The organism is Martinezella lusitana (assembly GCF_016901135.1).
In the GTDB taxonomy this organism is placed as follows: domain Bacteria; phylum Pseudomonadota; class Alphaproteobacteria; order Rhizobiales; family Rhizobiaceae; genus Rhizobium; species Rhizobium lusitanum_D.
In genome coordinates, this window is the sequence record NZ_JAFEVL010000045.1 from 1 (window position 1) to 57523 (window position 57523).

The 57523-nt window shown below is 60.0% G+C and carries 54 protein-coding genes and 2 pseudogenes (1 of these 56 cut by a window edge); 30 read left to right on the top strand and 26 right to left on the bottom strand.

Annotated elements, in window-relative coordinates:
- Positions 1-128 precede the first annotated feature (128 nt).
- From JTP94_RS15890 to JTP94_RS15925, 8 genes and pseudogenes are all read right to left on the bottom strand, one after another.
- Positions 129-311, bottom strand: a pseudogene (locus tag JTP94_RS15890) (IS110 family transposase); the annotation flags it as partial.
- Between the two features lie 346 nt (positions 312-657).
- On the bottom strand, positions 658-1041 hold the full coding sequence (locus JTP94_RS15895) for a type II toxin-antitoxin system VapC family toxin (RefSeq protein WP_204851459.1): 384 nt from the start codon (positions 1039-1041) through the stop codon (positions 658-660).
- On the bottom strand, positions 1038-1238 hold the full coding sequence (locus tag JTP94_RS15900; RefSeq protein ID WP_204851460.1) for a type II toxin-antitoxin system VapB family antitoxin: 201 nt from the start codon (positions 1236-1238) through the stop codon (positions 1038-1040). The genes JTP94_RS15895 and JTP94_RS15900 overlap by 4 nt, the downstream gene beginning before the upstream one ends.
- A gap of 229 nt (positions 1239-1467) precedes the next feature.
- On the bottom strand, positions 1468-3039 hold the full coding sequence (locus JTP94_RS15905; protein ID WP_204851461.1) for an ABC transporter ATP-binding protein: 1572 nt from the start codon (positions 3037-3039) through the stop codon (positions 1468-1470).
- Entirely contained in the window at positions 3040-3855 is an 816-nt protein-coding gene (locus JTP94_RS15910) for an ABC transporter permease (protein WP_204852295.1), read from the bottom strand. It abuts the gene before it with no gap.
- Positions 3849-4793 carry an ABC transporter permease gene (locus JTP94_RS15915; protein WP_204851462.1) on the bottom strand — a complete coding sequence of 315 codons (945 nt, stop codon included), beginning with the start codon at positions 4791-4793 and terminating at the stop codon, positions 3849-3851. Before JTP94_RS15915 ends, JTP94_RS15910 begins: the two co-directional genes overlap by 7 nt.
- Positions 4794-4820: 27 nt before the next feature.
- The gene (locus JTP94_RS15920; protein ID WP_204851463.1) at positions 4821-6380 is read right to left on the bottom strand and encodes an ABC transporter substrate-binding protein; all 1560 of its coding nucleotides are present in this window, start codon (positions 6378-6380) and stop codon (positions 4821-4823) included.
- Between the two features lie 28 nt (positions 6381-6408).
- Positions 6409-7293 (bottom strand): alpha/beta hydrolase, encoded by an 885-nt coding sequence (locus tag JTP94_RS15925; protein ID WP_204851464.1) that lies wholly within the window; start codon positions 7291-7293, stop codon positions 6409-6411.
- Positions 7294-7425: 132 nt separating this feature from the next.
- On the opposite strand from JTP94_RS15925, the gene JTP94_RS15930 reads away from it, so the two are divergent.
- Together JTP94_RS15930 and JTP94_RS35930 are read left to right on the top strand one after the other, a co-directional pair.
- On the top strand, positions 7426-8061 hold the full coding sequence (locus JTP94_RS15930) for a GntR family transcriptional regulator (protein ID WP_204851465.1): 636 nt from the start codon (positions 7426-7428) through the stop codon (positions 8059-8061).
- A gap of 12 nt (positions 8062-8073) precedes the next feature.
- The gene (locus JTP94_RS35930; protein WP_204851466.1) at positions 8074-8319 is read left to right on the top strand and encodes a type IV toxin-antitoxin system AbiEi family antitoxin domain-containing protein; all 246 of its coding nucleotides are present in this window, start codon (positions 8074-8076) and stop codon (positions 8317-8319) included.
- A 433-nt stretch (positions 8320-8752) separates the two neighbouring features.
- Here the strand turns inward: JTP94_RS35930 and JTP94_RS15940 are convergent, their stop codons facing one another.
- The 3 genes from JTP94_RS15940 to JTP94_RS15950 form a co-directional block, all read right to left on the bottom strand.
- Positions 8753-10546, bottom strand: coding sequence for a glycoside hydrolase family 15 protein (locus JTP94_RS15940; protein WP_204851467.1), 1794 nt, complete (start codon positions 10544-10546; stop codon positions 8753-8755).
- 174 nt (positions 10547-10720) lie between these two features.
- A complete protein-coding gene (locus tag JTP94_RS36055; protein ID WP_349010727.1) occupies positions 10721-10852 on the bottom strand; it encodes a GFA family protein in 132 nt (43 codons plus the stop codon).
- A gap of 57 nt (positions 10853-10909) precedes the next feature.
- On the bottom strand, positions 10910-11170 hold the full coding sequence (locus JTP94_RS15950) for a hypothetical protein (protein ID WP_204851468.1): 261 nt from the start codon (positions 11168-11170) through the stop codon (positions 10910-10912).
- 672 nt (positions 11171-11842) lie between these two features.
- Here JTP94_RS15950 and JTP94_RS15955 point away from each other — a divergent pair.
- From JTP94_RS15955 to JTP94_RS15980, 6 genes and pseudogenes are all read left to right on the top strand, one after another.
- Positions 11843-12004: pseudogene (locus tag JTP94_RS15955) on the top strand (IS6 family transposase); the annotation flags it as partial.
- A gap of 154 nt (positions 12005-12158) precedes the next feature.
- Entirely contained in the window at positions 12159-13088 is a 930-nt protein-coding gene (locus JTP94_RS15960) for a cation diffusion facilitator family transporter (RefSeq protein WP_204851469.1), read from the top strand.
- 46 nt (positions 13089-13134) lie between these two features.
- Positions 13135-13776 carry a DUF3455 domain-containing protein gene (locus JTP94_RS15965; protein WP_246755015.1) on the top strand — a complete coding sequence of 214 codons (642 nt, stop codon included), beginning with the start codon at positions 13135-13137 and terminating at the stop codon, positions 13774-13776.
- 218 nt (positions 13777-13994) lie between these two features.
- Positions 13995-15197, top strand: a complete 1203-nt coding sequence (locus JTP94_RS15970) for an MFS transporter (RefSeq protein WP_204851470.1) — start codon at positions 13995-13997, stop codon at positions 15195-15197.
- Between the two features lie 113 nt (positions 15198-15310).
- Positions 15311-15988, top strand: a complete 678-nt coding sequence (locus JTP94_RS15975; protein WP_204851471.1) for a FadR/GntR family transcriptional regulator — start codon at positions 15311-15313, stop codon at positions 15986-15988.
- Positions 15985-17259 carry an MFS transporter gene (locus tag JTP94_RS15980; RefSeq protein WP_204851472.1) on the top strand — a complete coding sequence of 425 codons (1275 nt, stop codon included), beginning with the start codon at positions 15985-15987 and terminating at the stop codon, positions 17257-17259. The genes JTP94_RS15975 and JTP94_RS15980 overlap by 4 nt, the downstream gene beginning before the upstream one ends.
- Positions 17260-17327: 68 nt before the next feature.
- Here JTP94_RS15980 and JTP94_RS15985 read toward each other — a convergent pair whose 3' ends face one another.
- The gene (locus tag JTP94_RS15985; RefSeq protein WP_204851473.1) at positions 17328-18032 is read right to left on the bottom strand and encodes an SDR family oxidoreductase; all 705 of its coding nucleotides are present in this window, start codon (positions 18030-18032) and stop codon (positions 17328-17330) included.
- 145 nt (positions 18033-18177) lie between these two features.
- Positions 18178-18396: a hypothetical protein gene (locus tag JTP94_RS15990; protein ID WP_204851474.1), complete on the bottom strand. Its 219-nt coding sequence runs from the start codon at positions 18394-18396 to the stop codon at positions 18178-18180.
- Positions 18397-18537: 141 nt separating this feature from the next.
- Here JTP94_RS15990 and groES point away from each other — a divergent pair, with 141 nt between their 5' ends.
- The 3 genes from groES (at position 18538) to JTP94_RS16005 (ending at position 22127) form a co-directional block, all read left to right on the top strand.
- The gene (gene groES, locus JTP94_RS15995; RefSeq protein ID WP_204851475.1) at positions 18538-18846 is read left to right on the top strand and encodes a co-chaperone GroES; all 309 of its coding nucleotides are present in this window, start codon (positions 18538-18540) and stop codon (positions 18844-18846) included.
- Between the two features lie 48 nt (positions 18847-18894).
- Complete coding sequence (gene groL, locus JTP94_RS16000) at positions 18895-20529, top strand: chaperonin GroEL (protein WP_204851476.1); 1635 nt, start codon at positions 18895-18897, stop codon at positions 20527-20529.
- A gap of 557 nt (positions 20530-21086) precedes the next feature.
- A complete protein-coding gene (locus JTP94_RS16005; protein ID WP_204851477.1) occupies positions 21087-22127 on the top strand; it encodes a fatty acid desaturase in 1041 nt (346 codons plus the stop codon).
- A 248-nt stretch (positions 22128-22375) separates the two neighbouring features.
- On the opposite strand, the gene JTP94_RS16010 is transcribed toward JTP94_RS16005, so the two are convergent.
- The gene (locus JTP94_RS16010) at positions 22376-22924 is read right to left on the bottom strand and encodes a cupin domain-containing protein (protein WP_204851478.1); all 549 of its coding nucleotides are present in this window, start codon (positions 22922-22924) and stop codon (positions 22376-22378) included.
- A 141-nt stretch (positions 22925-23065) separates the two neighbouring features.
- On the opposite strand from JTP94_RS16010, the gene JTP94_RS16015 reads away from it, so the two are divergent.
- Entirely contained in the window at positions 23066-24400 is a 1335-nt protein-coding gene (locus tag JTP94_RS16015; RefSeq protein WP_204851479.1) for an aspartate aminotransferase family protein, read from the top strand.
- 45 nt (positions 24401-24445) lie between these two features.
- On the opposite strand, the gene JTP94_RS16020 is transcribed toward JTP94_RS16015, so the two are convergent.
- Entirely contained in the window at positions 24446-25039 is a 594-nt protein-coding gene (locus JTP94_RS16020) for a TetR/AcrR family transcriptional regulator (RefSeq protein WP_246755017.1), read from the bottom strand.
- A 229-nt stretch (positions 25040-25268) separates the two neighbouring features.
- Here JTP94_RS16020 and JTP94_RS16025 point away from each other — a divergent pair, with 229 nt between their 5' ends.
- Genes JTP94_RS16025 through JTP94_RS16035 form a run of 3 tightly spaced genes read left to right on the top strand, consistent with a single transcriptional unit; the run spans position 25269 to position 29013 of the window.
- The gene (locus tag JTP94_RS16025; protein WP_204851481.1) at positions 25269-25745 is read left to right on the top strand and encodes a (2Fe-2S)-binding protein; all 477 of its coding nucleotides are present in this window, start codon (positions 25269-25271) and stop codon (positions 25743-25745) included.
- A complete protein-coding gene (locus JTP94_RS16030) occupies positions 25745-26728 on the top strand; it encodes a xanthine dehydrogenase family protein subunit M (protein ID WP_204851482.1) in 984 nt (327 codons plus the stop codon). Before JTP94_RS16025 ends, JTP94_RS16030 begins: the two co-directional genes overlap by 1 nt.
- Positions 26725-29013, top strand: coding sequence for a xanthine dehydrogenase family protein molybdopterin-binding subunit (locus tag JTP94_RS16035; RefSeq protein ID WP_204851483.1), 2289 nt, complete (start codon positions 26725-26727; stop codon positions 29011-29013). Before JTP94_RS16030 ends, JTP94_RS16035 begins: the two co-directional genes overlap by 4 nt.
- Positions 29014-29311: 298 nt before the next feature.
- On the opposite strand, the gene JTP94_RS16040 is transcribed toward JTP94_RS16035, so the two are convergent.
- The gene (locus JTP94_RS16040; RefSeq protein ID WP_204851484.1) at positions 29312-30472 is read right to left on the bottom strand and encodes a patatin-like phospholipase family protein; all 1161 of its coding nucleotides are present in this window, start codon (positions 30470-30472) and stop codon (positions 29312-29314) included.
- Between the two features lie 35 nt (positions 30473-30507).
- Positions 30508-31254 carry an acetoacetate decarboxylase gene (locus JTP94_RS16045; RefSeq protein ID WP_034506120.1) on the bottom strand — a complete coding sequence of 249 codons (747 nt, stop codon included), beginning with the start codon at positions 31252-31254 and terminating at the stop codon, positions 30508-30510.
- A 207-nt stretch (positions 31255-31461) separates the two neighbouring features.
- On the opposite strand from JTP94_RS16045, the gene JTP94_RS16050 reads away from it, so the two are divergent.
- From JTP94_RS16050 to JTP94_RS16095, 10 genes are all read left to right on the top strand, one after another.
- The gene (locus tag JTP94_RS16050; RefSeq protein ID WP_204851485.1) at positions 31462-32250 is read left to right on the top strand and encodes a 3-hydroxybutyrate dehydrogenase; all 789 of its coding nucleotides are present in this window, start codon (positions 31462-31464) and stop codon (positions 32248-32250) included.
- An 88-nt stretch (positions 32251-32338) separates the two neighbouring features.
- Positions 32339-33253 carry a polyphosphate kinase 2 gene (gene ppk2 / locus JTP94_RS16055; protein WP_204851486.1) on the top strand — a complete coding sequence of 305 codons (915 nt, stop codon included), beginning with the start codon at positions 32339-32341 and terminating at the stop codon, positions 33251-33253.
- A gap of 205 nt (positions 33254-33458) precedes the next feature.
- Entirely contained in the window at positions 33459-36125 is a 2667-nt protein-coding gene (locus tag JTP94_RS16060) for a LuxR C-terminal-related transcriptional regulator (RefSeq protein ID WP_204851487.1), read from the top strand.
- Between the two features lie 115 nt (positions 36126-36240).
- Positions 36241-37920 carry a hydantoinase B/oxoprolinase family protein gene (locus JTP94_RS16065; protein WP_204851488.1) on the top strand — a complete coding sequence of 560 codons (1680 nt, stop codon included), beginning with the start codon at positions 36241-36243 and terminating at the stop codon, positions 37918-37920.
- Positions 37917-39980 carry a hydantoinase/oxoprolinase family protein gene (locus tag JTP94_RS16070; protein WP_204851489.1) on the top strand — a complete coding sequence of 688 codons (2064 nt, stop codon included), beginning with the start codon at positions 37917-37919 and terminating at the stop codon, positions 39978-39980. Before JTP94_RS16065 ends, JTP94_RS16070 begins: the two co-directional genes overlap by 4 nt.
- Before the next feature lies 1 nt (position 39981).
- A complete protein-coding gene (locus JTP94_RS16075; protein WP_204851490.1) occupies positions 39982-41076 on the top strand; it encodes an ABC transporter ATP-binding protein in 1095 nt (364 codons plus the stop codon).
- A gap of 48 nt (positions 41077-41124) precedes the next feature.
- Positions 41125-42297, top strand: a complete 1173-nt coding sequence (locus JTP94_RS16080) for a PotD/PotF family extracellular solute-binding protein (protein ID WP_204851491.1) — start codon at positions 41125-41127, stop codon at positions 42295-42297.
- 103 nt (positions 42298-42400) lie between these two features.
- On the top strand, positions 42401-43255 hold the full coding sequence (locus tag JTP94_RS16085) for an ABC transporter permease (protein WP_204851492.1): 855 nt from the start codon (positions 42401-42403) through the stop codon (positions 43253-43255).
- Positions 43252-44052 (top strand): ABC transporter permease, encoded by an 801-nt coding sequence (locus tag JTP94_RS16090; protein ID WP_204851493.1) that lies wholly within the window; start codon positions 43252-43254, stop codon positions 44050-44052. The genes JTP94_RS16085 and JTP94_RS16090 overlap by 4 nt, the downstream gene beginning before the upstream one ends.
- A gap of 68 nt (positions 44053-44120) precedes the next feature.
- Complete coding sequence (locus tag JTP94_RS16095; protein WP_037192961.1) at positions 44121-44330, top strand: hypothetical protein; 210 nt, start codon at positions 44121-44123, stop codon at positions 44328-44330.
- 47 nt (positions 44331-44377) lie between these two features.
- On the opposite strand, the gene JTP94_RS16100 is transcribed toward JTP94_RS16095, so the two are convergent.
- Genes JTP94_RS16100 through JTP94_RS16135 form a run of 8 tightly spaced genes read right to left on the bottom strand, consistent with a single transcriptional unit; the run spans position 44378 to position 51921 of the window.
- On the bottom strand, positions 44378-44725 hold the full coding sequence (locus JTP94_RS16100) for a cupin domain-containing protein (protein ID WP_204851494.1): 348 nt from the start codon (positions 44723-44725) through the stop codon (positions 44378-44380).
- Positions 44718-45386 (bottom strand): cysteine hydrolase family protein, encoded by a 669-nt coding sequence (locus tag JTP94_RS16105; protein WP_204851495.1) that lies wholly within the window; start codon positions 45384-45386, stop codon positions 44718-44720. Before JTP94_RS16105 ends, JTP94_RS16100 begins: the two co-directional genes overlap by 8 nt.
- A complete protein-coding gene (locus tag JTP94_RS16110; protein ID WP_204851496.1) occupies positions 45386-46936 on the bottom strand; it encodes an ABC transporter ATP-binding protein in 1551 nt (516 codons plus the stop codon). The genes JTP94_RS16105 and JTP94_RS16110 overlap by 1 nt, the downstream gene beginning before the upstream one ends.
- Before the next feature lies 1 nt (position 46937).
- Positions 46938-47993, bottom strand: coding sequence for a ring-opening amidohydrolase (locus JTP94_RS16115; protein ID WP_204851497.1), 1056 nt, complete (start codon positions 47991-47993; stop codon positions 46938-46940).
- Positions 47993-48706, bottom strand: a complete 714-nt coding sequence (locus JTP94_RS16120) for a cysteine hydrolase family protein (protein WP_204851498.1) — start codon at positions 48704-48706, stop codon at positions 47993-47995. Before JTP94_RS16120 ends, JTP94_RS16115 begins: the two co-directional genes overlap by 1 nt.
- An 11-nt stretch (positions 48707-48717) precedes the next feature.
- Positions 48718-49644 carry an ABC transporter permease gene (locus JTP94_RS16125; RefSeq protein ID WP_034507099.1) on the bottom strand — a complete coding sequence of 309 codons (927 nt, stop codon included), beginning with the start codon at positions 49642-49644 and terminating at the stop codon, positions 48718-48720.
- Entirely contained in the window at positions 49644-50774 is a 1131-nt protein-coding gene (locus JTP94_RS16130) for an ABC transporter permease (RefSeq protein WP_204851499.1), read from the bottom strand. Before JTP94_RS16130 ends, JTP94_RS16125 begins: the two co-directional genes overlap by 1 nt.
- 19 nt (positions 50775-50793) lie before the next feature.
- Positions 50794-51921, bottom strand: a complete 1128-nt coding sequence (locus JTP94_RS16135) for a BMP family ABC transporter substrate-binding protein (protein WP_204851500.1) — start codon at positions 51919-51921, stop codon at positions 50794-50796.
- 339 nt (positions 51922-52260) lie between these two features.
- On the opposite strand from JTP94_RS16135, the gene JTP94_RS16140 reads away from it, so the two are divergent.
- The gene (locus JTP94_RS16140) at positions 52261-52932 is read left to right on the top strand and encodes a GntR family transcriptional regulator (RefSeq protein ID WP_204851501.1); all 672 of its coding nucleotides are present in this window, start codon (positions 52261-52263) and stop codon (positions 52930-52932) included.
- A gap of 463 nt (positions 52933-53395) precedes the next feature.
- Positions 53396-54241, top strand: a complete 846-nt coding sequence (locus tag JTP94_RS16145) for an AraC family transcriptional regulator (RefSeq protein ID WP_312038178.1) — start codon at positions 53396-53398, stop codon at positions 54239-54241.
- Between the two features lie 317 nt (positions 54242-54558).
- Here JTP94_RS16145 and JTP94_RS16150 read toward each other — a convergent pair whose 3' ends face one another.
- Entirely contained in the window at positions 54559-55182 is a 624-nt protein-coding gene (locus tag JTP94_RS16150; RefSeq protein WP_204851503.1) for an ABATE domain-containing protein, read from the bottom strand.
- A 165-nt stretch (positions 55183-55347) separates the two neighbouring features.
- Here JTP94_RS16150 and JTP94_RS16155 point away from each other — a divergent pair, with 165 nt between their 5' ends.
- The 3 genes from JTP94_RS16155 to JTP94_RS16165 all read left to right on the top strand — a co-directional run.
- Positions 55348-56058, top strand: a complete 711-nt coding sequence (locus JTP94_RS16155; protein ID WP_210384170.1) for an alpha/beta fold hydrolase — start codon at positions 55348-55350, stop codon at positions 56056-56058.
- A 57-nt stretch (positions 56059-56115) separates the two neighbouring features.
- Entirely contained in the window at positions 56116-56958 is an 843-nt protein-coding gene (locus JTP94_RS16160) for an alpha/beta fold hydrolase (protein ID WP_204851504.1), read from the top strand.
- Between the two features lie 78 nt (positions 56959-57036).
- A protein-coding gene (locus JTP94_RS16165) for an SDR family oxidoreductase (RefSeq protein WP_204851505.1) crosses the window boundary here: on the top strand, positions 57037-57523 show its 5' portion. It continues 284 nt past the right edge of the window; the window shows 487 of its 771 coding nt (coding positions 1-487); it begins with the start codon at positions 57037-57039; its stop codon lies beyond the right edge, outside the window.

The following is a 57523-nucleotide window of genomic DNA, read 5'->3' on the forward strand; positions in this document are numbered from 1 at the left end:
GGTTCTCACATTAAGTGCCGAAATCCAAAAGAAAATCTCACATTAACTGCCCAATCTCACTTTAAGTGCCGGGCTATCTTATTGAAACTATTGCAGAGAGAGTCTTACGATTAACTGCCAAACGACACCCAATGATGAGCTGTCGCACACGCCTCGATGCCGATGAGGCAGGGATGAAGGCCAGCGAAGAATTTCAGCAACTCCCCACGGCGCAATGGCTTACGAACGACTACCTTGCCGCAAGCGTCGATGCCGTGAATCTGGAAGATATTTTTGGCAAGGTCGAGTCCGATTGTAACAATCTGATTCATGGAATGGCTCCTTTCCCGTGTTTCTCACAACAGCGATGCTAGACGCCGTTGGGAGGCCGCTCCACCCCATCAAATTAAGTGATCGGGTAACGTCCTGACATCGTTGAGTCTGGATTCTCGAAATTAAATGGAAAGTGACAAGCGGCTTCTTTCGCTCTGGGCGAGCTCAACTCATTCCGGATTTATCACCAGCCCCTGAACATCGGCATGTTGGATGTCGGGGAAAACTATCATCTATATGTCTGGGGCTTAGTAGCCTGGTGCACGGGAATCGCGGGTTCTAATCCTTTCAAGATCAAGGATTTGAAAACCTATCCGAAGCCTTTTGGACGTACGACATCGGTATTTAATGGGGCGCATTGATCGGTATGTGCAGTGAGGCGCCTGCCTTCTCGGCCACTGCGCGTAGCCGCTTATCTCTGGTCCACAAGGCCGCGCGCTGGTCAAAGAGAACGGACGCCAGCAAGTGGGCATCGGTGTAGCCAACGCCCATGCTGAAAATGCCATGTCGGTCGATCATGATCATGACTTCGTCGTGTGTAGCGACGACCGCGCCGCGCTGGGCCGTCAGAAAAGTAATCACACTGCCGCGATCTCGAAGGCTGCCAAGCGCGAGCTCGCCGATCACGACCGGGTGGCAAAGTAAACGGTCCTCTTCAATAATCCTCCGCAACTCGGTGTCGCCATGGCGAAAATGATCAATCCAGATCGAGGTATCCGCTAGTATCACTTGACCGCTGTGCTCCGACGGCGCGGTGCTGCCTCGGCATTGGGCATGGTTCCTCCGAGCGCGACGAGGCGCTTTCCGGACTCGACACGAACAAGCGTCTCCAATGCCTGGCGGACGAGCGCCGCTGTTTCCTGAGTGCCAGTCAATGATCTCGCCTTGTCCATTAGTGCGTCGTCGAGATTGATAGTTGATCGCATCACGTGTTTCCTTTTTAGGCGCATAAAATAGCACCATTTGGTGACGAAATCTATGCTCGATTTCTGCCTCCATAAGGCGTCGTGTGCAATTCGGAGAAATTGCTGGGCCCATGTTCGAATTGGTTCAACAGCGACAATTGCCGCTATCGTTCGAAATTTGCCGACTCAATGGAATGATGCAGTTGAAAGTCTCAATTCACGGGGCCGTTTGGCGCTGAGCACACGCGCTTCATCGGGCCTGCAGCAGCCGTCGCGTATATTCATGCTGCGGCTGATGGAAGACGGCGTTGGTCTCGCCGGTTTCGACGATCTCACCGGATCGCATGACGATGACGCGGTCGGCGACTGCCTCGACCACGTCGAGATCGTGGCTAATGAACAGGCAGGAAAACCCGTATTGCTGCTGCAGTCGATTGAACAGATCGAGCACCTGCGTGCGGACGGTAACGTCGAGGGCTGAGACCGGTTCATCAGCGACGATGAATTTGGGCCGGCCAATCAGTGCCCTTGCGATCGCAATCCGCTGGCGCTGACCTCCTGATAGCTGATGTGGAAGGCGGTCGGCAAATTCGGGCGCCAAGCCGACCTCACTTAGCATCGCCAGCACGCGTTTGCGCTTTTCTGCAGCCGTGACGGCCTTGATCATCCGCAGTGGCTCCCCCACCAGCGCACCAATCGTCATTCGGGGATCAAGCGAAGAATAGGGATCCTGAAACACCATCTGGCAATTGCGGCGATAGTTGCGGTAGTTCGTACCAGTGCGCTTAACCGGCGCGCCTTCGAATAGCAGTTTTCCCGACGAAGGCTGGAGAAGGCCGACCGCCGTCCTGCCGACCGTCGTTTTCCCCGAACCTGACTCTCCGACGATCGCAACTACCTCACCAGGGTAGACGCTGAGATTGATGTTTTCGACGGCCCGTTTGGAAACCGGTCGCCAGGAAAACCCGCCTGACGTGCGATAGTCGACAGCCAAATCCTGGATGTCGATAATCGGCATCTGGCTATCCACTCGACGTGTCGAATTGCGCTTCGGAGTGGAGGCCAGCAGCTTGGCCGTATAGGGGTGTGTTGGGCGTACCATCACATCCGCTGTCCGTCCGGCTTCGACGATCTCCCCCCGGGCCATGACGATCGTACGTTCGGTATAGCGAGAAATCATCGCTAGATCGTGGCTCACCAGCAGAATGGCGGTATCCTTTTCGCGCGCCAACTCGATCATCAATTCAAGGACATCCTTCTGAATGAGCGCATCGAGAGCCGTTGTCGGTTCGTCGGCGATCAGAAGTGCGGGTTCGAGCAGCATCGCCGATGCGATCATCATTCTCTGGCGCATGCCGCCGGAGAACTGATGCTGATAGCGGTCAAGCGCGGCCTTGGGCTCCCTAATGCCGACCCTCGCAAGTATACTAATGATGCGCGCCCGCCGCTCATCCTGCGAATACCGCCGGTGAAGGCGTAATCCTTCTTGCAATTGTCGTCCGATCGTCATGGACGGGTTGAGTGACGTCATCGGTTCCTGGAAGATCATACCGACCGATGCACCGCGAACCGATCGAAGCTCTCTTTGGGATAGACGGGCCATATCCTTGCCGTTCAGGATGACTTTGCCGCCGGTCTGCTCGACACCAGGCGGCAAAAGGCCGAGGATCGATTTGGCAATCATCGTCTTGCCGGATCCGGATTCGCCGACGATGCCGACGATTTCACCGCGGCCAAGCGAAAGGGTGCAGCCATTCACGAGCACTGCTCGGGAATTTGGCGCCGTGAGCGTCAGTCTGTCGATCTCCAGGAGACTTGTCATCTAAAGACCTTTCATACGGGGATCGAGGATATCGCGCAGCCCGTCGCCGAGCAGGTTCATGGCGAGCAGGGTGAGGGAGATCGCTAGACCGGGAAAGATTCCGAGCCATGGCGCTTGAGACAGGAAGGTTCGGCTGGCGGAAAGCATGTTGCCCCAGGTTGGGGCTGGCGGCGCGACGCCGAGACCTAGAAAGCTCAAGGCGCTTTCAGCAAGCAGTGACCAACCGAGCATGGAGGTCGCAAGGACGATCAGCGGCGCGAGGCAGTTCGGCAGAACGTGCCGCAGAAGGGTATAGAGTTCCGAATTCCCCATGATGCGTGAAGCGTCGATGAATTCCTTCTCGCGAACCGAGATGACCGTCCCGCGCACGATGCGCGTTACCGCTGGAGTGAAGGCGAGGCCGAGAGCGAGCACGATACCCCGGACATTGGCGCCGAGGATCGCGAGAAGTCCGAGTGCCAGCAGGATGCCGGGAAAGGCCATGAGTGCATCGTTGAGCATCATCAGCAACCGATCCGGCCATCCTCTCCAATAGCCGCTCGTGACGCCAAACGTCGTACCGATCGCCAGTGCGGTCAGCACCGTGAGAAGACTGATGCCAAGCGAGGGGCCGGCACCCGCCATGAGCCTGCTCAGCAGGTCGCGGCCGAACTCATCTGTTCCCAGCAAGTAAGCTCCTCCCGGCGCCTTCAGCCGTGTCGCAAAGCCGAGAGCAAGAGGGTCATGAGGCGTCCAGATGAGTGCGGTCAGGGCAGCGGTTGCGACGACTGCCATAATGAAGCCGCCGGCTAGTAGATTGAAACGCAGCTTCACGATACCGCGACCCTCGGATCAAAGAGTGGATAGACGAAGTCGATGAGAAGATTGATGGCGACGTAGAACAGCGCAATGCACAATAGGCAGCCCTGAATGACCGGATAGTCCCGGGCGAAAATCGCATCGACAAGCAAGCGGCCGAGGCCGGGGATGGTGAAGATTGTCTCGACGATGGCGATGCCACCGAGCAGATTGCCAAGGATCAGCCCCAGCAGAGTCCAGGTTGGACCGAAGGCGTTGCGGAAAACGTGGTGCAGGAGCACCTGTGTTTCCGAAAGCCCCTTGGCGCGAGCATGGGTGACATAATCCAGACGCAGGATTTCCAGCGTCGAGGCGCGGGCCATGCGGACGATGCTGCCGACTTCATGGATGACCAGCGTCGAAATGGGCATCACCAGGTAGACAAGCCCGGCGAGCCAGTTATCGGAGATGGAGATATAGCCGACAACGGGAAACCATCCGAGCCGCATGCCGAAGAAGAGCAGAAGAAGCAATCCCATCCAGAATGTCGGGATGGAGAGCAGCAGGGTTGCTCCGGCGATCGTGAGAATATCGATCGCGCCGTTCTGTCGCCATGCGGCGATGGTGCCAAGTGGTACGGCAATTAACCCGGCGATCGCGACCGCCGGTAGGATGATCTCGAAACTGACCTGAAAACGTTCGATGATCAGCGGCAGAACCGCTTCACCGGTCAGGATGGAATGGCCGAGGTCGCCTTGTACGGCGTTCTTCAGCCAAAGGATAAACTGGACGGAGAGGTTCTGGTCGAGGCCGAGTTGGCCCCGCAAGGCGCTCAATGTCTCCGGTGTGGCACGATCACCCAGGATGAGAAGCGCCGGATCGCCGGGAATCAAGCGCATCAGCGCGAAGACGCCGACTGCAACAAGCAGCACAGTCGGCACCGACCACAGGAGCCGCTGCAGGAAATAGCGAAACATATCCGTTCTCCGACGACCTGACCGATCTTACAGGGTGACCATCATGCCCCAGAGACGCGGTTTGCCTTCCCAAGGCTTGAAGTTCTGTACTCGGTCGCGATGTGCCCATGCCGTCAGGCCGTTATAGAGGATGATCAGCGGTGCATCCGCAAGCATCATCTCATGGAGCTGGTCGAAGAGCTGTTGGCGCTTTGCCGGATCGGTGACGATCTTTGCTTTGTCGATCAACGAGAGGGCGGTGGGATTGTCCCAAACCTTACGCGGCTGTTTTGTCTTGTCGCCGGCAAATTGCTCGAAGCTCAAAGCGGGGTCGAGGCGTGACGAGTAGGAAAACGACATCATCTGATAGTCACCGGAATTGTATTTCTCGAGCTGGGTTGCCCATTCGAGAATCTCGATTTCGACCTTGATGCCGGCGGCTTGCAACATGGATTGGGTGACAAGTGCGACCTGCGAGCTCGGCATCGGCGCGCGCTTGTTGGCGATCAGCTTGATGGTCTCGCCCTTGTAGCTGCTTTGCGCCAGCAGCTCTTTTGCTTTCTGCGGATCATACTGAAACGCCTTTTTCTGCTCGCCGTCGTTATAGGGCGATGCTCCAAAGACCGCGGAGTTGCTCGGCTCTGAAAGTCCGTCCGAGGCAAAACCTACAAGCTGCGTGATATCCAAAGCGGCGGCGATTGCCTGCCGGAACTTGACGTCCTTGAACAAGGGATCGTTGGTCTGAAACAGTAGTGCATGCTTGGATGCGTCGCTTGGCGTCAGCACAACGATGCCCTTGGCATTCTTCAGTTCGGAGACGTCGGAGGTCAAAGCCTGGGCGACATCTACGTCGCCGGAGAGCAGGGCGGCCTTCACCGTCGAGGCGTCCGGCACCACGACGAATGTGGCGCTGTCGACATGGGGCGTCTTGTCCCCGACATAGCCGTCGAAACCGGTTCCATCGGGAGACTTGTAACCGTCGAATTTCTTGAGACTAATGGATTGCCCCTTCTTCCAATCCACCAGTTCGAAGGGTCCGGTACCGATCGGCTTGTTCCAGCTTCCGTCGGCATTGAGCGAGGCGCTGCTCAGCATGCCGGTCCCACCGCAATCGGTGCGCGCCAATGTGTCGAGAAACAACGCGCTCGGCTTGTCCAGATGCATGACTACTGTTTTGGCATCGGACGCTTCCACAGATGTGACCTTGAGGCCGTTGGTGCCGTTGACGTCGGGAAGGCACCGCCACTTGGTCGCTGGATCTGTGTAGCGCTTCCAGTTCCACAGGACGTCGGCGGATGTAAAGGCAGCGCCGTTCTGGAATGTCACACCTTCCCTCAGCTTAAACGTATAGATCAGCCCATCGCCGGAAATGTCGACCGACTTTGCAAGCAGCGGCTTGACCGTGCCGCCTTCTCCATAACCGACGAGGCCCTCAACGATGTTGAGCATGACGCCATCGGTATTATCGTCGCGGTTGACACCCGGATTCGTGCTCAGGATATCCGCTGTCAAGGCGATTTTTGCTTGGCTGGCGGCGGCGGAAGTTGCAACAGGCAAGACCGGCGCGAGGATCAGGAAAGGAATGATTTTCCGTATTCTGGATCGCATATCGAAGTTCCCCTTTTTTGTGTGAATTTTATGATTTGCGATGGAAGGCGGCATGTTTTCTGTAGGCGTCGAGACTCCGGGCCAGAAAGGATTGTGCAGCAGTGAATATGGGCTCCGCCTCATGTCCCACGCCGGGAAGCAGATCGAACGTGACCTGCGCACCGGCGTCGGCGAGCGAGTGCTCCAGCGCACGCAGCCGATCCGGGCGCGTCGCGCCTGCGTCATTCGCACCCTCGGTCCAATAGGGTCCTCCGGGACGATGAACAATCTCGGTCGTGTCGAGGTCGGCATCTCCGACGATGAGTTGGATTGGCACCTCTGCCAGGCGTTGCGGATCGATAGCGGTGCCGAATCTCTGTTCAATATCCCGAACGCCTGGCCACCAGTCGCGCTGACGATCAAGAAGGGTGACGGACCCAGGCGCCCCGACCGATACACCCCATAGTCGTTCAGGCTGCAGCAGAAGGAAACGATGGGCGAAATGCGCGCCGCCGGAAAACCCGACCAGACCAAAACGGGAGCCGTCGATTCCGTACCGCGCCGAGACTTGCGCGACCATACTCTGCAAGACCTGATCGTAGCGGATGTCGCCCTCGACCATATACTTGAAGCCATCGAGATTGCCGTCGCCCAGCACATTGGCTGGAAACAATGGTGCCAGGATCAGGCAATTGTTTGCGTCCGCGAAATCCTTGAACTGGTCGCGGTGAGCGGGGAAGTTCCGATAGCTACCATGGATGACGCAAAGCAGCGATCGCTCGGCGTTATCGCCACGCTCGGGAATATAGAGACAATAGCTGAAGCGTGAATCATTGGACAAGGCGACGACAGTCGTTGCTCCCCGCTCATAGAGAGACAAAGGGCTGAGCTCAAGCTTGGCTGTTGCTCGCGGGATGTCTGAAATCGGCTGCATAATATCTCAGTTCTTATTTTGGATGTAATATTGGATCTAAAAATACATCTAAAATTAGGGCTGGCAAGATGGTAAGTTCATCGAAGGCTGATAAGTTGATATCAACCGTGAAATCCCTAGTGATTGGAAATCATGATCGTAGAGAATACCAAGGTACGCCGCTCGGACGAGGTGGCGGAGATCATGGCAAGGGACATCCGTTCCGGCGCGTTAAGTACTGGAACCTGGCTGAAGCAGGTCGATGTTGAAAGACGATATCGAGCCTCGCGTGCTGATGTGCGGCGCGCATTGGAGATCTTGTTGCAACGACGGCTGGTCGAGCAAATCCCCGAACGGGGGTTTTACGTTGCCGAACCCGACGAACGGCGGCAGCGAGAACTGAGAGAGATACGCGTCACTCTCGAAATGTCGATGGTCGACAGCATCATGGAGAATGCCAATGGAGAGAAGCTTGATGAACTTCTGGAGTTCGCGAAGCGTTTCGATCACGCCGTTGAGAGCGGCAGCGTAGCGGATCGCTACGAGTCGAACCAGATGTTCCATGTGGCCCTCGCGGGCCTCTGCACCAACCGCGAACTGGTCAAGCTCATCATTGATTTACGTGGCTACGTTCCAGCCTCTCCGATGTCGCAGTGGCCGGACATGGCGCGTGCGCGCCTCTCATCAAGGGAGCATTTTGAAATGATCGAAGCAATTCGCAACGGTGAGAGTGCAGAACTGAGGCGGTTGTTCAAGGCGCATATCATACAGCCCGGGTCTGATCAGTGATGTCGGATATCCGTGTATCAGTCCGCGTCGCCTGACGCCGTTGCTGCCGGGCCGCCGAAAGATGAAGATCGGGCGTATGTTTTTGTTTTTGCGGGCTGCCACACGCATCCCTGGCGCGAATTCCTCAATCCCGATGACTTCAACCTGGGTACGGGCGACCGCGCCTTGGCAAAGGGCAACAAAATCCACCCCTTATACCGCATCATGGTTCCCTCTGAGTTCGGCGAAACCCTTGCAGGATCTCCCGATGGCCCGTGAAGCCTATGCCGTCCAGTCGCACTGCTGGTGCGGCTTCTTCAGCAGGAGGCGTCTGTCGTCCAGTCAGAGAATTACGCAAAAACCGCAATGCAGGCGCCTGGTTTCGACGATTCTTGAGCAAAGAGAACTGAGTTGCTGTCGGGAACATAACACTCTGCCGCCGTGGTGCTAGGCGATGAAACGCGTCGCCTTCGGCCATAATATCCCCGAAAGTCAGCATCGTGGTGCCATCAGACCTCAGCCAGCGCCGCATCTCAAACTGGACAATCGCGGACTGATGCGCGTCTCCGCAGCCGTAGGAACCATAATTCTGGTTACCAAACACAAATCTTCCAAATGGCTGAAATCACATCGCTATTTTGCGCCGATACCAAACGCCAACCAAGATCTCCGGTTCGAATCCTGTCAAGAGCGCGGATTTTAAGTTCGGCTATCACGTCTCTGCACGCTCTTCTGCGGGACCTTTCCACCGGGCAAGGTTCAGCGCGGTGTTTATCAGGCCGACGTGGCTGAATGCTTGTGGAAAATTGCCAAGCATACGCTGCCCGACGGGATCATATTCCTCCGATAGCAGACCGACATCATTGCGCAGAGACAGGAGCCGCTCGAAAAGATCACGCGCGTCGTGCTGTCTACCGATTAGCGTAAGCGCGTCGGCAAGCCAAAAGCTGCATGCCAGAAATGCACCCTCTCCAAGAGGAAGACCATCGTCAACTTCGCTGGTTTCATATCGCAGGACTAGGCCATCGCGCATCAACCTGCGTTCGATCGCCTCCACAGTCCCGACGTAGCGAGGATCGCCCGGCGGCAGGAAGCCGACAAGGCCGATCTGGAGCAAACTGGCGTCCAGTGATGTGGATCCATAGGCCTGAACAAAGCTACCGAGCCTTGAATCGAAGGCCTTCTCGCACACTTCGGCATGGATCTCGTCCGCGATAGTCTGCCAACGTTCTGCATCCTTTTGCTCCCCGGCATCTATCGCCAGCTGCGCCGACCGATCGAATGCGACCCAGGCCATCACCTTTGAATAAGTGAAATGCTGCCGTTGACCGCGGACTTCCCAAATGCCTTCGTCAGGTTCTCGCCAGGCGTTCTCCAGAAAAGGCATAAGCGCCGCACTCAACGCGCGCCCCCTTGGATGAGGCGGCAATCCTCCCTTTCGCGCCTGTGCCATGGCATCGGCAACCTCGCCGTAAACATCCAGTTGAAACTGCTCGGCCGCCGCGTTTCCGATCCGCACTGGTAAGGAGCCCCCATAGCCGGGCAACCAGGACGCTTCCCATTCCATCAGGTTGCGCTCACCAGCCACGCCATACATGATTTGCATTTGGGCCGGATCGCCGGCAACGGCACGCAACAGCCAATCTCTCCATGCGCGTGCTTCGTCATAGTAACCGAGCTTCATCAGAGCGAGGAGTGTGAGCGTCGCGTCGCGAAGCCAACAGTAGCGATAGTCCCAATTCCGCGGGCCCCCTATCTTTTCGGGCAACGAGGTGGTGACGGCCGCGACGATGCCGCCCGTCGGCAAGTAGGTCAGCGCCTTTAACGTGATCAATGAGCGTTTGACCTGTTGTGTCCAGTGCCCGACCTCCGGGCAGCGCCTGGCAAAATCGCGCCAGAAGTTTTCCGTGTCCTGCAGCGCGGTCTCAACGATCTTTGCAGTTGGCTGCGGCAGATACGAAGGACAATAGGTCATCGTAAAAACCAAACGCTCTCCTTCCGACACTGTGAACGAAGCGATTGTTCGGAGGTCTTCTCCCTTGAGGGCTACGGGCGAAGTCAGGACAACCATGTCGGGGCCAGCAATCGCGGTGATAGTTCCATCGTCATTGGCTGTAACCCACGGTACGGTCCGACCATAATCGAAGCGAAGGACGAATTCGAAATCGAAGACGACCACCCCGCTCTTACCTTCGACGATGCGAATGATATCGCTTGTTCCGTCGCGTGGTGGCATGAAATCACGAAGAATTGCTGTGCCGGTTTCTGTCTCGAACTCCGTTTCTAGGATAAGCGTATCCTCGCGATATCTGCGGCTAACGCTGTAAGGCTTCTGCGTTGGCGAGATCGCCCAACGACCGTTCTCCTCGTTGCCAAGCAAGGCTGCAAAGCAGGCAGGCGAGTCAAAGCGGGGGAAGCATAGCCAGTCGATCGATCCATCTCGGGATACGAGTGCTGCAGTTTCACAGTCTCCGATTAACGCATAGTCCTCAATACGTACTGACAAGAAATTCTCCCTTCGTCACCGCATGACACGATTGAAGTTAGGGGAGCGTTTCATCTTTCAACCGGCGCCCTAAGTCAGCGCGATCAAGATAACAGGAGAATTAAGCTGCTTCATTGCGCCGTCCGGGGCATGGACTGCGGAGACCGACCAAACCGTGTCCGACCACAGGGGGAGTTACCACTCATCTGGTACTGGCCGACAAATTCCGTGGTAACGCCCCTGGAACGCGCTTGACGGCCAAACAGCGAAGTAGCCGAATGCGGATCCACCTTCCTGCCGGCAATCCGTGCAATGGCAGATGCCGATCCGTGTCGGCTGGCCGCGATCCGTATTTTCCGCAAAGGCAGGATCCGATCAGCGCGCTTATGATGCCGGTCCCTTGCCGTCGTCAACGGCCTCCGTGTCCGGGCGATCGCCCCCGTCGGCATGCTCCGTCTGCCAGCGACCATCCACAAGCTGATAGGAGATCTCCGCGTCGCGCCCTTCGACATGCTGCCGTTGAGCCGCGGACTTGGCGGCGACAAGAGCCGCGTCGTGGTCGGAGAAGGTCTCCGACCAGACATCTCTCAGGCGATACCCGTCACCACCGTCGTGCTCGCCGACGTAATATGTGATCGTGGTCATTATGTTTTCCTTTTTCGAATTCGAATCCCAATTAGGGCGCGGCCGCCATGTTCCAATGTGAATTGAGAATTTTGGCACGTCCTCAACACCGCCAGCAGGCTGACCCCGCCAAAAGCCTGCGGATGAGTGCGCCGGAAGAAGCGCGGCCGACAAGCTAAATCCGGCGGCGCGTCCTGCTCATCGAAGACAGCGACCTGATCCGGATAGTGGGTGCCGCCATGCTGGCCGAACTCGATTGCGACGTGACGGAGGCCGGGCGGCCGAGGATGTGTGGACGGTCCTTGAGCAGGGGGCGTCGATATTGTCGTTTCCGACCGCCCGCACCGAGTTTGTCTATCGCGAGCGTTGAGTTTGAGGATCAGCTCCAGATATTTCCTTCGCTTAGGCTGCGCCCCGCCATTGATTTCAGACACGACGCCTCTTTACTAGACGGGTGCTGGACCTCCACCAAAACCGTGAAGCCCGCCCAGCAGCCAAAGAACGAGCAGGATGATTACGATGAGTCCAAAGATACCTCCGACACCTCTTCCGCCATAGGACCGATGTGCATAATAGCCGCCACCGCCGCCGAAGATTACAACCAATATGATTATTATAAGTAATAGGCCCATGCCGTCTCTCCTTTGCTGTGTTGAGACGTAACGGGCGCTGACTTGAATAGTTCCTGTCGGGATGAAGCGCTTCAAGTCACAGCGACACCTACAACGCTTCGTCTCTATCCATGACCCGATTGCCAACCTGTTCCACATCCCGCGCCACGACATCTCCTCCAGCCATCATCGAGAACTGCGCACAGCGGCGATGAACCTGTGGGCGAAAATCGCCCGGGCATGACAGACAAAAGGGGCCGGCTTCATGGTCGCGCCTTTTTGCCGTTAAGTTTACGATGCCCTTCGAACCGATTAGCTCAGTTGCATGTCACGATGAGAGTACACCGTATATATGTCATTGTTAGAAGCCTATCCTGGGTATCCATCCGGAGGATCGAATGGTGACCACCGAACAAAGCGTCCTGCGTATCTCCATCATCGTGACGCTTCTCCTCGCGGCGGCAGGTATTATCTTCGGCCTTCTGTCCGGCTCCTATGCGATCGTCTTCGATGGCGTCTACGCCTTGACGGATGCGAGCATGACGATCGTTGCTCTGATCGTCTCCAATCTGATCGTATCCTCGGCATCGAACAGTGCATCCGCCGGTAGGTTCGTCAAGCATTTCACAATGGGCTTCTGGCATCTGGAGCCCATGGTTCTCGGCCTCAATGGCATCCTGCTGACGGGAGCCGCGATCTATGCGCTGATCAACGCGATCGGCAGCATCATGGCCGGTGGCCGGCCTCTCTCCTTCGATCATGCCATCATCTATGCGGTGCTGACGATGATCATCGCCTTTTTCATGGCGGCATATGACAGGAGAGCAAACCGGATATTCAAGTCCAATTTCGTTGCGCTGGACGCCAAGGCCTGGGTGATGACGGGCAGCCTGAGTGCCGCGCTGCTCGTCGCCTTCATCTTTGGCTTTCTCATCCAAGGGACGAGCCTGCAATGGATGTCGCCCTATGTCGATCCGGTGGCGCTGGCTCTTGTCTGCGTCATCGTCATCCCCATGCCAGCCGGAACCATCAAGCAGGCATTTGCCGACATCCTGCTCGTCACGCCAGCGGATCTGAAAGAGCATGTCGACCGCGTCGCCGCCGATGTCGTGCACCGCTACAATTTCGAATCCTACCGCTCCTATGTCGCGCGCGTCGGTCGCGGCAAGCAGATCGAACTCTATTTCATCGTGCCGAAGAACGGACCGGCAAAAAAGCTGGAGGAATGGGACCATATCCGCGACGAGATCGGTGAAGCGATCGGCGATGAAAGTCCCGATCGCTGGCTTACGATCGCCTTCACAACCGATCCGGAATGGGCCGATTAATTAAAAAGAGCACTTATTCGCGACCGGCGAACCCGACTTGCCTGGGATGAACGAGGAGTATGAGCATATCATGCAGATTCCATATTTTAGCAGATCTAGCGTCGCCACAATTGAAAATGGAGAGCCCCCTATTTCGGAGCATGCAATCCCGCTCGGTAAACGACTTCCGAGGGTGAAGCTTCTTCCCATCGGCCTATTCGCGTTTTGTCTGGCGGTCACAGCAATTATTTCGGCCAACTCTCAGCGAGCCAACGCTGCCGACCTCCCCGGGAATATAGAGGTCAAAGACGCAACGACAGTTGCAACCGTGCATGCCGAAGGCGTTCAGATCTACGAGTGCAAAACCGGCACTGATAATAAGATGAGCTGGCAGTTCCGCGAGCCGCTGGCGACTTTGCTACAAGACGGCACGACCGTCGGGCGCCATTTTGCGGGTCCCGGTTGGGAGTTTGCCGATGGCAGCTCCATCAAAGGCAAGGTCGCGAGCCAGGCTCCGGGTGCCACACAGAACGACATCGCAATTCTGAGGCTCGATGTCGTCGAACATCGGGGTGATGGAGTGTTGTCAAAGGTGACGGCAGTGCAGCGTCTGGACACAAAGGGCGGCGTATTCTCCGGCGCATGCGACCAACAGGGCGCGATGCATCTTGAACCCTATACAGCCCGCTATGTTTTCCTTGCGAACTGATCACGTCCATCAAGCCGCGCCCCGGCATCGGAGCCAGATGCACAAGAGCCGTCAATTGCCATCAGGCTTCTGGCGAGGCATCCTTTGATCTAGCTCCCAATACGCGGCATCGCCAGCGCAGCTAATATTTTGTTTTAGCAGGTTTCCGTCGGGCTCAAACCTGCTAAAACCCCGCTCACCCGGAAGACGGGTGATTTGACAGACCTTCGACACAACCGATGACCCGCCTCATTCCCGAAGTATTCCGCGACCCGACGATCCGGGTGAGCATGCTTGCCATCTTTGCCTTCGGCTTTGCCGGAGCTGCGACATCGCCTTATCAGTCCGTCGTGGGTATTCGCGAGCTCGGCCTGAGCAATGGGCTGTATTCGGTGCTGATCTTTTCTGCGGCCGCAGTGAACGTTACCGTCAGCATCCTCCTCGGAAATCTGGCGGACAGGCTTGGTGAATACCGCACGATGATGCTGACGGTCGCCATTTTCGGCATTCTGGGTTATGGGGCCGTCTATGTCGTTCCGGCGCAGGCGACCTTCATTCTCAGTGCGTTGTTGTTCCTGCCCGTCTACGGTTCCCTCAACTCACTGCTCTTTGCCAATGTCAGGGTCGCGACCAAGGGAATGGAGCGTAACGACGTGGCGACCGTCAACTCGGGCGTCCGGGCGATGATTTCTCTATCCTGGGTTCTCGTGCCCGGCATTATCGGCGCGCTGCTCGCAAATTCCAGAACCATGCTGCCTGCCTATCTTTTCGCGGGTCTGGCCTGCGCGGTCTGCTTTGGACTGATCGCGGCTTTTCTTCCGCGCCAGAACGGCACCGACAAGGCGGCGACGCGCCATCTTTCCTATCTTGCAGCACTCGGCGAGGTCATCTCGCCACCGGTCCTCGTGCGCGTGATCGCGGTGGCGCTGATCACGAGTACACTTCACGTCAACGACACTATTCTGCCGCTCATCGTCACCGGTGCGGCTCATGGCTCCGTCACCGATATCGGCGTGCTCGTCGGGATTGTCGCGTTTCTCGAAGTCATATCCATCGTCGTGTGGGGACGCGCCCAACGGATCATGAGCCATGTGACGGCCCTGGCCATCGGCGCGGTCATCTATGTCGTTTACCTACTGCTGCTCGGGCTGGCATCGGCGCCCTGGCACGTCTATGCGCTGACCCTTATCAGCGGCATCGGAGCGGCCGCTCTCATCAGCATTCCCATTACCTATCTGCAGGATCTGATCGCAGAGCGCCCAGGGCTTGGCAGCGCCCTCATATCGGTCAATATTTTCCTGAGTGCCGGCCTCAGCGCGCTTCTCTTCGCGCTCGGAACGGGCATGAGCAGCTATTCGGGAACGGCTGTTATTGGAGCGGTTGCCGGCGTGGTCGGGCTTGCCATGCTGCTCTTCTTTGATGGCGCCAGGCGGCGCGGATAGGCGCACAAGCGTTTTCCTTATCCGCCGACCTGGCATGGGCCAGAACACTTGTTGACGGCACGTCGCTAGTCGATTAGTCATAAAGTCATCTGATGACTTGATGAGATGTGATCATGCGCGCCCTGACCAAAACCACGCTCGCCGAAACCGCGGTCGAAGCAATCCGCGGCGAAATCATTGCAAGGCGATGGCATGTCGGCGAGAAATTGCCCAACGAGGCTTCTCTCTCGTCCATGCTTTCCGTCAGCCGTGGCACAATCCGCGAGGCAGTCAGGGTTCTGGCGTCTCAGGGTTATATCGAGACACGACAGGGCTCCGGCACCTATGTACGCTCGACGACCAATCTCGGTCGCCCTTTCGACATGGCGCGCCGGGCGGGGCTCCGGGATCAGTTCGAAGCGCGTTTGGCCCTCGACGTCGAGGCCGCGCGGCTGGCCGCTTTGCGTCAGACGCCGGAGGTGATTTCACAACTGCGCGCGCTGTTGAAGGCCAGAGGAAACTATGATGGTGGAGACAAGATCGCATTCATCGAGCGCGACCTCGCCTTCCACAAGGCGGTGATCGCGGCGTCGCAGAACAGTGCGATGATCGAGATCTACGAATTCTTTTCCGTGTCGATAGCCGAGACCATCGAGGCAACGCTCGGCGAGGATCTTCCTGAGCCGGATATGCAAGCGCATGTCGCAATCGTCGACGCCATTGAAACAGGTGATCCGGAAGCGGCCGGCTCTGCCGTACGCCGCTTCATGGCTCCGGTTGTCGCCACTCTCGATCGGCTGCTGATGTCATGACCGCGCCTTCGCAGAATTCCGTCTCTATTGAACTAATCGATGCCGAGGCTGACGAAGTCCCTTCGCCGCAGCCGCATCGGGGAAAATCGCCAATCGGCAGGTTTCTTCTCGGTGCAAGCCTCGTGCTGATAGCCTTCAATCTCAGGCCGGTCTTTTCGAGCGCATCGGCGCTATTGCCCGAAATCCGAAACGGGCTTGGTCTTTCGGCATTCGGCACCAGCATCCTCACCACATTGCCCGTCGTCTGCATGGGCCTGTTCTCGCCGCTCGCGCCAAGACTGGCGCAGAGAATGGGGACTGAGCGCGTCCTGCTCGGCGTGATCCTCCTGCTTGCGCTCGGCACGGCGCTGCGCGGAATTTCCTCTGTCTCCCTGCTGTTCTTCGGGACGGCGTTGACCGGCGCCTGCATAGCGATCGGCAATGTTCTCTTGCCGGGCGTGGTCAAGCGTGATTTTCCGGACAAGGCGGCCTTGATGACGGGTTGTTACACGATGGCGCTGTGCGCGGGCGCGGCGAGTGCGGCCGGGCTCACGCTTCCGATCGAGCATATTCTTGGCGGGTCGCTCGGCGGCGCGCTTGCGGCCTGGGCCTTGCCGGCCCTCGTGGTCGGGTTTCTGTGGCTGCCGCAGGTGATCGGAGCGCGCAGCCAAGCGCGGCGCAGCGGCTTTCGCGTCACAGGCCTATGGACTGATGCCATCGCCTGGCAGGTAACGCTCTTCATGGGGCTGCAATCGGCGCTCGCCTATTGCGTCTTCGGCTGGCTGGTACCAATTCTGCGCGAGCGCGGTCTCGATGGCGTGACGGCCGGCGCAATCGTGTCGGCTTCAGTCATGGTGCAGGCGGCTTCGTGTCTTGTCGCACCTCACATCGCCGTTAGGGGCAAGGACCAGCGGGCCATCAATGTCATTCTTTGCGCGGTCGCGGTTGCGGCGCTGCTGGGCCTGCTGTTTGCGCCGCTCTGGACGATATGGTTCTGGGCCGTGCTCCAGGGTATCGGGCAGGGAGGGCTGATTGCGGTGGCGCTGACCGTGATCGTGCTGCGCTCGCCCGACCCGCATGTTGCCGCGCATCTTTCCGGCATGGCGCAGTTCATAGGCTACCTGCTTGCCGCAATCGGACCGCTCGTCGTCGGGATGATCCACGGTTGGACGGGAAGTTTTGCCTGGTGTTCGGTTCTGTTCGTCCTGCTTGGTCTTGGCGCCGCCATCAATGGCTGGTTTGCCGGGCGCGCAATCAACGTCAATGCCACGACGCTCGAAACCGGCACGTAGCCCGGACCACGTGCCGCCCCGACCAGAATGGGGCGTGGTTTCGACGATGGGTGGGCTTCCTTACGGGGTCATACGGAGCGGGTTAGTCCGCCGTCGACCTTGAGGTTCTGGCCGGTGATGTAGCCTGCGCCATCGGATGCGAGGAAGGCGATCGTGGCGGCGATCTCCGAACTCGTGCCGTAGCGCTTCATCGGCACGCCGTCCCGGCGCTCTTCTGTTGCCGGCAAACTGTCAATCCAGCCAGGCAGCACATTGTTCATGCGGACATTATCCGCCGCATAGGTATCAGCGAAAATCTTGGTATAGGCGGCAAGGCCAGCGCGGAAAACGGCTGATGTCGGGAACATCGCCGATGGTTCGAAGGCCCAGGCCGTGGAGATGTTGATGATCGCGCCGGACTTTTGCGCCTGCATGACCGGGGTGACCAGACGAACGGCGCGGATCACGTTCATCAGATAGACGTCAAGACCGGTATGCCATTGCTCGTCGGTGATCTCGATGATCTGTGCTCTGGGTCCGTGGCCGGCACTATTGACCAACACGTCGACACGCCCCCACTTCTCCATCGTCGCGTCGATCAGACGCTTGAGATCGTCGTTCGACTGGTTCGAACCGGTGATGCCGATGCCGCCAAGTTCCGCCGCAAGAGCTTCCCCCTTGCCGGAGGATGAAAGGATCGCGACCCTGAATCCATCGGCAGCGAGGCGCTTTGCCGCTTCCGCACCCATGCCACTGCCGCCCGCCGTGATGATCGCTACTTTTTCCACCGACATGCCATGAGCCTCTCTGTTCGTTTGCAGGCGAGGAAAGATTGCCTGACCATTGAAAGTCAAATAGCATCTCAGGCGTGCTGGCACCAATCAGTTACGCTTAATTTAAGATGAAGATCCGTACCGTCTCTATCGACGCAACGAGGGTTCACCACCTGCCGGCCAGAACCTGTGTCATTGAGGTAGTCTCCAGATCGCCCCCAAGTGCCGCATACATAATGACCCAGATTTCGATCATCTCGGGATCGGCGTTGCAGGACCGGCCACTGAAGTTTTCCGTGATTTGTCTCAGAAAAAATCTGGTTATTTGAAATAAAAATGCATTCGTCATTGCAATGGAATCCGCAATTTTCATCAGAACTGCCATGCAATTCTATGGAATTACGGAGGCCATTTTCGTATGATTTCATTCTCCCAATAATATTCCTTGGCACTCCTATCAATCGAGTGCCAAGGGTGTTATTTTATAATCGCAGCCGCCCTATGCGCCGGCCGTAGAAAGATCTTTATGCTATTTCGCCCGCTGCACGACCGCGTCGTCATCCGACGCGCGGAAGGTGATGTCAAATCCAAGGGCGGGATCATCATCCCCGATACCGCCAAGGAAAAGCCGCAGGAAGGCGAAGTGATCGCCGTCGGTCCCGGTTCTCGCGACGAAAGTGGAAAGCTGATCCCGCTCGACGTCAGGGCCGGCGATACGATCCTGTTCGGCAAATGGTCGGGAACCGAAGTCAAGATCGATGGCGAAGACCTTCTGATCATGAAGGAAGCCGACATCATGGGCATCATCGAGAAGGCCGTCGACAAGGCTGCCTGATCCGCCGAATTTCGCTCCTTCATCTCAAGACCGAACAGGGCAAAGACAATGTCTGCCAAGCAAATCATTTTTTCTACCGACGTCCGCGACCGACTGCTTCGTGGCGTGGAATTGCTGAACAACGCCGTCAAGGTGACGCTCGGTCCCAAGGGCCGCAACGTCGTCATCGACAGATCCTATGGCGCTCCGCGCATCACCAAGGACGGCGTATCGGTTGCCAAGGAAATCGAGCTTGAAGACAAGTTCGAAAATATGGGTGCGCAGATGGTGCGCGAGGTGGCTTCAAAAACCAATGACCTTGCCGGCGACGGTACCACGACAGCGACCGTGCTCGCCGCGTCCATCTTTCGCGAGGGTGCCAAGCTGGTTGCCGCCGGGATGAACCCGATGGACCTCAAGCGCGGCATCGACCTCGGTGTTACCGCCGTGCTTGCGGAAATCAAGGCGCGCGCCACGAAGGTCAAGTCCTCAAGCGAGATCGCGCAGGTCGGCACGATCGCCGCCAATGGCGATGCCAGCGTTGGCGAGATGATCGCCAAGGCCATGGAAAAGGTCGGCAACGAAGGTGTCATCACCGTCGAGGAGGCCAAGACGGCTGAGAACGAACTCGATGTCGTCGAGGGCATGCAGTTCGACCGCGGCTATCTCTCGCCCTATTTCGTCACCAATGCCGAGAAGATGCGCGTGGAACTGGAGAACCCCTATATTCTCATTCACGAAAAGAAGCTCGGCAATCTGCAGGCGATGCTTCCGATTCTCGAGGGCGTGGTGCAGAGCGGCACGCCATTGCTGATCATCTCCGAAGATGTCGAAGGCGAGGCGCTGGCGACGTTGGTCGTCAACAAGTTGCGGGGCGGCCTCAAGGTCGCCGCCGTCAAGGCACCGGGTTTCGGCGACCGCCGCAAGGCCATGCTGGAAGACATCGCCGTCCTGACGGCCGGACAGATGATCTCCGAGGATCTCGGCATCAAGCTGGAGAACGTCACACTCGATATGCTCGGCCGCGCCAGACGCGTGCTGATCGAGAAGGATACCACGACGATCATCGATGGCTCGGGCGATAAAGCCACCATCGAGGCACGTATCAAGCAGATCAAGGCACAGATCGCGGAGACGACCTCCGACTACGACAAGGAAAAGCTGCAGGAGCGGCTGGCAAAACTCACCGGCGGCGTCGCAGTGATCCGCGTTGGTGGTGTGACCGAGACTGAAGTCAAGGAAAAGAAGGACCGCATCGACGATGCCCTGAATGCCACCCGCGCAGCGGTCGAGGAAGGCATCGTGCCCGGCGGCGGCGTTGCGCTCTTGCGTGCGAAATCGGTCCTCACTGGGCTCACCGGCGAAAACGCCGACGTGACGGCGGGCATCGCGATCGTGCGCAGGGCACTCGAAGCGCCGATCCGGCAGATCGCCGACAATGCCGGTTTCGAAGGTTCGATCGTCATCGGAAAACTTGCCGACAGCAAGGATCATAATGAGGGCTTCGACGCGCAGACGGAAACCTATGTCGATATGATCGAAGCCGGCATCATCGACCCGGCCAAGGTCGTGCGGACCGCTTTGCAGGACGCCGGCTCGATTGCGGCGCTTTTGATCACCGCGGAAGCCATGATCGCCGACATTCCCGCCAAAGAACTTGCGCAGGGCGCTGGTAATGGCGCCATGGGCAATATGGGATACTGAAAGCAGTGCCTAAACCGCTCGGCCGGTTTGGCCGGGCGGTATTTTCGCCATTTTAAGTGGTAATATCACTTCGATGAGCGAACAGGCATTATACGGTTGCTCGCAATGCGGGCCACCAAATACTCTGGGGTAATCGTTCGAAGACATCGCATTCGAGCGACTGCCGTTCCATTAGCTGATATCAACCTCAAGAAGGATCGCATCGATGGCCAAGGGACAAGTGAGAGGCAACCGCGAGGTTCGCAAACCGAAACAGGAAAAACCTGCCGCAAAGGTAGAGAGTACGTTCGCAAGTCAGATCAAGGTCGCGACAAAGAGCAGTGCTCCGAGCGGTAAAAACAAGAGCTGAGCTCGATCGGGAATGATGGTCAGGTGCCGGCAGCCAGGCATCATGTGAACGGCCACGCGAAGACGTGGTCGAGAAACTCAGGAGATACGACAACGATGAATGTTCTTCAGGCGATCTATCGCTTCGATTATCCGCTGCTCCCAATCGGTTCAGCTGCTGTGATAGTTCTTGCCTTCTCGGCATTCATTGCGGCTCGGGGAGTTATCCTTTGAGTGAGGCCATCGACCACGACCCCTCTGCGCCTCTTTTCGACGAAAAGGCATGGCTCAAAATCCTCGCCCGGTATCGCCAGCCACGTGCCGGACGCAGCCTTATCGAACTCGCGGTAACGGCCATCCCATTTGCGCTCTTGTGGGCCGCGACATGGGCAGCCGTTTACTTTGGCTTCTGGTTGGGCCTCATCCTCATCATCCCCGCGTCTGCGTTTCTTCTACGTTTATTCATGATCCAGCATGATTGCGGCCACGGTTCCTTCTTTGCGCGTCGGCGGATTGATGACTGGACCGGTCGCGCTATCGGCGTCCTGACGTTTACCCCCTATGACTACTGGCGCCGGGCGCATGCGGAGCATCATGCCTCGGCAGGGAACCTCGACGAACGCGGCGTCGGCGACATAACCACGCTGACGGTAGAGGAATACAATAGCCGGCCATGGCGCGGGCGGCTTGCCTACCGTCTTTACAGGCACCCGGCGATCATGTTCGGCGTAGGTCCGGCATGGCTGTTCCTGTTCAAGCAGCGATTGCCTTTCGGCATGATGCGATCCGGCCTTTTGCCCTGGGTATCCACCATGGCGACAAACCTGGCGATCGCCATCGCCTCCGCGTTGCTCATCTGGGCAATCGGCATCCTGCCCTTCCTCTTGGTACATCTGCCGATCGTCCTGCTGGCGGGAGCCGCCGGCATATGGCTGTTCTATGTGCAGCATCAGTTCGAGGAGACCCATTGGTCGAAAGAGCCTGAATGGCGGTTTCAACACGCGGCGCTTCACGGCGCGTCGTACTATGATCTGCCGCTGATCCTGCGCTGGATCACCGGCAACATCGGCATTCATCACGTTCATCATCTATCAAGCAGGATACCCTACTACAGGCTTCCGGAAGTGCTCAAAGACCATCCGGAACTGGCTGATATAGGCCGGATCAGCATGATGGAGAGCCTGCGCTGCGTAAAATTGGTTCTCTGGGATGAACAAAACCAGCGTCTCATTTCGTTTCGCGATGCGGCAAAGCTGCGACGCTCAAAATAGACGCGGGTATTTGGTCTGCGCCGGGAGTTGACGGAGCGGATCTCCCTTTGCTCTCGCGCGCCAAGCTTTTCGCTTGGCTGTCGCCTCGCGCATGCTGACGGTGATCCGGGTAGGCCGCAGCTCCTCGATCGGAACTGGATGCAGGATCGGTTTACGCAGCGTAGCCATTTGGACGTCCTCCGCGAAGGTGGCATCAGCGGAGCGTAGCATGAGCCGCAAGTTGGACAAATTGGTCCTGACGATAGCGATCAGAAGCTTGGGGGCGTGCAGGCGCTGATGACGTCGCAGGAAACCGGGCCGACGCAGCGGAAGCGATGCGGTCGGCGGCTTTCGAAATAATAGGCGTCGCCCGGTCCAAGAATCCGCCGCTCGTCATCGACGGTGACTTCGAGACGGCCTGATAGCACGATGCCGCCTTCTTCTCCGTCATGGACCAGCGGCACTTTGCCGGTGTCTGCTCCTGGCTGGTAGCATTCTTTCAGGATCTGAAGACTGCGGCCGAACAGGGTCTCGCCGATCTGGCGATAGGAAATCGGGCCTTTGCCGATCTCGACCAGTTCCTCGGCGGCATAGAAAGCCTTCTTCGGCTTCTCAGGCTCGAAGGCAAAGAACTCGGCAAGGCCGATCGGGATGCCATCCAGAATGCGCTTGAGTGCGCCGACCGAAGGGTTGGCGGAGTTGGACTCGATCAGCGAAATGGTGGAGTTGGTCACGCCGGCGCGCTTGGCGAGCTCACGCTGGGAAAGATTGCGTGCGAGACGCAGATGGCGAAGGCGGTTGCCGATATCGACGGACATGGTCTCACCTTTTCAGATGTTCGAAATATCGCAAACTTTACTATTCGCTCCAATAAAATCAATGCGTTGTAGTCATAAAGAAAAGGGCTTGTTCGAAACAGGGAAATCGCTGATGTCAATGACAGCGCAATGGAGGCGACGATGGATAAGATCACTCACCCCAATACCCCGGTTCTCGACAATTTCTGGATGCCGTTTACGGCGAACCGCCAGTTCAAGGCGGCACCCCGGCTGCTGGCTGCGGCAGACGGCATGTATTACACCGATGTCGACGGCAACAAGGTGCTCGACGGCACCGCCGGCCTCTGGTGCGTGAACGCAGGTCACGGCCGCAAGAAGATCGCCCAGGCGGTAGAACGCCAGCTCGCGACGATGGACTTCGCACCGACTTTCCAGATGGGGCACCCGATTGCCTTCGACTTCGCCGCCAAGCTGGCCCAGCATGCGCCGGGCGGCCCGACCGCGAAGCTTGACCGCATCTTCTTTACCGGTTCCGGTTCGGAATCCGTCGATACCGCGCTTAAGATCGCCATCGCCTATCAACGCGCAATCGGTCAGGGGACGCGGACGCGCGTCATCGGCCGCGAGAAAGGCTATCACGGCGTCGGCTTCGGCGGCATCTCGGTCGGCGGCCTGGTCAATAACCGCCGCGTCTTTCCTCAGATCCCCGCCGATCACATGCGCCACACGCTGGATACCGAGCGCAATGCCTTCAGCAAGGGCCTGCCCGCCCACGGCATCGAGCTGGCCGAAGATCTGGAGCGGCTGGTCGCGCTGCATGGCGCTGAGACCATCGCCGCCGTCATCGTCGAGCCGATGTCCGGCTCGGCTGGCGTCATTCTGCCGCCGAAGGGCTATCTGGAGCGGCTCCGGGCGATCGCCGACAAGCATGGCATCCTGCTGATCTTCGACGAGGTGATCACCGGCTTCGGTCGCCTGGGCACGCCCTTTGCGACCGACTATTTCGGCGTCGTTCCCGATCTCATCACGACAGCCAAGGGCATCACCAACGGCACGATACCGATGGGCGCGGTCTTTGCGAGCCGCAAGGTCCATGATGGTCTGATGACGGGTCCGGACAATCAGATCGAACTCTTCCATGGCTACACCTATTCAGGGCATCCAGTCGCCTGCGCGGCCGGTCTCGCAACCATGGAAATCTATGAGGAAGAAGGGCTGCTCACCCGCGCCAGCGAGCTGGCGGACGACTGGCAGAATGCGCTGCATTCGCTGAAGGGCCTGCCGCATGTCGTCGATATCCGCAATCTCGGCCTTGTCGGCGCAGTCGAGCTTGCATCGCGGGAAGGTGCTCCGGGCGCCCGTGCCTATGACATCTTTGTCGATTGCTTCCAGAAGGGGCTTCTGATTCGAGTGACCGGCGATATCATCGCATTGTCTCCGCCGCTGATCATCGAACGCCGTGAGATCGAGACGATCGTCTCGATGCTCGGCGATGCGCTGAAGCGTGCCGCCTGACGCTCAAAGATAGACCGGCGCCGGCCGCTTGATGTGGCCGGCCGCCTATTTGCGGCAGCGCAGTCCGTCCATCAACAACCCGATCAGCCGGTGGGAGCGATCGCGCCAATCGGCGGCATCGGGGATGGAATAGATGCTAGAGAGTGCGTGCAGGACATCCATGGTTTCCATGTCCTTCCGGATCAAGCCCTGTTCGGCTGCCGTCTGCAGCAGGCTGCCCAAAGCGCCGCGCAGCAGGCCGGAGCTGTCGGCGAATAGCGACGAATTCGATGTCATCAGGATGCGCAGGCTGTGCGACATCCCGCGCTTCGTGGCGATATAGCTCACGAACCGCCGCATCCATTCTTCCAGCGCCGCATCCGGCGCATATTTTTCGGAAAGCTCGACGGCCGCGGCAGCAAGGCTTTCGAGCTCTCGGCGATAGACGACCTCAACCAGATGTTCGCGCGTGGGGAAATGCCGATAAAGCGTGCCGATACCGACACCGGCTTGCCGGGCAATGTATTCCAGCGAGGCTTCCGCGCCTTTTTGCGCAAAGGCGTCGGCAGCGACTTCTATCAGTCTGTCGCGGTTGCGGCGCGCATCCGCACGCAGCTTGGTCGGCGCAGACGATATTGCCTTCGGCTCGGCCAAGGGCAAGTGGAACTCCCATCGCATCAGGGCTTGACGAAAATAAACAAGCCGCTAGTTTAATCGGAGGCGCCTCCGTTTATCTGGAGCGCCTTCCACTTCTTAATCCAGATGAGTGCCAGATGTCATGCCGAAATGCGTCGGCGTCGTCTTTCAAAGAAAATGACCGGGTAGCTGGTCGACCGGACTCGTCTAGATTTCGAACGTCTCATTCTCGTGACGATGGCAGGAGCTTATCATGACACGATCCATCCATATCGCACTCGATATCAACGGGCGGCGACACGAACTCGATGTCGAGCCGCGTGTCACGCTGCTCGACGCGCTGCGCGAGCATCTGGCACTGACCGGCACCAAGAAGGGCTGCGACCAGGGCCAGTGCGGGGCCTGCACCTGCCATGTCGACGGCAAGCGGGTTCTCTCCTGCCTGACGCTCGCCGCGCAGGTCGAGGGGCGCCAGATCACCACGATCGAGGGCCTGACCGGCGAGGCCGGCGATCTGCATGCGATGCAGGCGGCATTCATCGAGCACGATGCCTTCCAATGCGGGTATTGCACGCCGGGCCAGATCATGTCGGCGGTTGCCTGCATCCGCGAGGGCCATGCGGGTTCCGACGCCGAAATCCGCGAATACATGTCCGGCAATCTCTGTCGGTGCGGGGCTTACAACAGCATCGTCGCGGCGGTGCGCCAAGCAGCGGCGGAGGCAGCGTAATGCGGGACTTTTCCTATATTCGCGCCACGTCCGCCAGCCAAGCCCGCAGTGCCGCGCAGCAGGCCGGTGCCATGCTGCTGGCCGGTGGAACGACGCTGCTCGATCTTGCCAAATGCGGTGTGAGCGAGCCTGAAACGGTCATCGATATCACCCATCTTTCCGGCATGAGCGCTATCACGGTCGATGCCGCCGGCGCCACGATTGGCGCGCTCGCCAGGATGAGCGAGGTGGCAGATCACAAGGATATTCAGGCAGCATTCCCGGCGGTTTCGCAATCGCTTTCGCTTGCCGCCTCCGCGCAGCTTCGCAACATGGCGACGATCGGTGGCAACCTCTTGCAGCGGACCCGCTGTTCCTATTTCCGCGATCCCGGCGCCTTTCCGGCCTGCAACAAGCGCAATCCCGGTTCCGGCTGCGCGGCGATCGGCGGTATCACGCGCAATCATGCCGTACTCGGCACGAGCGAGGCCTGCATCGCGTCCTATGCCGGCGATCTTGCGGTCGCTCTGGTCGCATTCGATGCGGTCGTCGAGCTCGACGGCCGCAGGGTAGCCGTCGACGATTTTTTCCTCGCGCCCGGCGATACGCCAGTAAGAGAGACGGTGTTGCAACGCGGCGAGATGATCACCGCCATCAGCATTCCGGCCTCCGCTTCCGCCCGGAATTCGACCTATCTCAAGGTTCGCGACCGCCAGTCTTATGAATTCGCCGCTGCGAGCGCTGCCGTCGGCCTTGAACTGGAGGCGGACGGCAGGACCGTCCGCGATATCCGCGTCGCACTTGGTGGCGTCGCCACCAAGCCGTGGCGCGCGCGCTCCGTGGAGCAGGCGCTCATCGGCAAGGCTCTCGATGCTGATATCGTCGAGAAGGCAAGCCGGCTCGCCATGGAGGGTGCCGTCGCGCATGGCGGCAACCACTACAAGATCGAACTCGCGCCGCGCGTCGTTACCCGCGCCATTTTGAAAATGGGAGGTCTTGCATGACCATGATGGAACCTCGCAAACATGGCGATGCTTCAGACGGCACCGTCGGCGGCCGTCAGTCACGCTTCGAAGGCAGCATGAAGGTCACGGGTACTGCCACCTACGCGCTGGAATACCCGTTCGAGAACCCAGCCTATGCCGTTCTCATCCAGAGCACGATCCCGGCCGGCCGTGTCCTGAAAGTCGACACGGCAGATGCGCTCGCGATGCCGGGCGTGCTCCTGGTGCTGACGCCGGAGGATGATCTGGGTCTCAAGCTCGGCGCAGATTGGGGCGGCAACAAGCCCGCGGAAGGACCATACTATCCGCTGCCGCGCGATGTGCAGTTCAACGGCCAGTCGATTGCCGCCGTCGTGGCCGAGAGCCGTGAACAGGCGACGGAGGCGGCCAGGCTGGTACGCGTTACCTACGAAGAAAGCGAGCATGTCGCCGACCTCAACGACCCGAATGCCGGCGAAGGCAAGCTCGTGGACGCCCTCTCGTCTGCCTGGGGCGATGCCGAGGCGGCGCTTGCCGCGTCACCGGTCCAGATCGAGGCCGAATATTCCACGCCGCGCGAATACCACGTCGCGATGGAGCCGCACGGGCTGACGGCGAAATGGGACGGCGACCAGCTGACCATCTGGGAGCCGAGCCAATGGTCGCACGGCATGGCCCGCATGTATTCCGAATGGTTCGACATGCCCTATGACAATGTCCGGATCATCTCGCCGTTCATCGGCGGCGGTTTCGGATCGAAGGGACAGCCGCTTGCCTATGGCGCGGTCGCGATCGCGGCTGCGAGGAAGCTCGGTCGGCCGGTGAAGCTCGCGGTCACGCGCCCGCAGAATTTCACCAGCTATGGCGGCCGTGCCGGGACCAGACAGAAGATCGCGCTAGGCGCGACCGAGGATGGCATCCTGCAGGCAATCGTTCATCGCGGCGCCAGCGAGACCTCCATCTCCGCGGATTGGCCGGAGCAGACGGGGGCGGCAACGGCGGTCCTCTACAAGGTCGAGAATTTCTCCTCGCAGCATCGCATCGTGCCGGTCAACAGCGTGACACCAGGCGCTCTGCGCGGGCCGGGCAAGAATCCGAGTGCCTACGGCATCGAATGCGCCATCGAGGAGCTTGCCTACAAGCTCGGCATGGACCCGCTCGAAATCCGGCTGAAGAACTATGCCGACCACGATTACCAGTCCGGCAAGCCCTGGTCGACGCGCCGGCTGCGCGAGGCGTTGACCGAAGGGGCGGAGGCCTTCGGCTGGTCGCGGCGCAGCCATGCGCCACGGTCCATGCGCGACGGCAAGAGTCTGATCGGCTGGGGTATCGGCTGCGGCACTTTCCCCGTCATCCGGGCACCGAGCGAGGCGATGATCCGCATTCTTTCCAACGGCAAGGTCGAGGTTGTCAGCGGTGCCATCGATATGGGGCAGGGGACCTATACGATCCTTGCCCAGAGTGCCGCGGAAGTCTTCGGTATTCCGGTCGATCAGGTCGAAGTGCATCTCGGCGATTCACGGCTGCCGGGTTCGGCAATTGCCGGCGGCTCGATGCTGGCCGGCTCGATCATGGGGGCCGTCCACAAGGCTGCGGTCGCAGCGCGCGATGAACTTATCGGTCTTGCGCTCAGCGATGGCAACTCGCCGTTCCGCGATACGGGTGCGAACACGCTGAATTTCGCCGAAGGTCGCATCGCGGCACCGCGCGGCGAGGCGCCGTCGCTCACGCTGGCGGAACTGATGTCCGCGCTCAAGCGCGAGGAGATCGAGGTTCGGCGTAATACCTTGCCTGAAGGTGCGAACGCCCAGGAGCAGCTCCAGGCATGGACCACCATGGCGAGGGTGCAGGGGCCGACAATGGGCGATTATTCCATGCACAGCTGGTGCGCCCATTTTGCCGAGGTGCGGGTGGACGAGGATTTCGGCACGGTGCGGGTATCCCGCATGGTCTCCGCCTTCGATTGCGGCCGGCTCTATAATCCGCGGCTGGTCGAGAGCCAGTGGCGGGGCGGCATCATCATGGGCATCGGTCAGGCACTCCTCGAGGAGGGATTGGTCGACATGCGCAATGGCCGCACCGTCAACAACAATGTCGGCGACTACCTTGTGCCGACCAATTCGGACATACCGGATCTCCAGGTGATCTCGGTCGGTGTGCCCGACCTTAATGCCTCGGCGCTCGGCGGCAAGGGTGTGGGCGAAGTCGGCATCGTCGGCGTCGCGCCTGCCATCGCCAATGCGGTGTTCCATGCGACCGGCAAGCGCATCCGCGACCTGCCCATTACGCTGGAAAAGCTTCTCTAGAGGCGGGTCTATATGGAGTGGGAAGGGCGGAGCCTAGGCTCCGCCCGTTATCCGGTATGATCACCGGACATATTCAATGTCTGTTCCTCAATACCGAAATGCTTTCTCAGCTTCGTCCAGTCTAGGCATTGCCGGGCGAGGCCGCGCCGGCCGTCTCCTATCAGATCAATAGGCATTCCGGCCCGCTTTGCGTGGACGCCGATGCGTTCGGCTATCGGATCGTGGAGATCGACGCCGCCCGGATGCGAACGGAAGTCGTGATGCTCACAAGCGTATAAGCACGAGAAGCCTGGTCGCCTCAGTCCGGATCTTCGCGATGCAGGTCGTGAATGGCAACAGCATCGTCACTGAAGGGCGGCAGCAGCCATTCGGCATGGCGCAGCGTGCGACTGGTGTCCTCGAGGCCCATGTCCCAGTGTTCGCGCATCGACGTGCCGGAGAACTCGTAGTCCTTGGCATGGCCCTCGTAATTCTTGTGCTGATAGATCAGATGCACGATGTTGACGACACCTGAATCGGAATAGTCGGCAATCAGCTCTTCCTCTTCCGGTGTCAGCTGGTCCTTCGGGACGCGCTTCAGCGCGCCCAGCAGCTTCATCTTCAGCCCGTGGATACGCTTGAAATTGTCGGTGTTCTGCCGGGTGCGGCTCGAATACATGATGTCCTTATGGCGCGACAGCACGTCCGGCATGCTGCGCGGCAAGACGCCCCGGGCGCTGAACAGATCGACCTGGAACACCAGGGAGCTGCGATCCTCATCCTGGTCGAGCAGATATTGCAGCGGGGTGTTGGAGACGATGCCGCCATCCCAATAATATTCGCCTTCGATGCGGATGGCCGGCAAGGCGGGCGGCAGTGCACCGCTCGCCATGATGTGTTCCGGTTCGATACGTAGATTGTCGGTGTCGAAATAGACGAAGTTGCCGGTCCTCACATTGACCGCGCCGACGCTGAAGCGCTTCTTGCCGTCGTTCAGGACGTCAAAATCGATCAGCATTTCCAGCGTTTTCTTGAGTTCGGCAGAATCATAGAAGCTGGTGGCGCCCTCCGCACCCGCCAGTTCGAGCCAGGGATTGGGGAAGCGCGGCTTGAAGAAGCCGGGCTGGCCCATCGTCATGGTCATCCATGAGCTGGTGCGGTTGCGGATATCGCGGAAGACGTCGCCTTCCGGCGTATAGGCCCAGATCTTGCGGCCGGAAATGATCTGCCAGAACTGCTCGAGGCGCTGTAGGCGGTGGCTCGGCTCGTTGCCGGCGATGATCGCGGCATTGACGGCGCCGATGGACACGCCGGAAAGCCATGTCGGCTCGCATCCCGCCTCGGCCAGCGCCTGGTAGACACCAGCCTGATAGGCGCCGAGCGCGCCGCCGCCCTGGAATACCAGGGCGACACGATCATATTGCGTGGCAATTTCCGGGATTGTCGGCACTGCGGCTTTCTTTGCGTTTCTTTCGAGCACGGTGCATCTCCAGCAAAAGGAAAAATAGGGTTCTATTACCTGCGTTCAGCGAGGTAGTCGTGAACGACTTCGCCGAGCCCGAGCGTCAGATCCGCGGTGAAATGGACGGCCGAGACCACTTCCAGAACCGGCAACCGCGCAACATCGGCCATCACATGCGGCCTGAGGTCGAGGGCAGCGGGCGAAGTCCAGGCTTCCTTGATGGTGATGTCGGTCAGGTAGTAGCGCACCAGCTCGCAAATGCGCGGCGTGGCGTCGACATGCGGCACGATCTTGATCAGGAAATTGGGCTCGGACAGAGCGGCGAGCAACGGTGCCTGCTCTATCGGCTTGTGCTTGTAGCCCATCGTTCCCGTCGCGCACAGCACGCTGCCGTAATGCAGCGTGCCGACGATGACCTCGCCTTCGTTGACGATCTTTGGATTGGCGAGTTTCTTCGGGAAGCCCCAGATCTCGCGGCCGCCGGTGATCGGCGCATCGTCGTCCAGATACATGGAATGGACGTAGCCGCCGGCCTGGCCCTGATATCTGACCGGGATGACCTGTCCGGTCTCCGTATAGTCGCCGAAGCCGGTGGAGTCCGGCATGCGGATGAATTCGTATTTCACCAGCGGCTCGTCGATTTCGAGCGGCTCGGGCACCACGGCCTGAAGTGCCTCGCGCGTGGTGCGATAGGTGATGATGATGTATTCGCGATTGAAGAACCGATAGGGTCCGGGAGGATAGGAGGGATTGGTCAGTGGCATTGCATAGGCATGCTTGAGAATGTCTTCGACCTTCATCGCATCTTCCATCGTTAGATAAAATCGCCGGACGCCAGCGGCGAAAACTTGCACGGTTGCGTGACAGTGAAGTGTCAGCGGCCGGATGGCTGCCCATGATGGCGGGCCGCCGCTGTTATCAAAGCGACATATGACACTGGCAGTGTGCGCTCATCTCGGCATTTTCCCTTTACTCAACCATGTCATAGAGATTGCGGGAGTAGCATCATGGGTTCGTTGACTTCGAAGAATGCGCTGGTCACTGGTTCGACAAGCGGCATCGGGCTTGCGATTGCGCGTGCCTTTGCCGCCGAAGGCGCGAACGTGACGATCAACGGTCTCGGCGATGCCGATGCGATCGAGAGGGAACGCGCGGCCATCGAAGCCGATTTTGGCGTGAAGTGCCGCTATTCCGGCGCCAACATGATGATTGGCGAGGAAGTGACATCGATGGTGCGCGATGCCGAGGAAGCCTTCGGCAGCCTCGACGTTCTCGTCAACAATGCCGGCATCCAGTTTGTCGCCGCGATCGAGGAATTCCCTGATGACAAATGGGAAGCGATCATCCGCATCAACCTCGTTGCCGCCTTCTATGCGATCAAGGCCGCCATTCCCGGCATGAAGGCTCGCAAATGGGGCCGCATCATCAACACATCCTCGGCGCATGCGCTGGTCGCCTCGCCCTTCAAATCGGCCTATGTTTCGGCCAAGCACGGGATCACCGGCCTCACCAAGACCATTGCTCTGGAAGCCGCGCAGGATGGCGTCACCGTCAACTCGATCGCGCCGGGTTATGTCTGGACGCCGCTCGTCGAAAAGCAGATCCCCGAGACGATGAAGGCACGCAACATGACGGAAGAGCAGGTCAAGCGTGACGTGCTGCTCGCCGCCCAGCCGACGAAGGAATTCGTGACCGTCGACGAAGTTGCTGCCATCGCCGTGTTCCTGTGCAGCGACGCCGCAAAGCAGATCACCGGCACCACGTTGTCGGTCGATGGCGGCTGGACGGCCGAGTAATACCGCGACTTGAGTCAGCGCGAGCGCGCTGGCTCCTTCCGGTCGAATATCTCAGCATCAATACGAAAAACAGAGCAGGAGGCGCGCAATGACCGAAGAGACCCAGGATCGGCTCAACCGCATCAAGGACGAGATTATCGATAGCTTCGATGAGGAGCTGGAGATGCAGCTCGAGGAAGACCGGTTGGACGAACTGGTTGCCGAGGGGATGGGCGACGAGACCGACCCGTCGCTCGACCGCAGGATCTATTTCCGCGAACTCTTTCGCCTCCAGCACGAACTCGTGCGCCTGCAGGACTGGGTACAGTACAAGAAGCTCAAGGTCGTCGTGCTGTTCGAGGGCCGCGATTCCGCCGGCAAGGGCGGCGCCATCAAGCGGGTCACGCAGCGCCTCAATCCGCGCGTCTGCCGCGTGGTCGCGCTGCCGGCGCCGTCGGAGCGCGAGCGTCATCAATGGTATTTCCAGCGCTACACGGCCCATTTGCCGACCGCCGGCGAAATGGTGCTGTTCGACCGCAGCTGGTACAACCGCGCCGGCGTCGAGCGCGTGATGGGCTTCTGCAACTCGGAGGAGCTGGAAGAGTTCTTCCGCTCTGTGCCGGATTTCGAACGCATGCTGGTGCGCTCCGGCATCATTCTCATCAAGTACTGGTTCTCGATCACCGACGAAGAGCAGGAATTCCGCTTCGGCATGCGTATTCAGGATCCGTTGAAACAGTGGAAGCTGTCGCCGATGGATCTGCAGAGCCGTGTGCATTGGGAGGAATACACCAAGGCCAAGGAAGAGATGCTGGAACGCACGCATATTCCGGAAGCGCCGTGGTGGGTCGTACACGCCGTCGACAAGAAGAAGGCGCGCCTGAACTGCATCGCGCATCTCCTGACCCAGATTCCTTATGAAAACGTGCCGAAGCCGGAAATTATTCTGCCGGAGCGCATGCGCAACGCCGACTACCACCGCACGCCGGTGCCGCCGGAAATGTACGTGCCGGAGATCTATTGATACGTTGAAGCGATGGCGGTCCCGTCCTCGGCGGGTCTGTCATCGAAGCGCCACATGGTAAGCGAGACCGATCTCTCTTGATCGTCTTCGTCGAAGCATGCGGAACGACTGAAATCGTTTCCAGATTTGCCCCACAGGGGACAACTAAAAGACGAGGCTTAGCTTGACTTGCCAAGCGCCCGCCAAGTCAGCATCATCCCGCCCCATGAGTGGACAGAACCGATTTGCTCCCCCATCAAGCGGACAGCAAACCATCAAGCGCGACGACCTGTTGCGGCAGCTTCAGCGCGCCGGGCTGCGTCGGCTGACGACAATCGTGGCGCCTGCCGGTTACGGCAAGACCTCGCTTGCGGCGCAATGGTACGAGCTGCTGAAGGAGGAAGGTGTCAGTCTCTGCTGGGCCTCGCTTGATGCCGAGCATATGGATCAGGCCGCTTTTCTTCTTGCCCTCATCGATGCGCTGGAGCCGCTTCTGGCCGAGGATGGCGGCGACGCCGGCAATCTGCCGGCAAGCGCGCTTCTTTCGGTCCTTGCGACGCGCCTGCGCAAGCTTGAAGGCCCCGTCATCATTTTCCTCGACGACTACCATTTCGCTCAGACAGATGCGACCGAGGCGCTGATGGCCAAGATCCTCGCCGATCCCTCGCTCAGCCACGTCAAACTGGTGCTGGTGACGCGCAGCCCGCCGCGCTTTCCCCTCTCCGCATTGCGGCTCCGCGGCGAATTCAAGCAGTTTGGTATCGCCGAGCTCGGCTTTTCCGATTCCGAGGCGCGGGAATTCTTTGCTGGCAAGGGTATCGATCTGACTGAAGAGCAGGTCGGCTCCTTCAATCGCCGGACCGAGGGCTGGGCCGTGGCGCTGCAGATGGTGAGCCTGCTGGTTTCGGAATCGGAAGAGGGTTACGCCATTCTGGCCTCGTTCGACGGCGGGAGTGCCGACATGGGCTCCTATCTCTCGGAGCAGGTGTTTGAACACTTGCCTGAGGACATCCGTCAGTTTCTGATTGAGACCGCCGCCTTGCCTGCCTTCAATCGTGTGCTGCTCGAGGCGGTGTTGGAAGGGGGAGAGCGTGCGGGTCTGATCGAACGGTTGAACCAACATGCCCTTCCGGTTACGCTGCTTGCGGGACCCGACAACTGGATGCGTTATCATCCGGTCTTCAACGCGTTCCTGAAGGAAACCGCCAGCCGCAGGGGTGTTGACACCAAGCGCACGCTGAATCGGGCGGCGCGTTGGTTCGAGGCTCAAGGTGACATCGAGCGGGCGGTCCAGCACGCGCTTCTCGCGGATGACGCCAATCTCGCGGCGCGCATCGTCGAAACTGCCGGCGGCTGGCGGCGCGTCTATGCCACCACACGCGGCGGCGCAACGCTCTTCCAGGCGCTGAGCGGGCGCGCTGCCGAGATCAATCTCGGGCGCTTTCCGCTCGCGACCCTCGGGCTTGCGATCTTTTGCGCCAAGGCGGCGCAGCTCGACGCCGCCAACCATTATCTTTCCATAGCCGAACGCGCCGTTATCAGCGACGAGACGCTGGCGAAAGACCTTCGTGTCGTGCGCATTCTTATGGCGCTCTACATGGATCGTTGGGTGAGCGCGGCCGATCTTTCCGCGCTTGAGGACGACTTGCAGCGGCCGGACGGCGTGGAGCTTATCCATCGGGCGCTCGCGCTGAACATGCTCTCATATAATTTCCTGATCCGCAGCGAGCTCGACCGCGCATTGCACTATGGTCAGCTTGCTATCCGTGCCTTTCGCGACGGCGGCGCCGATTTCGGCGCGATGCATCTCTACACCCATGTCGGTCAGGCCTCCTTCCTCTCGGGAGATTGCGCGAGCGCGATTTCCGCCTATGAGCAGCTGATCCGCGAAGCCCAGACCAATATCGGCCCCGGCAGTGACCTCGATGCTGTCGGCCAGGTGCTGAAGGCCGAGCTTCTCTCCATTCGCGGCGATACGGAAGCGGCAGCAGAAGCGCTGAGCTGGGCGCTGCCGCATCTTGAACGTCACGACACTTGGTTTGATCTACTTGCCGCCGGCTTCATGGCTGAACAGCGGATCCTGCGCATGCGCGGGGACCATCTCGCCGCCCACGCCGCCATGGATCGCGTCCGCGCGGTTGCGCGCCGCCGTGGCTTCGATCGGCTCATCCGTTTGGTCGATGGCGAGCGGGCCCTGCTTTTGATGGCGTCGGGCGATCTGGATCAGGCGATCCGCCATGCCGAGGCCAACGGCTTCGGAGTGCAGGCACTGGCGTCTGATCGTGCCAACGCACTGTCAATCCATCTGCGTGGCGCGACACCGTCGCTTTTCTGGACACGCGCCTATCTGGCGCTCGGCGAGCCTTCCAAGGCACGCGACGTTTTCAGCCAGCTGATCACGCGCCAGGCTCAGCGCCCGCATACCCTGCGCGCCATTGAACTCGAGCTTATCGAGATCGGGCTTCTGACAGCCGAGGGCCGTGCCGATCTGGCCGCGGCCCGCCTTTCCGATCTTGTGTTGACGATGCCGCTTGCCGATTACCGCACGCTCCTCCATCTCGAGCATGCGGTGCGGCTCACCGATCTTCGTGCGCTCGCCGATCATCCGGCCGTCGCGGATATTACCCGCAAACGGCTCGAATCCTTGCTTGTGGTCGCCGATACGGCACAGCCTGCATCGGCCGGCCAGGATATGTCCGGCTTCACCAGCCAGGAGCGCAGGGTGATGGAGCTGCTAAGCGCCGGACTTTCCAACAAGGAAATCGGCCGGGCACTCAAGCTTTCCGACAACACCATCAAGTTCCACCTGCGCAACATCTTCGCCAAGCTCAATGTCTCGACCCGGACCGCAGCAGTGGCCGTGGCGCGTGACAAAGGTATCCTGAGCCGCTAACCCACCCGAATGGGTAGGGTCCGGATTGCGGCCCGCCCACCCATCGGGAAGGCTATCGAGGTGATCAATTCATCCCTAATCTATGTTTTAATAACATAGCGTTGAGGGGTGCTTCGTGACGACTGTCGATCCTGTGACCCAGGAGATCATCGAGGGCAAGCTGAATGCGACCGTCGATGAGATGGGCGTGGTGATGGCCAGAACCTCGATGAGCCCGGTGATCTACGAGGTGCTCGATTTCGCCTGCGGTCTCCTGACGCATAACGGAGAGCTGGTCGCGCAAATGAACGGCATCACGCTGTTCACCGGTACTTTCGGCGCGCAGGTCAAATCGCTGATCGCACTCTATGGCGAGGATCTCGAAGACGGGGACATCCTGCTCACGAACGACCCCTATTCCGGCGGCACGCACGCCTGCGACTTTGCCATCGTCAAGCCGATCTTCTTCGATGGTCGGATTTTGGCTTATGCCATCAATGTCGCTCATTATCTCGATGTCGGCGGCTCGGTTCCCGGCTCGCTTGCGCCCAACGCCGTCTCGGTCTTTCAGGAAGGGCTGAGATTGCCTGGCGTCAAGGTGGTGCGTAGCGACCGTTTCTCTGGCGAAATCCTGCGTATCATCCGTGAAAACGTCCGCCTGCCCGACATCGCCATCGGCGATCTGACGGCACAGGTGGCAACTGTTCGGGTTGCTGCGCGCCGCATGGATGAACTTGCCCGGAAATACGGTGTGGCCATTGTCGAGGCCGCGTTCCATCATCTCCTGGCGGTCAGCGAGAAGCAGGCGCGCGCCGCCATTGCCGCTTTGCCCGACGGGACCTACGAAGCCGATGATATCATCGACGGGGACGGCGTGACCACCGATCCGATCGCAGTCAGGGTCGCGGTGACGATTGCAGGCGACCAGCTGACCGCCGACTTCACCGGTTGCCCGCCGGCTGTCGCCGGTCCGATCAATTGTGCGGCGGGCGCGCTGCAATCGGCGGTGCGCACCATATTCAAGGCGTTGGTGGCGCCGCAGGCGCCTTCCAACGAAGGCTGGTTTCGGCCCCTCACTGTCATTGCGCCGCGGGGGTCGGTTTTCACGGCGGAAAAGCCGTCGCCGACCGGCTGGTATTACGAAGGCTCGGTCCATGCCTCCGAACTCGTCTGGAAGGCTCTTGCCGGGCTCATGCCGGAACGGTTTTCGGCGGGCTCCTATACAAGCCTCTGCGTCGTCTATCTCGCCGGCAAGGACGCCGCGGGCCAACCCTTCATCCATATTGAGCCGCAGCATGGCGGCTGGGGCGCGAGCGAGGATGCGGACGGCGCCAATGCCCTGATCGCCCTCACCGACGGCGACACCTACAATTACTCGGTCGAGGTCATCGAGGCGCGTTTCCCGCTGCTCGTGCGCCGCTATGCCCTCAATATCGAGGGTGGCTCAGGCGCGGGCCGCCGTCGCGGCGGCTTCGGCGTCATCCGCGACTATGAAGTGCTCGAAGACGGCGCATCTGCCTATTGCAGCTTCGGGCGGACACAAACACCTCCCTGGGGAGTTGAAGGAGGCGCACACGGCACTCCCAATCTCCTGCAGGTGGAAGATCGCGGCGGCCAAACACGGAATTTTGGTCGCGAGCCGGATATCGCGCTCAAGCGCGGTGATCTCGTACGCATCATCACCGGCGGCGGCGGCGGTTGGGGCGAGGCAGGCGCTCGTGAGGCCGAGAGCGTCCGGCGCGATGTCGAGAACGGTTACATCACGAAGGAGGAGGCGCAAAGCCTGTACGGATTGGAAGAGAGGGTGGCGGTATGATCAGATTGGCGACGGATGTGGGCGGTACCTTTACCGACCTCGTCGGCTACGACGAGCGCACCGGCGAGGTTTTCACCGCCAAGAGCCTGACAACCGTTCCCGATCAGTCCGAAGGGGTGCTCTCGGCCATCGAGCTTGCCGAGCAGAAGGACGGGCTTTCCACGCGCGACGTGATCTTCTTCGCCCATGGCGGAACCACTGTCATCAATGCCATCACCGAGCGCAAGGGCGTCAAGACGGCGCTTGTGACAACAGCCGGTTTTCGCGATGTGTTGGAAATCGGCCGTGGCAATCGGCCCGATCTCTACAATCTGCATTTCAGGAGCCCCGAGCCCTTCGTGCCGCGCAGCCTGCGCTTCGAGGTCCGTGAGCGCCTGGACGCCAAGGGCCGGGTGCTGAGCCCGATCGTGCTTGACGATCTCGAGCCCATCATCCGCGAATGCCGCGCCCGTAATGTGGAGGCGGTGGCTGTGATCTTCCTGCATAGCTACGTCAATCCCGAACACGAGATCCTTTGTGCCAGGGCACTGGCCGAAGCTTTGCCGGATGCCACCGTCTGCGCGAGCCATGAGGTTTCCCGTCAGTGGCGTGAGTATGAGCGCTCCAACACGGCTGTTCTGAACGCCTATGTGCAGCCGATCATCAAGCGCTACTTCGCGCGCCTCGAAAGCGCATTGACCGAGCGCGATCTCACCTGCCCCTATTACGCCATGCAATCCAACGGAGGCATCTCGACCTTCGATCAGGCGCAGATGAGCCCGTTGACACTCGTCGAATCCGGCCCGGCCGGTGGGGTGGCTGGAGCGGCGCGCATCGGCGCGGTGCTTGGCGAATCGGAAATACTCTCGCTCGATGTCGGTGGCACGACGGCAAAATGCTCGTTGATCCATGACAGCCGCCCGACCCTCGATAGCGAGTACAAGCTCGAGCATACCCGCATTGCACCCGGCTACCCCGTGCAGGTGCCGGTCGTCGATATCGTCGAAATCGGCGCCGGCGGTGGCTCCATCGCCCGCATCGACGAGCGCTGCGCGCTTTGCGTGGGGCCGGAAAGCGCGGGCTCGACGCCTGGGCCTGCCTGTTACGGTCGGGGCGGGGATAAGCCCACCCTCTCGGACGCCCTGCTCACGCTCGGCATTTTCGATCCGGCAAGCTTTGCGGACGGGCAGATGCAGCTCGACAAGGACAAGGCGACCGCGGCAATCGCAACCGTGGCTGAGCCGCTTGGGTTATCCGTAGGGGATGCGGCGCTCGCCATTGTCGAGATCGCCCATGCTTCGATGATCAATGCGCTCAAACTCGTGACGGTCCAACGCGGACATGATCCGCGCGACGCTGCCTTTGTGATTTCGGGCGGCGCCGGACCCGCGCTTGCCTCCCGCCTCGGGCGCGATCTCGGGGTGAAGGTGACGGTGGTGCCGCCGCATCCCGGTATCTTCTCGGCCTGGGGAATGCTGGCGGCCGAACCGCGCGCCGATTTCCGCGGTACCTGGTTCTCGCCCCTTGACCCGGAGGCGCTCAATGAGCTGAAGCGCCGTTTCGACGGGCTGAAGCGCGAGGCGGTCACCTACTTCGCCAAGGGCGCTACGGCCGACATACGGTACACCTGCCGCGTCGAAGCCCGCTATCGCGGCCAGGAGCACGGCGTCTTCGCCCTGTTCGAACCCGGCGATGACACTGAAAGTTTTGCCGAGCGGTATCATGCCGCTCATGAGCGCGCTTATGCCTTCCGCCTTCCGGCCTCGCCGATCGAGATCACCATGATCCATCTCGAGGCGGTGTTGCGTGGCCCGGTCATCGCCATTCCGAAATTGAAGCCCGACGGCCGCTCGCTCGATGCTGCCTTCAAGGGTCGCCGGGAGGTCTATTTCGGCGGAGCGACCGGATGGGTGCCCTGCCCGGTCTACGAGCGCACAAAATTGCCGTATCTGGAGAAAATCTCAGGCCCGCTCATCGTCGAGGAACCGACCTCGACGTCGCTGGTGGTCGCCGGGCAGGTGCTCGAGGTGAGCGAAGAAGGCCTGCTCCTCATTCGTGAACGCGATGGGGGAGGCATCTGACGTGGCGATAGCGATCGGTCTTGACCATATCGTCAGAAGCTACGGCCCGGTTCGCGCCGTCGATGACGTGACGCTCGACGTGAACGCAGGGGAGTTCTTCACCCTGCTTGGCTCGTCGGGCTGCGGCAAGAGCTCGCTGTTGAAACTGATCGGCGGTTTCGACGAGCCGACATCAGGCCGTGTCCTTTTTGATGGCAAGGACATGGCCGGCGTCCCGGCCAATCGCCGACCCGTCAACACCGTCTTCCAGTCGCTTGGGCTGTTTCCGCATATGAATGTCGCCCAGAATATCGGTTACGGGCTGAAATTGCGGGGACTGTCCGGTTCTGCGCTGAAGACCAAGGTCGAGGGGGCTCTGGACCTTGTCGAACTTTCCGGTTTCGCGGATCGCGATGTCAATCTTCTTTCCGGCGGTCAGCGTCAGCGCGTGGCGCTTGCCCGCGCGCTTGTCATGGAGCCCGGTATCCTGCTGCTCGACGAGCCCCTGACCGGGCTTGACGAGCGCTTGCGCCAACAGATGCGTGACGAGTTCGGGCGGCTCCACAAGCGCACCGGCGCGACGTTCATTCTCGTCACCCACAATCAGGATGAGGCGCTCAGCCTCTCGGATCGCATGGCGGTGATGCATAGCGGCCGTATCGAACAGATCGACACGCCGGCACGCTTCTTCGAGGCTCCGGCCAACGCCTTCGTCGCACGTTTCGTCGGCATCGATACCCTGTTGAGGCCAGAGAGCATCTCGATTTCGGGCAACCGGGCGGTGGTTGTCATCGCCGGTCAACAACTGGCCGTTACGCTTGCCGGGACCGCGCCCACCGATGCGCTCGTGGCAATTCGGCCCGACCGGATCGAACTTCTCGCGAATGTTGAAGGCTTGGCCGATACAATTGAACTTAAAGTAGTCGAAAGCGTCTATCGCGGGCTCAGTCATGACGTTACCCTCGCCTTTGCCGACGGCCAGCGCGTGGTGGTGACGACAAGTGCGGATGTCACCCCGCCCATACCGGGCGAAAAGGTGCGTGTGCGGCTGAAGCCGGGTGCAGCGCTTCTGATTGACCGTTCCGGAATGTCGGCCCTGGCTGGACGCGATGAGTAGAACCCAAATGGCTGAAATGCTCAGAAAAAAAGGGAAGGGAATGACACGATGAATAAAGGCAGTAATTCCGCCTCCTCCGCTTTGAGGAGCAATCTGCAACGCCGCGACATGCTGAAGCTCATGGGCGCGGGTGCGGCCGCGCTTTCTGTTGGTGGGCTCGGTGCCAACAGCGCCATGGCCGATGATGCATCGGTTGCATTCTGGGCCACCGCGACGCTCGACATCGGCGACAAATGGCAAGAATTCGCAAGCCAGAGTGGTGTTTCTCCGGAGTTCACCGATAACGGCAACGATGTCGGCCCCGTCGTCGCCCGTCTTGCCGCCGGCAACGCCAACGATCTTTTCGATGTCGGCGGCTTTCAGGGTGGCGCCGAACGCGAGCTCGCCAAGCAGGGGCTCATCGCCCCGTGGGATCTCTCCAAGATTCCGAACTTTGCCGGCATCTGGCAGTGGGCCAAGGATATTCCGACGCTGACCTACGAGGGCAAGCAGTACGGCATTCCGACCGTGGTGAATGCCGACTCCATCATCTACCGCCCCGATAAGCTCGGCAAGGTCGACAGCTATGGCGTGATCTTCGATCCCAAGCTCAAGGGCCGGGTCGCCATGGAAGACGCCTGGATCAACAGCGCCATCTTCACCGCCATCTATCTCAAGGGTGCAGAAAACAAGCCGATCAAGGATCCCGGCAACCTCTCGGAATCCGAGCTCGGCCTCGTCATGGAATTCCTGATCAAGCACAAGAAGGACGGCCAGTTCCGCACCTTCTGGAACGGTTGGGAACAGGGCGTACAGCTGGTGGCCAACGAGGAAGTCGATGCGATGACCGGCTGGGAGCCGATCGTCTACGAGGGACGCAAGCGCGGGCTTCAGGTGGAGTATGCCGCTCCGGTGGAAGGCTATGAAGGCTGGGGCAACAACACGGTGCTTCTCAAGGGTGCCGCGGAGCGCGGCAAGGCCGAGGTTGCCCATAAGTTCGTCGATGGCCTGCTCGCCGGTCTCTACGGCTGCGAATTGGGCAAGGCGCGCGGTTACCTCGTGCCGACCGACAACAACCTTACTTACGCCAAGGCCCATCCAGACGAATACAAGGCGGACGAGGTGGCCAAGCTTGCCGACCACGTGAAGGCCAAGTTCTCCGGAAAGGTCTACTGGCAGAATTGCCGCCCGGACAATTTCCAACTCTACGAAGAATGGTGGCAGAAGCTGCGCAACGCCTGACGTGATGCGATGGATCGGGGCTGGCCTGTCTTTCCAAAGAGGACGACCGGCCCCGGCCGACGGGACTAACGCCGATGGACGCTGATAGAAGAGGAGGCAGAATATGAAAACATCAGTTGCATTGCTGGCTGCTCCGCTTGCGGCCATCCTTGTGCTTGGCCTTGCGCCACTGATCCTGGTCGTGGTCTGGAGCTTTTGCGCCTGGAATTCCGCAACCTATTGGATCAAGCCGGAATTCAGCCTCGCCGCCTATGGCTCTATCCTGGAGGCGGGGCGCTGGAGCGTATTCCTCTCTACGCTCGGCAAGGCGTTTCTGACGGCCAGCATTTGCCTTGTGATTGCCTACCCCACTGCTTATGCGATGTATTTCCTCGCCGGGCCAAGGCTGTCGATCGGGCTCGCGGCGCTTCTGACGATCCCGTTCTTCACCTCCTATCTCATTCGCTCCTTCTCCTGGCGGCTCTTGCTTGGCCGCACCGGCGTCATCAATACGTTGCTTCAGCAGGCTGGGATAACGGACGCGCCGCTCGACTGGCTGCTGTTCAGCGATTTTGCCGTGATCGTCGGGCTGATCGCGTCCTACCTGCCGTTTGCGGCCTTCCCCATCCTGCTTTCCATGCGCCGCGTCGATCCGGTTGCGATGGCGGCGGCGAGGGACCTCGGCGCCGGTTTCTGGACCATGGCGCGCACGGTATTGCTGCCGCTGACCTATTCCGGTGTCTTTGCTGGATTTCTGTTTGTCTTTGTCATGGTGGCGGGCTCTTCGACCGAGGTGCAGATGCTCGGTGGCGCCGGTGCTTCCATCGTCTCTGTCATGATCAACGATGTGATGCGTGTCGCCAATTTCCCGCTCGCCTTTGCTATCTCGACGCTCATGCTGGTCGTCGTCTTCGGGCTGGTCCTGATCGGGGACGCCGTATTCGGCCTAGCCTCGCTGTTTGAGGATCACAGCCAATGATCGTCAGGGAAGGAACGACCCCTCGCATCGTCATCTGGACGCTTACCGTGGTCGGCCTTGCGGTGATCTATGCGCCGCCGCTCTATCTGCTTGGCGTCTCGTTCAATCCGTCGCTGCAGCCGGGATTGCCGCGTCTCTCCGATGTAACCTTGGAATGGTACGAAGCGCTGGGTTCGGAGCACGCGCTCATCGCCGCGCTCGGCCAATCGCTCATCATCGCACTTGCGACGGCGGTCATCGCAACGGCCTTGTCGCTGGCCGCAGCACTTGCCTACCGCCAGCTTCATCGTGGCCGCACCGCATGGTTTCTGACAGTGCTCTTACCGATGTTTGTGCCCGGTGTCATACAGGGGCTGGCGCTCTCGACGGTCCTCAGCCGGGCCGGCGTGAAAGCATCGGCATTGACTGTGATCGCCGGCCATCTGCTCTGGGCGATGCCATTCGCCTTCATTGTCATTCTGACGAGCTTCGCCGCCGTCAAGCGCACCTATCTGATGGCGGCGGATGATCTCGGCGCAAGCCGTTTCCGGCAATTCTGCGATATCACCCTGCCGCTTATCCGGCCGGGTCTCATAAGCGCGTTCATCTTCTCGTTCCTGCTGTCGCTCAACGAGTTTACGCGCGCCTTCTATCTGGCAGGCCGACAAAACACGCTGCCGGTCGTGCTGTTCGGCAAGATGAATGCTGGCGCTTCACCGACGATTTACGCCATGTCGGGCGCCATTTTCCTGGTTTCAAGTGCTTGCGTGGTGGTTGTGGCACTGCGTTCGCTGTTCATGCAACGCCGTACTGGCTGATCGATATGTAGAGACAACTGACCGCCTAATTCGTCGGTCCCTAGTCCTCCATGAATGGGAGTATAAGGATGGAATACAAGTCAAAGCTGATGACGCTCATCGAAGCAGGTAAGCGGGAAGAGGCATTTGAGCTGGTCGAACGGCTGAAGGCGGCGGCCCAACCGCTTCCAACCGCGATCAAGGTCGATCGGACGGGCGCTGTGACGTTCTACAAGGGAGATCGTCGCTTCGTGAAGAACGCCCAGGGCAAGTGGGAATTGGCACCGAAGAAGAAATAAAAAGAATGCGGTGCCGACGCATGTATGGAGGAGGCACACAGGGCCAATCAGCTATCCTCCAATATGCTCACCGGCCGGTCCCACTGGATGAGCACGACGCAGCCCGTATCGCTCCAGACCGAATGCTCGGTACCCACAGCATTCACGATATAGCAGCCCTTGGCATAGTCGCCGGCTTCATCCGATTGTATGCCTTCGAGCACGAGAATGGTTTCAAGCCCTTCATGCCTGTGGCGGGGCACGGAAGCGCCGGCTTCGTATTTCAAAAGGGCAACGCCGGGCTGATCAGCTTCGAAAGGCTGGATCCAATGAATGGTGACATCCTTGCGAAAGGGACCAAAGGCCAGATCCTTCCAGCCACCCGTCGTCAGGGTTTCGCGCGTCGTCCTAGGCATAATTGATGGTCTCCAGAATGTCATCGACATGCGCTGTCCAGCCGACGATCGCGCCTTGCGCGCGGATCATCGCGATGGCTGCCTCTTTGAACTCGGGGAAATAGCTTTCGGTTGCTTCTTCGGCGAGCAGGCATTCATAGCCGCGGTCGTTCGCCTCGCGCATGGTGGTCTGGACGCAGACCTCCGTCGTCACTCCCGCAAAGACGAGCTGTCGTATGCCCCTATTCTTGAGGATATCGCCAAGTTCAGTGGCGTAGAAGGCGCCCTTGCCCGGCTTTTCGATGACGATCTCGCCGTCGATCGGTGCGAGCTCGGGCAGGATCGCGGTGCCGGCCTCGCCGGCAATAAGAATGCGCCCCATCGGGCCTTCGTCACCGATCCTGAGCGTGGGATTGCCACGGTCGCGCTTGGCGGTGGGCAGATCGGAAAGGTCGGGCCTGTGACACTCCATCGTGTGGATAACAGGCAGGCCTGCCTTGCGGAAGCCCTCGATCAGCCGCTTCACATCCGGAACGATCCTGGTGATGCGGCTAACATCATTGCCAAGACTTGCGCCGAAGCCGCCCGGCTCGGCGAAATCGCGCTGCATGTCGATGACTACAAGCGCGACAGCATCGCGTTGTAGAGGGAAGGCAAAGGGCTGGGCGAGGATCTCTCTCATCAGTGATGCCCCGCCATATGCGCGCCGATCACCGAAATATCGGCGCTCCGTGCCGGTGTTTCATAGACGAGCTTGCCCTCGGAGATCACCATGATCCGGTCTGACATTTCCATGAGCTCATCCAGATCCTCCGACAGCAGCAGCACGGCGGCGCCCGCATTGCGGGCCCGCATGATACGGGCCCGGATCTCGGCAACGGCGGAGAAGTCGAGGCCGAAACAGGGGTTGGAGACGATCAAGAGATCGACCTCGCCCGTCAGCTCCCGCGCCAGCACGGCGCGCTGGACATTGCCGCCGGACAAGGCCGCGATTGGCGAAGACTGCGAAGCCGTCTTGACCTTGAAATCGGCGATGAGCGCGGTTGCGCCCTTCCTGATCTTGTTCCTGTTGAGCCAGATCGCATCGGCACCGCTCTCCTTGAGATCGAAGGTCCTGAATGCCAGATTTTCGCTGACGCTCATGCGCGGCGCGCAGGCATTCTGCAGCGGCTCCTCGGGAATGAAGCGGACATTGTTGCGGCGTGTCTCCGGCCGCGTGGCGCCATAGGCAGCCCCTTTGACGGTGACCGAGCCTGCCTGCGTCGGCCGCTGGCCGGCAAGGATCTCGGTGAGCTCCTTCTGGCCATTGCCGGATATGCCGGCAATGCCGACGATCTCGCCGGCATGCACCGTCAGGCTGTCGATCTCTATGGTCTTCAGGCCGGAGCGGTCCGGTGCCTTGACCCGTTCGATCTGCAGCACCGGTTTTGCCGCTTCGGTCACGGGAATACGGGTATCGAGCTCGGCAAGCTTGACGTCCCCGATCATCATCCCGGCCATCTCTGCTGTTGATAATTCCCCCACCTTGCCACCGCCGATCAGCTTGCCGCGGCGCAGGATCGATACCGCGTCGGCAAACTTGGTCACCTCGTGGAACTTGTGAGAAATCATCAATACGGTGAGCTCGCCGCGCTCGGTCATCCCCTGCACGAGACCGAGCATCTCGTCGGCTTCGGCCGGCGTCAGCACCGAGGTTGGCTCGTCGAGAACGAGGAAGCTGCGGCCGAGATAGAGCTGCTTGACGATCTCCAACTTCTGCTTTTCACCGGCAGCCAGTTGGCTGACCGGCCGGTCCAGCGGAATCTGGAAGGGCATGCGCTCCATGAAGCCGGCGAGCGCCTTGCGCTCCCTCGGCCAGTTGATGACGGCGGGGACTTCCGTGCGGCTGATAACGAGGTTTTCGGCGCCCGTCAGCGACGGTACGAGCGTAAAATGTTGATAGACCATGCCGAGCCCATAGGCGGCGGCATCCTTCGGCGAGGCGATCGTCACTTCCCGACCGTCGACCGACAACGAGCCGGATGTCTGGTGGTAGAAGCCCATTATGCATTTGACCAGGGTCGATTTGCCCGCACCATTTTCGCCGAGCAGGGCATGGAAGCTGCCGGCCGGGATGCGAACCGAGACATGGTCGAGTGCCGTGAAGCTGCCGAAGCGCATGGTCATATCGAGCGTTTCGACGCCGACTGCCTTGCCGGCTTGCGGAAGGGGAGTATCGCGGACTATGCTCACTTCAATCCTCCTTTTCGACGATGATGGCGACGGGCCCGCCGCCGGCCGGCCCCTGATGTTCGGCGCCGCCCGAGACGTAGAGATCAGTGATGCCGAAGACGCCGGCGAGAACCCCGCCGACAAAGGCTCGCGCATGGCGTGTGCCCGAGATATCGGAATCATCGAGCATGGTATGACGCTTGCCGCCGACCTTGCCGGAGGGATCGGGCTCCGCCTTGGCAAGAACGGCGGCGAGGCGGCTTGGCTGTGGCAGACGCCGGAAGGCTTCACGTACGGACGTCGCGTCTATGGCGTCACGCATGAGGGTGTGGTCGATTTCAAGCGGTCCAGACCATCTGTCGCTCATACCGAGCACTATGATTTCATGATCGGTCAGCTCGACGCCGGCCGAGCTGGAGGCGCAATGCGAGAAGAGTTCGTAACGGCTGCAGATATCGGCATCGGCGATCTCTTGCGCATCCACTTCGCCAAGGGCAACGGCAACGCCGAGTGCAGAGGCACCGCGCGACAAGCCCATGGATTTCAATGTGTCGCGGGTGGCGAGCGAGTTGCCCTCGGCTTCCGCTTCGGTGATGCGGTGCAGCGTTAGTAGTGGGCATTTGATCTGGACAAAATGCGCATCCCTCGGATCATCAATGCCGGCATCGCGCATCGCCTTGCGCACACCGTCCGCGACAAGCAACACCTGTTCGCGCCGACCGAGATGGTGAGGTGGTAAATGCGGGGTACGGGCAACACCGATCGCAAGCGCGCGGCCGGCCACGGCATCGACCATTTCACGAGTGAAGACTGTCCAGTGCGGGGAAAGCGCGCCTTCCGTGCCACCCGACATGACAAGCGAGACACCTTCGACGCCGTGTTTTTGAAACAGGGCTTCAAAGCTGCGGGTGGCGTAGCCGCGGGTGAAGTCGTTGACGCAGCCATTGCCCTCGGTCTTCCCGAGCACGGCGACAACATTCTTCGCGGACACGCCGTCGGCAAAAAGTGCATCGAGGCCGGAGACATCGTCCGGTCCGTCGGCGGCGATACGATAGACGTGGGCACGCATTGACGGCATCAGGGCAGGGCCTCAACCAGAGCCGCGGAATTGGAGACGGAGCCGAAGACGCCACCCTGCATCTTCACCATCTTGATGGCGGCCAGGTGATTGCCGTAGTCGGTTGCGCCACAGCAGTCTTCCAAGAGCAGGCATTCGAAGCCGCGGTCGTTGGCTTCGCGCATGGTGGTATGAACGCAGACGTCGGTGGTGATGCCGGTCAGGATGATGTTTTCGATGCGCTTCTGATTGAGGATGAGTTCCAGATCGGTGGCGCAGAAGGAGCCCTTGCCCGGCTTGTCGATGATCGTCTCGCCCTCGATCGGCTTCAGCTCATCGATGATATCCCAGCCCGGCTCGCCACGCACGAGGATGCGGCCGCAAGGGCCGGGATCGCCGATGCCGGCATTGATGCGCTGCGACCGCCACCGCTTGTTGGCGGGAAGGTCGGCAAGATCCGGGCGGTGGCCCTCGCGGGTGTGGATGATGTGATAGCCCTTGGCGCGCATGGCGGCCAGGACCGTCTTGATCGGCTCGATCGGGGCGCGCACCAGCGACAGATCGTAGCCCATGTGGTCGACATAGCCGCCCGGCCCGCAGAAATCCGTCTGCATGTCGATGATGATGAGGGCGGTATTGTCAGGTCGCAAGGCGCCGTTATAGGGCCAGACATAGGGGTCGGCATCGATATAGGACAGCGTTTGGCCTGCGGAGGCGGTCGCGGGATGGTTCATGGCTGATCTCCCTATTTGGTGAGCGAGAGTGCGCCGGGAGCGCCGGCAAGCGCGCGCGTGGGCGAGGAAGTGATGATCATGATGACAAGCGTGAGCACGTAGGGAGCGGCGTAGAAGAGATAATATCCCTGGGTCACGCCGACCGATTGCAGGGCCGGGCCGAGTGCGCCTGCACCGCCGAAGAGAAGTGCCGCCACGAAGCAGCCGATCGGGTTCCAGCGGGCGAAAATCACCAGCGCCACGGCCATCAGGCCCTGGCCCGAGGAGATGCGCTCGTTCCAGGAGCCCGGATAGTAGAGCGAGAGATAGGCGCCGCCGATCGCCGCCAGCGAACCGCCGACGGCCGTTGCCAGCAGCCGGACGCGGTCGGGATTGATGCCCATGGCGCGCGCCGCATCCGTGCTGTCGCCGACGACGCGCAGCACGAGGCCGATCCTGGTATTCTTCAGCGCCCACCACAAGATGACGGCAAGTGCTGCCCCGAGAATGAAGAGGATATTGATGTTGAGCGCGGCCTGTACCGGCGGCAGGCTCGACCAGAGGCCGAAGGGGATCGCCGGCAGGTGCGGCGCAACGGGCTGGATGAAAGGCTTGCCGAGAAAGAAGGCAAGGCCGAGGCCGAACTGCATCATCGCTATGCCGATGGCGATGTCGTTGACCTTCGGCCATTTGCATATCCAGCCGTGCACTGCGCCGAAGACCGCGCCCGTCGCCATGGCAGCCAGAACGCCGAGCCAGGCCGAACCGCTGAGGACCGCGATGGCATAGGCGGTCATGGCGCCGAAGACGAGCGTGCCTTCGAGCCCGAGATTGATACGACCGGAACGCTCGGTGATCGTCTCGCCGAGGCTGACGAAGATGAAGGGGGTCGACACGCGGATTGCGCCGGCGAAGATGGCAAGGGGCACGCCCCAAAGACCGATGGCAGTGTCGTCCATCATGCGCTCCTTTTCCAGAGGTCGGGATTGAAGATCTTGAAACGGCCGTAGAAGGTTTCGCAAAAGAGAATAACGATGAAGAGCGTGCCCTGCAGGACCAGAACGGTTGCGTCGGGCAGGCCCATGCGGCGCTGGATGAGCCCGCCGGAGGCATCGATGCCGCCGAGCAGAAAGGCGACCGGGATGATCGCCAGCGGATTGTGCCGGGCGAGGAAGGCAACGAGGATGCCGGTGTAGCCGTAGCCGGCGGCGAGCGACGCATTGGCGCTGCCCTGGACGGCGGCGACTTCGATCATGCCGGCCAGACCCGCGAAGCCGCCGGCGATCGCCGTGAAGCCGGCGATGAGACGGCCGACGGGCAAGCCCTGGATCTGAGCGGCCCGGACATTGCCGCCGGCGATGCGCGCGGCAAATCCGTAGCTGGTCATCTCGATGAGGATCCAGGAGACGATGCAGGCGACGATACCGATGACGAGACCCCAATGCACGTCCATGCCGGGGATCTTGCCGAGCATATAGTCGTGCGGTAGTGGCGTCGTGGAGGGTTTGTTGAGGCTTGCCGGATCGCGCAACGGCCCTTCGACGAACTGGTTCATCAGGGCGATGGCGATGTAGGCGAGCAAAAGCGACGAAATGGTTTCGTTGACGCCGCGATAGTGGCGCAGGAAGCCGGCGAGGCCGATCCAGATGCCGCCGATCACCATGCCGGCAAATGCCATGAGGATGAGAACGATGATAGGTGGCCAGAGGCCGGCAATCGGCAGTGCGATCGCCGCCGCTGCCACGCCGCCGAGCACGACTGCGCCTTCGCCGCCGATGATGACGAGGCCGAGCCGCGCCGGCAGCGCGACGCAGAGTGCTGTGAGCAGCAGGGGAGAGGCGCGGCTCAGGCTGTTCTGGATGGAAAACCAGCTGCCGAAGCCGCCGGTATATATGAAGCGATAGAGGTCGGCCGGCGATTTGCCGACCGAAAGGATGAAGAGGGAGAAGAGCGCAGTGCCCGCCAGAATGGCGCCGAGCGTGATTGCCACCGGCTCGGCTTTTCGCGCGAGCCACTCGAGCGCCGGGCGCAGGAGTGCCTGCCTTTCGGCCGGAATGGACAGGGTGTGGTCGTCAATTTCTGCCGTCATGACGCTTCTCCCCTTGTGATCAGGCGGTCGATCCGACGACACCCTCGACCAGATAGCTCATGCTCTCGAGCTCGATCGCATCTTCGGCGTAGCTCTTGTCCGCCGTGATGACGACATTGCCCTTGTTGTCCTTGAGGGCGCCCTTGAAGACCGAGAAGCTGCCGGCCATCATCTGGGCGAGCGTCGCCTCGAATTTCTTGCGGGATTCATCGGAAACGCCGGGGCCGAGCGGGCTCATCTTGACGAAGCCGTCTTTCAGGCCGCCGCGCACGAAATTGCCGAGCTTTTCGCCGGCCTGAGCCTTCTTGACGAAATCCGAATAGACATTGCCCCAGGCCCATTCGGCGCCGGTCAGGTATTTGGCTGGCGCAAGCAGGCTCTGATTTGCATGATAGCCGCAGACGAAAGCGCCACGGCCGGCGGTGGTCTCGACCACTACCTTCGGACTATCGACATGGCAGGTGATGACATCCGCACCCTGGTCGATGAGCGCATTGGTGGCCTCGGCTTCCTTGACGGCCAGCGACCATTCGCCCGTGAAGATCACCTGGCAGGTGATGGCGGGATCGACCGAGCGGGCGCCGAGGAGGAACGCGTTGATGTTCTGCAGAACCTGCGGGATGGGCTTGGCGGCGACGAAGCCGATCTTCTTGCTCTTGGTCGCATAGCCGGCCGCGACGCCGTTCAGATACTGGCCCTGGAAGATGTAGCCGAAATAGGAGCCGGTATTCGCCGGGTGCTTGCCGGCCTGCCAGAGGCCGCCGCAATGGCGGAACTGCACGTCCGGATATTTGGCCGCCATGGCGAGCATATGCGGATCGAAATAGCCGAAGGAGGTCGGAAACAGCAGCGCCGCCCCATCGAGATTGATCATCGATTCCATCGTCTTCTGGACGTCGACGGTCTCGGGAACGTTTTCTTCCTCGGCGACCGTCACCCCGGGGAGCTTCTTGACGGCGGCCGCGCCCTCGGCATGGGACTGGTTATAGCCATAGTCGTCCTTGGGTCCGACGTAGATGAAGCCGACGGTGAGCGCGCTCTGGGCAAAGGCGCGGGAGGACAGGAGGCCCGGGACGGTGCTGACGAGGGCGCCGGCTGCGGAGGTACGGAGAAAATTGCGGCGATTCATGGAAAGGAGGCTGGTCATGGGCATGCTCCTTGGGGCGGAAGCCGGTTCGTAAAAAAGAGTTACGAGAAAGTGTATGCAATCACCGTGCCAGATTATAAAGCATTGATTTTAATTGTATAAATTGCGAAGCGAAAACAGCGTGCAGAAAGTGTATGCACATTTATGCCGTAAAATTGGCTTTATGAAGAGTATTGCTCCTTTTTTAATCTTTAGAGAGAGATGCTAAACCGTCGCCCCGTTTTTAAATCGACGTATCGGGGATAAATACCATTTGAAAACATAGATTTAATTCAACAATTGACTTTGAAGGTCGCTGGCATAAATCTGTATGCAAGATTGAAAGGCAGATTCGTCCCCTTGAAGCAGGTCAAGCGCAGAGAAGTGATCAGAGCCGGAACGACCGTCGAGCAGATGGTGCGTTCCATTGCGGACATGATTGTAACGGGCGTGCTTCTGCCGGGGGAGAAGCTCGACGAAATATCGTTGGCGGGCCGTTTCGAGGTGTCGCGCACGCCGGTGCGGGAAGCCTTGCGGGAGCTTGGCGCCATGGGCCTGGTCGGACGGGAGCCGAACCGTAGCGCCGTGGTAACGAATGTCAGCGGCACCTATCTGCATTCGATGTTCGAGGCGATGGCGGAGCTCGAGGCGATCTGTGCGCGCCTGTCTGCCGAGCGAATGACGGTTGATGAGCGCCGCACACTGGAGCTCGACCATCGCGCGTCGGCACGGCTCGTGCGCACCGGCGCGGAGGAGGACTACGCCACCTACAATACCGAGTTCCATAGCCAGCTCTATCGCGGCGCTCACAACGATCATATTTTCGAGCTGGTAACGCAGACCCGCGCCAGGCTGGCTCCTTTCCGCCGCGCCCAGTTTCGTTTGCCGGGCCGCCTTGCCAAGTCCTTCAGCGAGCATGATGTCATCGTAACCGCAATCATGCGCGCGGATGCTGTCGCTGCCAGCCAGGCGGCTTATTCGCATGTCGCCATCGTCAGCGACGCCAGCATCGTCTTTGCCGGAGACCAATAGCTTCTCCGCGACCCGGCCGCGCATGCGGTCACAGTCCGCTATACCTCACCGTTTGGTCGCCCAATTGATGTGATGGGCCTGCTGCGCCGGTTGTCTCTGGTCGAGCGATCAGTCGCGACGTCGCATCTTCGGGATTGAATGTTGACAGATCTCAACCATAGCACGAGTAAATTGGGCGCAGAGTGTATCATTCTCGTGCCACATAGCTGCGTATCGCAGCGATCGACGAAGATCATCGTTGCGGCCTGCCCTGAAACAGCGTCCAATATCTTCCACGTTCGGGTCGAGCCGCTCTGACACGGATATGTCCGCTCTACGCCTCTAATGGAGGGATCAAGATTTTTCGATGATAAAGCCACCTGCAGGCAGGCGCGCATTGGGAGCGAAGCCACCCGCAATGTCAGCAAATCTCCCGGCCTTCGAACATATTGTGACGAACGCGAACGAGACCTTCCTGTGGCGTGTGGACGATTATCCCTGGGAGCGAAACGTCTGGAACTATCATCCCGAAATCGAAATTCATCTTTTGCGCAACGCGAGCGGGATGACATTTGTCGGGGATCATATCGGGGAGTTCTATCCCGGGTGCCTTACGGTCATCGGTCCCAACCTCCCGCATGATTGGGTGACCGCGACCGAACCGGGAGAAACTATCAAAGGCCGTGATGTGGTGATCCAGTTCGATCCGGCGCGCATCAAGGCGATTGCCAACACCGTGCCGGAATTCACGCATCTTGATAATTTCTTCCATCGCTCGGAGCGAGGACTGGTCTTTCTTGGCGAAACAAGACGAAGAGGAGTTGAGCTTATCGAAGCCATGGGCGGGCTCACGGGCTTTGCGCGCTTCTCACTCTTTATTCAGCTTCTGGAATTGCTGTCCTCTTCCGATGAGTTCGAAGTGCTGTCATCTCCACAGTTCGCTCCGAAGCTGGACGTCGAGAGACGTGATATTATTCAGAGGTCTCTAATTTATATTTTCAAGCATCTCGCGACCGATCTGCATCTCTCCGAGATTGCGGAACAGGCCGGTATGAGCGAGAGCACTTTCTCGCGCTTTTTCAAGAAGAATACCGGCAACAGTTTCACCGATCACGTCAACAAGCTGCGCATCTGGCAGGCGTGCAAGCTGCTTGCGGAAACCGACATGCCGATTACCGATGTCTGTTTCGAGGTTGGATATCTCAACATCTCGAACTTCAACCGGACATTCCTTCGCCAGCACAAGATGACGCCCTCTGCATATCGCAGGCTGACCAGCCATCGCAGGACATCGCGCATGCTCGAGGCGCAACCAACTAAATTGCATTAAAGTATAGATTTGGCGCATGAGGCACGCTAGTTCGTCGCAGGAAGGCCCCTTAATACTGCCATCCGCGATTGAGGTCGCGTGGGAGCCGCAAACGTAGGGATCGGGACATCCGAGGGCCGATGTCGTCTTCGAAGCCAGCGGCAGCCCCAAGGCCTATGAGGGGATCTTCGATATCGTGCGGCCGGCCGAGATCTACGAGAAGCCGCGCATCTCGTTTATCGCGGGCTTCATCGGCACGCCGAACATGAATTTCATCGATGTGACTGTTCATCTCGGCCAGGAGGGTTGGGTCCTTCGCGCAACCGGCTCTTCGCCGCCTATTGCCCCTGCTTCAGCCGATGGCGATGCGCCGTCTGTTTGGCACGGTTGCCGCACATGGCCATGCTGCACCAGCGCCTGCGGTGGCCGCGCGTATGGTCAGCGAAGAGCAGGGTGCATGCGTGGCCCTCGCAGGCCTTCACGTCTGAAAAATCCTCCGTGCAGACGAAGCGCCCGAGCGCTTCGCCGATCGGCAGGAGCAACGCCTCCGGCGAGCGCCACTTGCGCATCGACTGAAAATCAAGGCCGCCGCCGTCGCCCGGCTGTTTTGCCACGATCCGGTTGAAGCCTTCGTCACGCTCCAGCAAGCGGTTCAGCGGCTCCAGTTCGTCCAGCGCTGCGGCTGTCAGCGGCCGCCCCTTGTGTGTGCGCACGAAGGTTCTGAACCATTCACGCAGGCTCCTTGCCTGATCGGCGATCTTGTCGAGTTCGCCCGGCAGAGCTTGGCTGCGGATCACCTCCAGCGTCTCGCGCGGCACCAGGCCCGCCTGCTCCAGCCAGCGAAGCAGGCCTTCGCCGTCCTCGATCCAGTCGATCGGGGCATCGAGGGGCGTCGCCACCGAATTCAGAAAATCCAGCCCCAGCGTGTCACCGACGAAAATGGCGGGAGAGTGGTTGTCCATCGCAGCTCCTGTTTCGGTGGCCGAGCGTGGACGCCAGGCTGCCTCTCGAAAACATGAATAGCGTATAACCTGTTAAAGGGCTCTTGACAAGTTACTCATGTCGAGAGTAACCGTATTGTAGCAGTTTAAATGGTTACTCACTTTCAGGTCACAGGGAGAAGGCTAATGTCACCGCAGAAGATATCCTCGCAGACTATCGATATTGTCCTCGTCCACGGAGCGTGGGGTGATGGTTCGGGTTGGGCGAAGGTCATTGCGCCGCTTGCAGCCGATGGTCTTTCGGTGACTGCCGCCCCGCTGCCGCTGACCTCGTTTGCTGACGATATCGCCGCCTTGGAGCGCGCCTTGGAGCGTGTGACGGGTCCGGTCGTTCTGGTCGGCCACGCCTATGCCGGAGCGGTCATCGCCAGCGTGCGGAGCGAGAAGATCAAGGCGCTGGTCTATGTTGCCGCGCTCGCGCCGGATGAGGGCGAGACGGTTGCCGATGTGTTCTATCGCGGCGAGCCTCATCCGCAGGCGCCGAAGCTGGCGCCCGACAGCCACGGGCTGATCTATCTTCCCCATGAGGCCTTTGCGGCAGCCTATGCCCAGAATGCGGGCGACGAGGAACTGGCAGTTCTCGCCGCCGCCCAGCGGCCGATATCGCCCGCCTGTATTACCGTTCCTGTGCCGCGCCAGCTCTGGAAGGACCGCCCGGCTTGGTTCCTGATCGCCGAAGAGGATCGGATGATCAGCGCTGCCAATCAGCACTTCATGGCGGAGCGCATGCAGGCCGCGCAGCGCTCGTTTCCTGTGGATCATACGCCGATGACGACGGCACCCGAGACTGTCATCGAGATCATTCGCGAGGCTGCCGCCGCCGTGGTCGGCGCATGAATACGGTTGAAGTAACCAGTAAAAACCGAATTTAAAGGTTAATGGAAGGACCTTATCATGACCAATATCAGCTATCTCACCGTCATTGTTGACGGCGTCAAAGTCTTTTATCGCGAGGCGGGTTCGCCTGGTGCGCCGAAGCTCCTGCTGCTGCACGGCTTCCCGAGTTCCGGCCACATGTTCCGCGATCTCATCCCCCTGCTCGCTGATCGCTACCACATCATCGCGCCGGACCTACCGGGCTTCGGCCAGTCCGACCTGCCGGGACGTGGCCACAGCTTCGACAGCATCGCCGAGACGATCGACCGCTTCACCGAGATCGTCGGTTTCGATCGCTATGCCGTCTATGTCTTCGATTACGGCGCGCCGACCGGTTTCCGGCTGGCGGTAAAGCATCCGGAGCGGATTACGGCGATCATCTCGCAAAACGGCAATGCCTATGAAGAGGGCCTGAGCGAAGGCTGGAGCCCGATCCAGGCCTATTGGCGAGATGCGTCGGAAGAAAATCGCAATGCGCTGAAGCCTTTCCTGGAACCGGAATCGATAGCGTGGCAATACACGCATGGTGCCCCGGATACCGCCAAGATCTCTCCGGATGGCCATTCACTCGATAGTTTCTATATGGCGCGGCCGGGCGCGGTGGATGTGCAGCTCGATCTCTTCGGTGACTACAAGAGCAACGTGGCACTCTATCCGACCTTCCAGACCTATTTCCGCACCCACAAGCCGCGCTTCCTGGCGGTCTGGGGCAAGAACGATCCGTTCTTCCTGCCGCCTGGAGCGGAAGCCTTCCGCCGGGATATTCCAGACGCCGTCATCAAGTTCTTCGACACCGGCCACTTCGCGCTCGAAACCCATGCGGCGGAGATTGCCGCCGCAATCCGCGATTTCCTCGGCTGAGATCTGAACGACACCCCGCCGGCGCATTGCCGGCGGGTGATCGTGCGCGTCCAGCCGTCGTTTATAGGGAGCAATGACATGTCTGATTCAGTCGCCATCATCACGGGTGCCAGCCAAGGCATTGGCCAGGCAACCGCCGTCCGCCTCGCGAGAGACTTTTTCGTCCTGGTGCTTGTCGCGCGCAGCAAGGCCAATCTTGAGGAGACGGCCAAAGCCGTCGAGGCGGCCGGCGCCAGAACGCTCATCATCGATGCCGATCTTGCCGAGCCAGCCGCCGCGCAGGCCGTGGTCGATCAGGCGCTTGCCGCCTTCGGCCGGATCGACGCGTTGCTCAATATCGCCGGCGCCGTGCCGCAGATCGATCTTTTCGACATGACGGACCGGCAATGGGACGACGGCATGGCGCTAAAGCTGCACGGTGCGCGCAGACTCACCATTGCCGCCTGGCCGGCGCTGAAGGAGGCCAAGGGTTCGGTCGTGCTGATGTCGGGCAATTCGGCCGTCTTTCCCAAGGCGCCCTACGCGGCGGTCGGCACGATCAACGCCGCCATTATCGCCCTGGCAA

What these genes read in the sequence shown, in the direction of transcription:
- JTP94_RS15900 (WP_204851460.1), bottom strand. Translation starts at nt 1,238, where the DNA reads ATGCGATCAACTATCAATCTCGACGACGCACTAATGGACAAGGCGAGA.
- JTP94_RS15905 (WP_204851461.1), bottom strand. Translation starts at nt 3,039, where the DNA reads ATGACAAGTCTCCTGGAGATCGACAGACTGACGCTCACGGCGCCAAAT.
- JTP94_RS15915 (WP_204851462.1), bottom strand. Translation starts at nt 4,793, where the DNA reads ATGTTTCGCTATTTCCTGCAGCGGCTCCTGTGGTCGGTGCCGACTGTG.
- JTP94_RS15920 (WP_204851463.1), bottom strand. Translation starts at nt 6,380, where the DNA reads ATGCGATCCAGAATACGGAAAATCATTCCTTTCCTGATCCTCGCGCCG.
- JTP94_RS15925 (WP_204851464.1), bottom strand. Translation starts at nt 7,293, where the DNA reads ATGCAGCCGATTTCAGACATCCCGCGAGCAACAGCCAAGCTTGAGCTC.
- JTP94_RS15930 (WP_204851465.1), top strand. Translation starts at nt 7,426, where the DNA reads ATGATCGTAGAGAATACCAAGGTACGCCGCTCGGACGAGGTGGCGGAG.
- JTP94_RS15950 (WP_204851468.1), bottom strand. Translation starts at nt 11,170, where the DNA reads ATGACCACGATCACATATTACGTCGGCGAGCACGACGGTGGTGACGGG.
- JTP94_RS15960 (WP_204851469.1), top strand. Translation starts at nt 12,159, where the DNA reads ATGGTGACCACCGAACAAAGCGTCCTGCGTATCTCCATCATCGTGACG.
- JTP94_RS15965 (WP_246755015.1), top strand. Translation starts at nt 13,135, where the DNA reads ATGAACGAGGAGTATGAGCATATCATGCAGATTCCATATTTTAGCAGA.
- JTP94_RS15970 (WP_204851470.1), top strand. Translation starts at nt 13,995, where the DNA reads ATGACCCGCCTCATTCCCGAAGTATTCCGCGACCCGACGATCCGGGTG.
- JTP94_RS15975 (WP_204851471.1), top strand. Translation starts at nt 15,311, where the DNA reads ATGCGCGCCCTGACCAAAACCACGCTCGCCGAAACCGCGGTCGAAGCA.
- JTP94_RS15980 (WP_204851472.1), top strand. Translation starts at nt 15,985, where the DNA reads ATGACCGCGCCTTCGCAGAATTCCGTCTCTATTGAACTAATCGATGCC.
- JTP94_RS15985 (WP_204851473.1), bottom strand. Translation starts at nt 18,032, where the DNA reads ATGTCGGTGGAAAAAGTAGCGATCATCACGGCGGGCGGCAGTGGCATG.
- JTP94_RS15990 (WP_204851474.1), bottom strand. Translation starts at nt 18,396, where the DNA reads ATGGCAGTTCTGATGAAAATTGCGGATTCCATTGCAATGACGAATGCA.
- groES (WP_204851475.1), top strand. Translation starts at nt 18,538, where the DNA reads ATGCTATTTCGCCCGCTGCACGACCGCGTCGTCATCCGACGCGCGGAA.
- groL (WP_204851476.1), top strand. Translation starts at nt 18,895, where the DNA reads ATGTCTGCCAAGCAAATCATTTTTTCTACCGACGTCCGCGACCGACTG.
- JTP94_RS16010 (WP_204851478.1), bottom strand. Translation starts at nt 22,924, where the DNA reads ATGTCCGTCGATATCGGCAACCGCCTTCGCCATCTGCGTCTCGCACGC.
- JTP94_RS16015 (WP_204851479.1), top strand. Translation starts at nt 23,066, where the DNA reads ATGGATAAGATCACTCACCCCAATACCCCGGTTCTCGACAATTTCTGG.
- JTP94_RS16025 (WP_204851481.1), top strand. Translation starts at nt 25,269, where the DNA reads ATGACACGATCCATCCATATCGCACTCGATATCAACGGGCGGCGACAC.
- JTP94_RS16030 (WP_204851482.1), top strand. Translation starts at nt 25,745, where the DNA reads ATGCGGGACTTTTCCTATATTCGCGCCACGTCCGCCAGCCAAGCCCGC.
- JTP94_RS16035 (WP_204851483.1), top strand. Translation starts at nt 26,725, where the DNA reads ATGACCATGATGGAACCTCGCAAACATGGCGATGCTTCAGACGGCACC.
- JTP94_RS16045 (WP_034506120.1), bottom strand. Translation starts at nt 31,254, where the DNA reads ATGAAGGTCGAAGACATTCTCAAGCATGCCTATGCAATGCCACTGACC.
- JTP94_RS16050 (WP_204851485.1), top strand. Translation starts at nt 31,462, where the DNA reads ATGGGTTCGTTGACTTCGAAGAATGCGCTGGTCACTGGTTCGACAAGC.
- ppk2 (WP_204851486.1), top strand. Translation starts at nt 32,339, where the DNA reads ATGACCGAAGAGACCCAGGATCGGCTCAACCGCATCAAGGACGAGATT.
- JTP94_RS16060 (WP_204851487.1), top strand. Translation starts at nt 33,459, where the DNA reads ATGAGTGGACAGAACCGATTTGCTCCCCCATCAAGCGGACAGCAAACC.
- JTP94_RS16070 (WP_204851489.1), top strand. Translation starts at nt 37,917, where the DNA reads ATGATCAGATTGGCGACGGATGTGGGCGGTACCTTTACCGACCTCGTC.
- JTP94_RS16080 (WP_204851491.1), top strand. Translation starts at nt 41,125, where the DNA reads ATGAATAAAGGCAGTAATTCCGCCTCCTCCGCTTTGAGGAGCAATCTG.
- JTP94_RS16085 (WP_204851492.1), top strand. Translation starts at nt 42,401, where the DNA reads ATGAAAACATCAGTTGCATTGCTGGCTGCTCCGCTTGCGGCCATCCTT.
- JTP94_RS16090 (WP_204851493.1), top strand. Translation starts at nt 43,252, where the DNA reads ATGATCGTCAGGGAAGGAACGACCCCTCGCATCGTCATCTGGACGCTT.
- JTP94_RS16095 (WP_037192961.1), top strand. Translation starts at nt 44,121, where the DNA reads ATGGAATACAAGTCAAAGCTGATGACGCTCATCGAAGCAGGTAAGCGG.
- JTP94_RS16100 (WP_204851494.1), bottom strand. Translation starts at nt 44,725, where the DNA reads ATGCCTAGGACGACGCGCGAAACCCTGACGACGGGTGGCTGGAAGGAT.
- JTP94_RS16105 (WP_204851495.1), bottom strand. Translation starts at nt 45,386, where the DNA reads ATGAGAGAGATCCTCGCCCAGCCCTTTGCCTTCCCTCTACAACGCGAT.
- JTP94_RS16115 (WP_204851497.1), bottom strand. Translation starts at nt 47,993, where the DNA reads ATGCCGTCAATGCGTGCCCACGTCTATCGTATCGCCGCCGACGGACCG.
- JTP94_RS16120 (WP_204851498.1), bottom strand. Translation starts at nt 48,706, where the DNA reads ATGAACCATCCCGCGACCGCCTCCGCAGGCCAAACGCTGTCCTATATC.
- JTP94_RS16125 (WP_034507099.1), bottom strand. Translation starts at nt 49,644, where the DNA reads ATGGACGACACTGCCATCGGTCTTTGGGGCGTGCCCCTTGCCATCTTC.
- JTP94_RS16130 (WP_204851499.1), bottom strand. Translation starts at nt 50,774, where the DNA reads ATGACGGCAGAAATTGACGACCACACCCTGTCCATTCCGGCCGAAAGG.
- JTP94_RS16135 (WP_204851500.1), bottom strand. Translation starts at nt 51,921, where the DNA reads ATGACCAGCCTCCTTTCCATGAATCGCCGCAATTTTCTCCGTACCTCC.
- JTP94_RS16150 (WP_204851503.1), bottom strand. Translation starts at nt 55,182, where the DNA reads ATGGACAACCACTCTCCCGCCATTTTCGTCGGTGACACGCTGGGGCTG.
- JTP94_RS16155 (WP_210384170.1), top strand. Translation starts at nt 55,348, where the DNA reads ATGTCACCGCAGAAGATATCCTCGCAGACTATCGATATTGTCCTCGTC.
- JTP94_RS16160 (WP_204851504.1), top strand. Translation starts at nt 56,116, where the DNA reads ATGACCAATATCAGCTATCTCACCGTCATTGTTGACGGCGTCAAAGTC.